This window comes from Flavobacterium segetis, from assembly GCF_900129575.1.
Classification (GTDB): Bacteria; Bacteroidota; Bacteroidia; order Flavobacteriales; family Flavobacteriaceae; genus Flavobacterium; species Flavobacterium segetis.
The window spans coordinates 115,344-156,867 of record NZ_FQWE01000008.1 but is presented as its reverse complement, the minus strand read 5'-3'; the positions used below and the strand labels follow the sequence as shown (position 1 = coordinate 156,867).

The 41,524-nt window shown below is 31.9% G+C and carries 40 protein-coding genes, 1 tRNA gene and 1 pseudogene (1 of these 42 running past the window's edge); 24 read left to right on the top strand and 18 right to left on the bottom strand.

Annotated elements, in window-relative coordinates; genetic code table 11:
• Positions 1-300 precede the first annotated feature (300 nt).
• A complete protein-coding gene (gene argH, locus BUA99_RS12300; protein WP_072992760.1) occupies positions 301-1,581 on the top strand; it encodes an argininosuccinate lyase in 1,281 nt (426 codons plus the stop codon).
• A 235-nt stretch (positions 1,582-1,816) separates the two neighbouring features.
• Here argH and BUA99_RS12295 read toward each other — a convergent pair whose 3' ends face one another.
• Genes BUA99_RS12295 through egtB form a run of 5 tightly spaced genes read right to left on the bottom strand, consistent with a single transcriptional unit; the run spans position 1,817 to position 7,181 of the window.
• Complete coding sequence (locus BUA99_RS12295; RefSeq protein ID WP_072992758.1) at positions 1,817-2,809, bottom strand: L-histidine N(alpha)-methyltransferase; 993 nt, start codon at positions 2,807-2,809, stop codon at positions 1,817-1,819.
• 47 nt (positions 2,810-2,856) lie between these two features.
• Complete coding sequence (locus BUA99_RS12290; protein ID WP_072992755.1) at positions 2,857-4,365, bottom strand: BCCT family transporter; 1,509 nt, start codon at positions 4,363-4,365, stop codon at positions 2,857-2,859.
• Entirely contained in the window at positions 4,355-5,722 is a 1,368-nt protein-coding gene (locus BUA99_RS12285) for a mercuric reductase (protein ID WP_072992752.1), read from the bottom strand. The genes BUA99_RS12290 and BUA99_RS12285 overlap by 11 nt, the downstream gene beginning before the upstream one ends.
• 22 nt (positions 5,723-5,744) lie before the next feature.
• A complete protein-coding gene (locus tag BUA99_RS12280) occupies positions 5,745-6,026 on the bottom strand; it encodes a DUF427 domain-containing protein (protein WP_072992749.1) in 282 nt (93 codons plus the stop codon).
• Positions 6,027-6,041: 15 nt separating this feature from the next.
• Positions 6,042-7,181 carry an ergothioneine biosynthesis protein EgtB gene (gene egtB / locus BUA99_RS12275; protein ID WP_072992746.1) on the bottom strand — a complete coding sequence of 380 codons (1,140 nt, stop codon included), beginning with the start codon at positions 7,179-7,181 and terminating at the stop codon, positions 6,042-6,044.
• A 407-nt stretch (positions 7,182-7,588) separates the two neighbouring features.
• On the opposite strand from egtB, the gene BUA99_RS12270 reads away from it, so the two are divergent.
• Entirely contained in the window at positions 7,589-8,578 is a 990-nt protein-coding gene (locus tag BUA99_RS12270) for a DUF2157 domain-containing protein (protein ID WP_072992744.1), read from the top strand.
• The gene (locus BUA99_RS12265; RefSeq protein ID WP_072992742.1) at positions 8,575-9,738 is read left to right on the top strand and encodes a hypothetical protein; all 1,164 of its coding nucleotides are present in this window, start codon (positions 8,575-8,577) and stop codon (positions 9,736-9,738) included. Before BUA99_RS12270 ends, BUA99_RS12265 begins: the two co-directional genes overlap by 4 nt.
• A gap of 65 nt (positions 9,739-9,803) precedes the next feature.
• Here BUA99_RS12265 and ytxJ read toward each other — a convergent pair whose 3' ends face one another.
• Positions 9,804-10,193: a bacillithiol system redox-active protein YtxJ gene (gene ytxJ / locus BUA99_RS12260; protein ID WP_072992739.1), complete on the bottom strand. Its 390-nt coding sequence runs from the start codon at positions 10,191-10,193 to the stop codon at positions 9,804-9,806.
• A 142-nt stretch (positions 10,194-10,335) separates the two neighbouring features.
• On the opposite strand from ytxJ, the gene clpB reads away from it, so the two are divergent.
• The 3 genes from clpB (at position 10,336) to BUA99_RS12245 (ending at position 15,479) form a co-directional block, all read left to right on the top strand.
• Positions 10,336-12,939 (top strand): ATP-dependent chaperone ClpB, encoded by a 2,604-nt coding sequence (gene clpB, locus BUA99_RS12255; RefSeq protein WP_072992737.1) that lies wholly within the window; start codon positions 10,336-10,338, stop codon positions 12,937-12,939.
• A gap of 1,848 nt (positions 12,940-14,787) precedes the next feature.
• On the top strand, positions 14,788-15,135 hold the full coding sequence (locus tag BUA99_RS12250) for a DoxX family protein (protein ID WP_072992787.1): 348 nt from the start codon (positions 14,788-14,790) through the stop codon (positions 15,133-15,135).
• Positions 15,135-15,479 carry a DoxX family protein gene (locus BUA99_RS12245; RefSeq protein WP_072992734.1) on the top strand — a complete coding sequence of 115 codons (345 nt, stop codon included), beginning with the start codon at positions 15,135-15,137 and terminating at the stop codon, positions 15,477-15,479. The genes BUA99_RS12250 and BUA99_RS12245 overlap by 1 nt, the downstream gene beginning before the upstream one ends.
• A 114-nt stretch (positions 15,480-15,593) precedes the next feature.
• Here the strand turns inward: BUA99_RS12245 and BUA99_RS12240 are convergent, their stop codons facing one another.
• Positions 15,594-16,313 (bottom strand): hypothetical protein, encoded by a 720-nt coding sequence (locus tag BUA99_RS12240; RefSeq protein ID WP_072992731.1) that lies wholly within the window; start codon positions 16,311-16,313, stop codon positions 15,594-15,596.
• A 185-nt stretch (positions 16,314-16,498) separates the two neighbouring features.
• On the opposite strand from BUA99_RS12240, the gene BUA99_RS12235 reads away from it, so the two are divergent.
• Complete coding sequence (locus tag BUA99_RS12235; RefSeq protein WP_072992729.1) at positions 16,499-17,431, top strand: NAD-dependent epimerase/dehydratase family protein; 933 nt, start codon at positions 16,499-16,501, stop codon at positions 17,429-17,431.
• Positions 17,432-17,677: 246 nt separating this feature from the next.
• Here BUA99_RS12235 and BUA99_RS12230 read toward each other — a convergent pair whose 3' ends face one another.
• The gene (locus tag BUA99_RS12230; RefSeq protein ID WP_072992726.1) at positions 17,678-18,310 is read right to left on the bottom strand and encodes an SDR family oxidoreductase; all 633 of its coding nucleotides are present in this window, start codon (positions 18,308-18,310) and stop codon (positions 17,678-17,680) included.
• Positions 18,311-18,516: 206 nt separating this feature from the next.
• Between BUA99_RS12230 and BUA99_RS12225 the strand changes: the two genes are divergently transcribed.
• A complete protein-coding gene (locus tag BUA99_RS12225) occupies positions 18,517-19,404 on the top strand; it encodes a carbon-nitrogen hydrolase (protein WP_072992723.1) in 888 nt (295 codons plus the stop codon).
• Positions 19,404-20,450, top strand: coding sequence for an agmatine deiminase family protein (locus tag BUA99_RS12220; protein WP_394333255.1), 1,047 nt, complete (start codon positions 19,404-19,406; stop codon positions 20,448-20,450). Before BUA99_RS12225 ends, BUA99_RS12220 begins: the two co-directional genes overlap by 1 nt.
• Before the next feature lie 77 nt (positions 20,451-20,527).
• Here BUA99_RS12220 and BUA99_RS12215 read toward each other — a convergent pair whose 3' ends face one another.
• The 6 genes from BUA99_RS12215 to BUA99_RS12190 form a co-directional block, all read right to left on the bottom strand.
• Complete coding sequence (locus BUA99_RS12215; RefSeq protein WP_072992720.1) at positions 20,528-22,795, bottom strand: M1 family metallopeptidase; 2,268 nt, start codon at positions 22,793-22,795, stop codon at positions 20,528-20,530.
• A gap of 180 nt (positions 22,796-22,975) precedes the next feature.
• Positions 22,976-23,821, bottom strand: a complete 846-nt coding sequence (locus BUA99_RS12210) for a DUF2911 domain-containing protein (protein WP_072992717.1) — start codon at positions 23,819-23,821, stop codon at positions 22,976-22,978.
• Positions 23,822-23,874: 53 nt separating this feature from the next.
• Entirely contained in the window at positions 23,875-24,549 is a 675-nt protein-coding gene (locus BUA99_RS12205) for an HAD family hydrolase (RefSeq protein WP_072992714.1), read from the bottom strand.
• Positions 24,550-24,782: 233 nt separating this feature from the next.
• The gene (locus tag BUA99_RS12200; protein ID WP_072992711.1) at positions 24,783-25,499 is read right to left on the bottom strand and encodes a tRNA threonylcarbamoyladenosine dehydratase; all 717 of its coding nucleotides are present in this window, start codon (positions 25,497-25,499) and stop codon (positions 24,783-24,785) included.
• A gap of 271 nt (positions 25,500-25,770) precedes the next feature.
• Positions 25,771-26,412, bottom strand: a complete 642-nt coding sequence (locus tag BUA99_RS12195; protein ID WP_072992709.1) for a TatD family hydrolase — start codon at positions 26,410-26,412, stop codon at positions 25,771-25,773.
• Positions 26,412-27,014, bottom strand: a complete 603-nt coding sequence (locus tag BUA99_RS12190) for a DUF1684 domain-containing protein (RefSeq protein WP_072992706.1) — start codon at positions 27,012-27,014, stop codon at positions 26,412-26,414. The genes BUA99_RS12195 and BUA99_RS12190 overlap by 1 nt, the downstream gene beginning before the upstream one ends.
• 426 nt (positions 27,015-27,440) lie before the next feature.
• Between BUA99_RS12190 and BUA99_RS12185 the strand changes: the two genes are divergently transcribed.
• From BUA99_RS12185 to BUA99_RS15425, 4 genes are all read left to right on the top strand, one after another.
• A complete protein-coding gene (locus BUA99_RS12185; protein WP_072992702.1) occupies positions 27,441-28,658 on the top strand; it encodes an MDR family MFS transporter in 1,218 nt (405 codons plus the stop codon).
• Positions 28,659-28,988: 330 nt separating this feature from the next.
• On the top strand, positions 28,989-29,351 hold the full coding sequence (locus BUA99_RS12180; RefSeq protein ID WP_072992780.1) for a BlaI/MecI/CopY family transcriptional regulator: 363 nt from the start codon (positions 28,989-28,991) through the stop codon (positions 29,349-29,351).
• 45 nt (positions 29,352-29,396) lie between these two features.
• Complete coding sequence (locus tag BUA99_RS12175; RefSeq protein WP_072992699.1) at positions 29,397-31,292, top strand: M56 family metallopeptidase; 1,896 nt, start codon at positions 29,397-29,399, stop codon at positions 31,290-31,292.
• Positions 31,293-31,352: 60 nt separating this feature from the next.
• On the top strand, positions 31,353-31,493 hold the full coding sequence (locus tag BUA99_RS15425; RefSeq protein WP_072992696.1) for an SsrA-binding protein: 141 nt from the start codon (positions 31,353-31,355) through the stop codon (positions 31,491-31,493).
• Here BUA99_RS15425 and BUA99_RS12165 read toward each other — a convergent pair.
• Entirely contained in the window at positions 31,490-32,002 is a 513-nt protein-coding gene (locus BUA99_RS12165; RefSeq protein ID WP_072992693.1) for an adenine phosphoribosyltransferase, read from the bottom strand. The genes BUA99_RS15425 and BUA99_RS12165 overlap by 4 nt on opposite strands.
• Before the next feature lie 92 nt (positions 32,003-32,094).
• Between BUA99_RS12165 and BUA99_RS12160 the strand changes: the two genes are divergently transcribed.
• The 6 genes from BUA99_RS12160 (at position 32,095) to BUA99_RS15150 (ending at position 35,440) form a co-directional block, all read left to right on the top strand.
• Positions 32,095-32,168 (top strand) — tRNA-Arg (locus BUA99_RS12160).
• A 227-nt stretch (positions 32,169-32,395) separates the two neighbouring features.
• Positions 32,396-32,749, top strand: coding sequence for an ISAon1 family transposase N-terminal region protein (locus tag BUA99_RS12155; RefSeq protein WP_072992690.1), 354 nt, complete (start codon positions 32,396-32,398; stop codon positions 32,747-32,749).
• 37 nt (positions 32,750-32,786) lie between these two features.
• Positions 32,787-33,722 carry an ISAon1 family transposase gene (locus tag BUA99_RS12150; RefSeq protein WP_072992687.1) on the top strand — a complete coding sequence of 312 codons (936 nt, stop codon included), beginning with the start codon at positions 32,787-32,789 and terminating at the stop codon, positions 33,720-33,722.
• Positions 33,723-33,928: 206 nt separating this feature from the next.
• Positions 33,929-34,174, top strand: a complete 246-nt coding sequence (locus BUA99_RS12145) for a tetratricopeptide repeat protein (protein WP_072992684.1) — start codon at positions 33,929-33,931, stop codon at positions 34,172-34,174.
• Positions 34,175-34,478: 304 nt separating this feature from the next.
• The gene (locus BUA99_RS12140; RefSeq protein WP_072992681.1) at positions 34,479-35,147 is read left to right on the top strand and encodes a hypothetical protein; all 669 of its coding nucleotides are present in this window, start codon (positions 34,479-34,481) and stop codon (positions 35,145-35,147) included.
• Between the two features lie 17 nt (positions 35,148-35,164).
• Entirely contained in the window at positions 35,165-35,440 is a 276-nt protein-coding gene (locus BUA99_RS15150) for an aminotransferase class I/II-fold pyridoxal phosphate-dependent enzyme (RefSeq protein ID WP_072992678.1), read from the top strand.
• Positions 35,441-35,674: 234 nt separating this feature from the next.
• On the opposite strand, the pseudogene BUA99_RS15620 reads toward BUA99_RS15150, so the two are convergent.
• Positions 35,675-35,824: pseudogene (locus BUA99_RS15620) on the bottom strand (IS91 family transposase); the annotation flags it as partial.
• Positions 35,825-36,189: 365 nt separating this feature from the next.
• Between BUA99_RS15620 and BUA99_RS12130 the strand changes: the two are divergent.
• From BUA99_RS12130 to BUA99_RS12110, 5 genes are all read left to right on the top strand, one after another.
• Positions 36,190-36,678 (top strand): hypothetical protein, encoded by a 489-nt coding sequence (locus tag BUA99_RS12130; protein ID WP_072992676.1) that lies wholly within the window; start codon positions 36,190-36,192, stop codon positions 36,676-36,678.
• Positions 36,679-36,887: 209 nt separating this feature from the next.
• Positions 36,888-37,706: a class I SAM-dependent methyltransferase gene (locus BUA99_RS12125; protein WP_234972969.1), complete on the top strand. Its 819-nt coding sequence runs from the start codon at positions 36,888-36,890 to the stop codon at positions 37,704-37,706.
• A gap of 121 nt (positions 37,707-37,827) precedes the next feature.
• Complete coding sequence (locus tag BUA99_RS12120; RefSeq protein ID WP_072992674.1) at positions 37,828-38,406, top strand: Crp/Fnr family transcriptional regulator; 579 nt, start codon at positions 37,828-37,830, stop codon at positions 38,404-38,406.
• An 84-nt stretch (positions 38,407-38,490) separates the two neighbouring features.
• Positions 38,491-39,297, top strand: a complete 807-nt coding sequence (locus tag BUA99_RS12115; protein WP_072992672.1) for an SDR family oxidoreductase — start codon at positions 38,491-38,493, stop codon at positions 39,295-39,297.
• Positions 39,231-40,697 (top strand): aldehyde dehydrogenase, encoded by a 1,467-nt coding sequence (locus tag BUA99_RS12110; protein ID WP_262487708.1) that lies wholly within the window; start codon positions 39,231-39,233, stop codon positions 40,695-40,697. The genes BUA99_RS12115 and BUA99_RS12110 overlap by 67 nt, the downstream gene beginning before the upstream one ends.
• Before the next feature lie 58 nt (positions 40,698-40,755).
• On the opposite strand, the gene BUA99_RS12105 is transcribed toward BUA99_RS12110, so the two are convergent.
• Together BUA99_RS12105 and BUA99_RS12100 are read right to left on the bottom strand one after the other, a co-directional pair.
• A complete protein-coding gene (locus BUA99_RS12105) occupies positions 40,756-41,055 on the bottom strand; it encodes a hypothetical protein (RefSeq protein WP_072992666.1) in 300 nt (99 codons plus the stop codon).
• Between the two features lie 152 nt (positions 41,056-41,207).
• Positions 41,208-41,524, bottom strand: the end of a protein-coding gene (locus tag BUA99_RS12100) for a glycoside hydrolase family 130 protein (RefSeq protein ID WP_072992663.1). 712 nt of this gene lie beyond the right edge of the window; the window shows 317 of its 1,029 coding nt (coding positions 713-1,029); the start codon falls outside the window, past its right edge; it ends in the stop codon at positions 41,208-41,210.

Below are 41,524 nucleotides of genomic sequence, written 5' to 3'. Positions count from 1 at the left end.
AAATCATTTTTGAAAATGAAACGCTTTCTATAGTTTAACAAATATATAAAAATTAAAAGAAAATTATTAGGATTTTAAGATAGTACCTATCCGCTTTATCTTTCCCTGGCAAGAGAAGCCAGTGAAAGGATACCGCTTTTATCAGGGCTAAAAAAAGACTAGATTAAGAAAAAACAATCCGTAATAAAATTTCGCATAATTTGAAGTCAGACAGATAAATTCTAAGCGATAAAATATAATATAAACTTTACAAATCTCAAAGAAGCCTAGTGAGCATCTTTACGAATAAAAAAAATAATTATGAAACTTTGGGAAAAAGGAATAGCAACAGATAAAAAAATTGAACAATTCACCGTTGGAAACGATAGAGAACTGGATTTAGTTCTGGCTAAATATGATGCATTAGGATCTATTGCTCATGCTAAAATGCTTGGCCAAATTGGGCTTTTAACAGACTCCGAAACCATTTCTTTGGTTTTGGCTTTGGAAGAAATTATAAAAGATGCTGAAAATGGAAATTTCGAGATTGAAGACAGTTTTGAAGACGTACATTCCAAAATCGAATATTTACTAACTGCGAAGCTAGGCAATGCAGGAAAAAAAATCCATACCGCGCGCTCTAGAAATGATCAAGTTTTAGTGGACGTAAATTTATATCTCAAAGATGTCGTAAAAGACTTTAAATCACAAGTTAAAAGTCTTTTTGATTTACTAATGGAATCAGCAGAGAAAAACCAAAACGTTTTATTGCCAGGTTATACGCATTTACAAATTGCAATGCCTTCCTCTTTCGGAATGTGGTTTTCCGCTTATGCCGAAACGTTAATTGATGATATCACGATGTTGAATGCTGCTTTGAAAATTGTAGATCAAAATCCGCTAGGTTCTGCTGCAGGTTATGGAAGCTCCTTCCCGATCGATAGAACATTCACTACAAAAGAGCTTGGATTCGAAACCCTAAAATTCAATTCCGTTGCCGCGCAAATGAGTCGCGGAAAATCAGAAAAGATAGTTGCTTTTGCCATGAGTAGTGTAGCTGCTACCCTATCAAAATTCTCCATGGACGTATGTTTATATATGAGTCAAAATTTTGATTTCATAACTTTACCATCACATCTTACAACGGGATCAAGCATCATGCCTCACAAGAAAAACCCGGATGTTTTTGAACTTATTAGAGGAAAATGCAACAAAATTCAAGCCTTACCATACGAAATCACTTTGATTACTAACAATCTTCCAAGTGGTTATCATAGAGATTTACAACTACTAAAGGAAGGTCTATTTCCAGCCATTCAAAACTTAAAAGCATGTTTAGATATTGCTATATTTTCAATAAAAGATATTAAAGTAAAAGAGCATATTTTAGAGGATAAAAAATATGATTATTTATTTACAGTAGATTCTTTAAACGAAATGGTAGTTGCTGGAATTCCTTTCAGAGATGCTTATAAAGCCGTTGCAGAACAATTGGAAAACGGTACCTTTAAATCTCCGAAAGAGACTAAACACACACACGAAGGTAGTATCAATAATCTTTGCTTAGCTGAGATTAAAGAAAAAATGAAAGCCACCTACTAAAAACAACAGCAAAAGCACGAAAATATCTAAAAAATAAAAATTTATTTTGATGTATTATTCTATTCTAAAATTATAATTTCCGCGACATTTACTGGAACATGATCACAATTTATTTCCATCACTTTCTAGTTTGTTAAAAACAATAAACATCAAATAAATCATTAATAGACGCAATTGAAACTAAAAAAAGTGTCTGCTTCATGAGTTGTTGGTTGTGTAAATATAATTATTAAACTTATGTACGTTCTAAAACATAATTAGCAAAGTAAGCTTTGCTATCGGTAACTCTGTTTTTAACAACAAAATTGGTTTTGCTTAAAATCATATTTAAAATTGTATCGTTATACTTTCTAGATATTTCCATTAAAATCTTTTCTCCTTCATAAAAATCAAAGCTTTTATTGATTAAAGTGATGTATACTTTTTGCGCTTTGGTGCTAACTAAAAAACTTTTTGCAATTCCGTCGCTCTCTTTATATTCAGGTCGGTGTTCAAAGTATTGTAAATCAAAATTAGCTCCTAATTCAATGTTTATTCTCTCCAGTAAATTTAGATTAAAGGCAGCAGTAATTCCTTGGCTATCATTGTAAGCTGGAAGTACAATGGAGGCCGGTTTAATTAAATCAACACCTAACAGTAATTTATCTTTCTTTTGTAAATTATCACTTATTTTCGACATAAAATTAGCAGCAACGTCATCAGACATGTTTCCAATGTTTGAACCTAAAAACAAAATTACCTTCGGTTTATGATTATTGTTTAGTGATTCCAAGATCTCAAAATACTCACCTTGTTTTGTTTTAATAGGTAAACTTGGCATTTCTTTATTCAAATCTTTTTCTAAATTGTCTAGTGCATTTTGAGAAATATCAATAGGTATATAATCAAAATTATACTTTAACCGATTTAATTCTCGTAGCAACTCTTTAGTTTTTAAACCGTCTCCCGCACCCAATTCTATGAGCTCAAAATAGATATCAGTATTCAACTGCAATGCATCGATGATAGTTTGACTTTTAGTTTTGAAGATTTCGTGTTCTGCTCGTGTGACATAATACTCAGGCAAGTGCATGATTTTTACAAAAAGGGCGTCACCTTTTTTATCATAAAAATATTTTGAAGGTAATGACTTTTCAATAGCACTTAAACCTTCATCAATTTCTATTTTAAAATAATCAATATTTGTATTATCATTTTCTATGTTTTCTATGTTTTTTGTTTCGATCATTTTGATTTAGAATAAAATGTTACTAAATATAGCTTTCTATTAATTGGTCAGTTTTCTTCAATAGTAATTATAGATCCTTTATTTGCAATTAGATTTTTTAAAAATGTAAAAATTATGCTGCCATATAAAAAACTAAAAGGTAAAGCCATTATAATTAATAAATTACTAATACCATTAAGAAGTTCGCTAGTTCCCAGTGCGGTAAGTCCAAGAGCTGTTGCCGTAATTATAAATCCCCAACCTACTTTGTGTTTTTTGCAAGGATTTTCATTTCCATTATCGCTAAACATTCCCAGAACAAAGATGGCCGAATCCACAGAATTTATAATAGAGATAAGTACCAGAAGTCCCGCAACAAAAAATGTTATTGTATGTAACGGAAAGTGCTCTAGAAATACAAACAATGAAGTGAAAACATTATCAAACTGAGTTTTATCACCTAAATTAATTAGCTCAAAAGCAGAATTTGCAAATATAGAAAACCAAATAATAGTTGCTATTGTTGGAATAAAAATTGTTGTAATTATAAATTCTTTTATCGTTCTACCTTTTGATATTCTGGCAATAAATATTCCCGTAAATGGAACCCAAGCTAACCAAAATACCCAGTAAAAAACAGTCCAATCTTGAGTGAAGCTTGGAGCAGTTTTATAACTTCCAAGTGATAAACTCATTTCTACAAAGTGAATTATATAATTATAAAAAGCTGTGGCAGTTTGATGAAAAAAATTACTAAAATTGAGAAAAAAACCAATAAACAACATTAGTATAAATGAAAAGGTAAAGTCAAAATTAGCTAAAAATTTGATTACCTTATTTACTCCTGTCAATGCTGAGTAGGTAGAAACAACGCCAATAATAACAACCATTATTAGTAAAAATTTTATTCCATAATCTATTTTAAAAGTATAGTATATACCATTTACAACCTGTGCGGTACCTAATCCTAATGATGCTATGACACCAGTTATTGTGATTAAAACAATAAATAGTGTGGCAACATATTTTACAATTTTGCTTTTAGCATAAGGAACGATTGCATCTAATAAATTAGGAATTTTTTTTACGTAAAGATTGTAAGCCACAATCAAACCAAACAAACTATACATTGCCCAAGGAGTAAACCCCCAATGAAAAAACGTGTACTGTAAAGCAGTGACTTTATTGTTTAATGTTGCAACAGGAGGATTATTTAAATAATAAATTGGTTCTTGAACTGCACGCAACAACAATCCTGAACCCATGCCCGTACTATATAAAAGGGCAACCCAACTAAAATAAGAAAATGCCGGTTTTTCATTACCTAGTCGTTGCTTGCGCATGGGCAAAAACAAAATAATAATCGCGGCTAAAACGCTTATTAATCCAACCCACAAATAATAAGTGCTAAAAATAGATAACAATATTTTATTCACTTTATTTAATGCATCTGTTAAAAAAGTTGGAGCAAACAATCCAGTTAGAAAAAAGAATAAACCAAACAGCGCTCCGTAAAACAGCAAACTACTTGGAATTAAATGACCATATAATTTTTTAATCAAAATTTTATTCTTCATCAATTGATTTTAAATTTTCTAACATAGTAGGAATAAGTTCACTAACTGTAGGATGTAAATGAATGGCGTCTCTAAGTACAGTGTAGGATTGTTTAGCATACATTAAATTTGTAATTCCGCTAATAATTTCATCACCACCAACACCTAAAATACAAGCTCCTAAAAACTGCTTTGTTTCGGCATCGATAATCGCTTCCATAAATCCTTTAATTTCTCCTTTTTCTTTAGCTCGGCCGACTTTATCCATCTCCTTATGCGCAACTAATATCGAAAAACCTTTCTCCTTAGCTTCGGCTTTTGTTAATCCAATTCTTCCTAATGGTGGATCAATAAACAATCCATAAGTAATAATTCTATCGCTAATTTTCCTTTTTTTATCTCCTAAAATATAGTCTTCTACAATTTGGAAATCGTTATATGAAGTATGAGTAAACGCCCCTTTTCCGTTGCAGTCTCCTATTGCAAAAATACCTTCAACATTAGTTTTACAATAATCATCAACTTTCATATATCCTTTTTCATCGCAAATGATTGAAGTGTTTCCTATTTGTAATGTATCTGTATTTGGCAACCGACCTACGGCCAAAAGTATATGACTTCCGCTAATTTCTTTATCCAATCCATTTATCTTTACGGAAATTATATTGCCTTCTTGAGAAACGTTTATTTCCGTAGCGTTAAACTCTATCGCTATATCTTCATCCTGTAAAATTTGAGCAATTGCATTACTTACATTTTTATCTTCTTTATTAATGAGTCGATTGGTGCTTTCAATTATAGTTACTTCGCTGCCGAAACGCTTAAACATTTGGCCAAATTCTAACCCAATATAGCTTCCGCCAATGATTATTAAGTGTTCCGGTAATTTATTTAGCTGTAAAATTTCGACATTTGTCAAATAATCTACCTTCGAAAATTCGGCTGGAATTAACGCTCTTGCTCCAACATTTATAAAAATTTGTTTAGCGGTAATTTTGACATCATTAACACTAATTTCATAATCTGATATAAAGTGAGCTTCACCCTTAAAAAGAGTAATGTTATCATTTTTAGATATACTTTTTTCAATACCGTCACGAGAATAATTTACTAAAATTTCTTTTCTTGCTTTTATTTTTTTAAGATTGGCTTTTGTTCCAGCCGGAATCTCAATTCCCATTTCTTCCCCGTGAAAGCTATCCCACATACGGCGCGCACTTGCAACATACGCTTTTGTAGGGACACAACCAGTATTGACACAAGTTCCACCAATAAAACTTTTTTCTATTAAGGCAACTGTTCCTTTTTTTGAAAGACTAAAAGCTAAAGGCACACCTGCTTGCCCACTACCAATAATTAGATAATCAAATTTTTTCATAAGTAAATTGTCATTGAAAAATTTATTCTTCGATTGTGACTTTTTTCCAAAAAGCTACATGATCTTTTATTTTCGTAGCTGCGTCTTTAGGTTCTTTATAGAACCATGCAGCGTTTTCACCAACTTCATCATTAACTTTTACGGTATAGTAAGATGCCTTTCCCTTCCATGGGCAAGTGGTATGATAACTTGTTTCGGTAAAATAATCCCAATTGATATTTGCAAAAGGAAAATAATGATTTCCTTCAACTACCACGGTATTTTGACTTTCGGCGATAACTACTTTATTAAATATTGCTTTCATATTATTGATTTATAATTACTTTGCCAATCTTAAGCCGCTAAATTGCCAACGCATATTTGGCGTGAAAAAATTGCGATATGTTTTCCTACTATGCCCTTCTGGAGTTGCCACTGAACCACCGCGAAGAATCATTTGATTTACCATAAACTTACCATTGTATTCGCCTAACGCGCCAGCAACCTTGCTGAATCCAGGATAAGCTAGATAAGCACTATTTGTCCATTCCCATAATTGTCCCCACTGAAATTTATCGCTAGCTATTTCCCATTCAAATTCCGTTGGTAAACGACAGCCTTTCCATTCGCTGTATGCAAAAGCTTCATAAAAACTGAGATGCATAACTGGTAAATCTAAATCCAATTTAACTAAACCACTCAAAGTGTAATTCCACCATTCATTGTCTATTTTGTGCCAATACAAAGGCGATTCAATCTTATTGTTATTAATCCAACTCCATCCGTCATCATGCCAAAAATTGAAATTTTTATAACCATCAGCAACGATAAAATCTATAAATTGACGATTAGAAACAAGATTTGCACTTATTTCAAAATCACCTACATATACTTTGTGAATACCTAATTCATTATCAAAACAAAAACTATTTCCTTGATGCCCTATTTTATATAAGCCTGATTTAATTGGTATAAAATTGGGCGCCTGAATTTCAAGTTTAGTTTTAAAACTATCTTGATAAACGGGAAAAGTGGGTTGGTTGCCTAAAATATATTTTATGTCATATACTAAAAGTTCTTGATGCTGTTCCTCGTGATTAATTCCTATTTCTATTATAGCTAAAATATCTTCCGTTAGATTTGTATTTAAAAAACGTACCATCGCTTCCGTAACGAATTTTCTATAGCTATAAACTTCAGCCACAGAAGGTCTTGACATTAAACCTCTGGATGGGCGTAAAACCCGTTTTCCAACATTATTATAATAACTATTAAATAAAAAATAGAAGTCCTCATTATAGAGAACATAATTTATATCGTATTTGGTGAGCAAAAACTCTTCCCAGAACCAAGTAGAATGAGCTAGATGCCATTTTGGAGGCGATACAAATTCGCTAGCTTGAAGCGAATAATCTTCAATGAATAAGGGTTTGCAAATTTGTTCTGAATTTTCTCTAACTCTTAAAAAGCGATTTATCATACCACGCTGACTTATAAATAAAATTAATATTCCACAAGTTACTCAATTGATTTTTAGTAAAAATTACATTATAAAAATATTTTTTTATATAATTAAGATTAAATTGTAAATATGGACAAGTAGTAAAGACTTATTTGAATGCACTTCATTAACTTTAATTTTTATAAACTCTATAACGAAATAGCATCATTTACGGGAAAACGTATCCAGAATAGAATATTAAATTTTAGAAAATTAGCGCTATATACAATTTAATGAAGCATTAATATACCTAATTTAAATAAAAACGAAGCATATAATGGAAATTTCCTATTAATCATTATAGGCAGGGATATAAAGTTATAGTACTTTAAAATCGATTTTTTAGGATGTAATTTACTTACATTTGGTTAACTATTATAAATTAAATGGAAAAAATACATCAAAAGTCCACTCAGACTCTTTTTGATAAGCAGTTTATAAGTAAAGAACAGCACGAGCAAATTATAACTTACCGAAGTTTAAATATCTTTTCTCTAAATGCCGAATTAAAAATATTTTTATACTTATCTGTTCTGTTGTTTACCTCGGGAATTGCAGTATTAATTTATCAAAATATAGATACTATTGGACATTCTATTGTTATTTCATTAATTTCAATTATAACGTTTGTATGTTATTATTTCAGTTTTAAAAAAGCGCCGTTATTTCAAAAAAGTCAAACACATTTTGAAAGCCCAATCATGGAATACATCGTTCTTGCTGCTAACTTGTTAACTTGTATATTAATTGGCTATCTACAACTTCAATACAACACTTTTGGAACTAATTACGGTCTTGCTACCATCATCCCTACTTCTATTGGATTATTCTGTGGATATTATTTTGATAATAAGAATGTACTGTCATTAGCGATTACCGGGTTAGCCGCGTATATAGGATTAACAGTGTCTCCACAATCACTTTTACAAAATGAATTTTATAATACAGATTTTTTAAGTTACGCTGCTATTGGGCTTGGTGCTATACTTATTTTATGGAATTATTATTGTTCAAAAATAAAACTTAAATCGCACTTTGCATTAGTATTTCTAACTTTTGCTCTTCATCTGATTAGTATCTCGTGTTTGAATAATATCATTGACAGCACATATTTTTTACTGTTTTCGGCTATCTTAGGAATAACAACCAATTACTTTTATCACTTTAGCTATAAATTAAAGTCTATATCACTGTTTATTTTCTCTGTTTTGTATGCTTTTGTTGGATTGAACATCAGTCTTTTCAAAATTGTAGATTATTTTGATATTGGTGATATGCTAGAATTTATATTAGTGCTAAGTCCATTCTATTCCATTGGCGCTATTATTCTTTTTATAAAAATGATCAAAAATTTTAATTCCGAAATTAAAAAATGATAGCATTAGATAAAATAAAGTTAGAAAATCAGCTCTTAGTTGAAGAGGCACAATTACTATACAAAGCTAGATTTATTTCTAAAGACCAATTAACCGAAATCATCACCTCACATCCAGCACTAAAAAAACAGCAAAACTTATTACTCCGCATAGGATTTGCCTTATTAGGAATTTTGCTATATTCCTCAATTTGTGGCTTCATTTCATTTGTAGGATTCTCTTTTATGGAGGATGATTTCGAAATTTTTCTTTTCCTTTTTGCAGCGGTGGGATTTATTGGAGCAGAATTTTTTGCGAATCAAAATTATTCCGAGCAAGGACTAGATGATAGCTTTATTATCGGCAGTCAATTGGTTTTGTTTGGAGCAATAGCAAGTATTACAAATGAGAATGAACTTATTGTTGCATCAGTTGCAACAATTGTTTCATTGCTGACTTATTTACGATATTTAAATCGTGCATCCATTATAATTTTTTGTGTTGCCAGCACTTCAGTAATTGTTTTTGGTTTGTTTGAATTGGGAATTATTGCCAAAAGTATTCTACCCTTTATTGTAATGATTTACGGAATTGGAATTTACTTCGCCTGTAAAAGAATGGCTATAAATTTGCAATTCCCATTTTATCAAAAAGGAATTTTATTAGTTAAATATTACGGTCTAATTTTGTTTTACTTCTCAGGAAATTATTTGGTAGTTCGCGAACTTTCAATAGAATTAATGGGTAGTGAGATTGCACAAAACTCGGATATTTCATTCGCATGGTTTTTCTACACTTTCACTTTTATAGTTCCTGGCATCTATATGTTTTTTGGAATTAAGCTATTTGATCGCGCATTACTTTATATTGGTTTCTTGTGCTTTGTTTTTACACTATACACAATAGATTTATACTTTTTAGAAGTTTCAGCTGAAATATATTTAATTGTAGCAGGTTTACTCCTTTTTACAGTAGCTTACTTTAGTATAAAAAAGTTAAAAGATAAAAGAGAAGGCTTGACATTTCAACCAGATCGCTTTACTAATTCTACTGATTTTATTAATGCTGAAGCTTTAATTCTTACTTCTCAATTTGGCTTAAAACCGGAGAATACAATAGATTCACCTATGAAATTTGGAGATGGTGGCTTTAGTGGAGGTGGATCAAACGGTGGCTATTAAAAACATAGAAAAGCCGCAAATTTTTAAATTTAGAAATTTGCGGCAATATATTTTAAATTTAAAAATTATATTTTGCTACTTAATGCATTTGCATCAATATCACTATGTGAAACATGGTAAACAGCTTTTCCATCTTTTATTAAAATCAATTGTGGACTTTGATGGTTAACGCCAAAACGTGATGCTATTTCATTAGATATAGCTCGGTTTTCAATCAAATCTAAAAAATAAAGTGTAACTTTATCTGCGTTATCAAACTCATTTTCAAACTGTTTTAGTGCCATTCTACTTACACTACACCTAGTGCTATGTTTAAAAATAGCAATAGGTTTATCGTTTGACAAACTGCTAATTTCATTTAACTGCCCTAAATCATTTAACTCAATCCAGTTGCATTTGTTCTCCTTTGATGAAGATTCACCTAAACTATTAAAAATATTTTTAAAAAAACTCATAATTGTCTTATTTTAAGACATTTCGCCGTAAGTACATGATAAAAATCATATTATTTCTGACAATTTGTCGGTACTATTGTATTGGAATATATATTGAATATTAATTTTCAAAGTTAGTTAAATAACAAAACAATTAAAAGTCATGAACATAAATAAATTTACGATAAAATCACAAGAAGCGATTCAGCTATCACAGCAGTTAGCACAAAGCCAAGGGCAACAACAAATTGAGAATGAACATATTTTTAAGGCTATTTTTGAAGTCGATGAAAATGTCGCTCCTTTTATTTTAAAAAAATTAAACGTAAATGTTCCCTTATTTATTCAAATATTAGACAGTACCATTCAAAGTTTTCCCAAAGTTTCTGGTGGAGAAATAATGCTTTCTAGAACAGCAAACACCACATTAAATGAATCGGAAATTATTGCAAAAAAAATGAACGACGAATTCGTTTCGATAGAGCATTTAATTTTAGCCATTTTTGATTCTAAAACTAAAGCAGCTCAAATTTTAAAAGATCAGGGTGTCACTGGAAAAGGTTTAAAAGCTGCAATTGACGAACTGCGCAAAGGAGAAAGAGTTACTTCGGCCTCGGCAGAGGAAAATTATAACTCTTTAAATAAATATGCTAAAAATCTAAATGAATTAGCAAGAAATGGAAAACTTGATCCTGTAATTGGTCGAGATGAAGAAATCCGTCGTGTTCTACAAATCCTAACTCGTAGAACTAAAAACAATCCTATGCTAGTTGGAGAACCCGGTGTAGGTAAAACGGCTATTGCTGAAGGTTTAGCGCATAGAATTGTAGATGGAGATGTTCCTGATAATTTAAAAGACAAAATTGTTTATTCTTTAGATATGGGAGCGCTTATTGCTGGTGCTAAATTTAAAGGAGAATTTGAAGAGCGACTAAAAGCTGTGGTGAAAGAAGTAACTTCATCAGAAGGTGATATTGTATTATTTATTGATGAAATTCACACTTTAGTTGGAGCTGGTGGTGGCGAAGGTGCAATGGATGCAGCTAACATTTTAAAGCCTGCATTAGCTCGTGGAGAACTTCGTGCAATTGGGGCCACTACATTAGACGAATATCAAAAATATTTTGAAAAAGACAAAGCACTGGAAAGACGATTCCAAAAAATAGTAGTTGAGGAGCCAGATACTGAAAGTGCGATTTCAATTCTGCGAGGGATCAAAGAAAAATACGAAACTCATCATAAAGTCCAAATAAAAGATGACGCTATTATCGCAGCCGTCGAATTATCACAGCGGTATATTACCAATCGTTTCCTGCCAGACAAAGCCATTGATTTAATGGATGAAGCAGCCTCAAAATTACGCATGGAAATCAATTCAAAACCGGAAGAACTCGATGTTTTAGATCGAAAAATAATGCAGCTAGAGATTGAAATTGAGGCAATTAAACGAGAAAAAGACGAAACTAAACTCAAAATTTTGGGAATGGATTTGGCTAACTTAAAAGAAGATCGCAACGAAATCTATGCCAAATGGAAATCAGAAAAAGATTTAGTTGATAATATTCAAGCGGTTAAAACAGAAATTGAAGATTTTAAATATGAAGCTGAACGTGCGGAGCGTGAAGGTGATTATGGCAAAGTAGCTGAAATTCGTTATGGTAAGATCAAAGAAGCACAGGAACGTTTAGATATTTTAATCAAGGAATTGCAAGAAAATCAATCTGGAACGTCATTGATAAAAGAGGAAGTAACTCGCGAAGACATTGCTGAAGTTGTTGCTAAATGGACAGGAATTCCTGTAATGAAAATGCTTCAAGGAGATCGAGAAAAACTTCTAAAACTGGAAGATGAATTGCATCTCAGAGTCGTAGGTCAAGAAGAAGCAATTGAAGCCGTGAGTGATGCCGTAAGAAGAAGCCGCGCCGGATTACAGGATATGAAAAAACCGGTTGGAACATTCCTTTTCTTAGGTACAACTGGAGTTGGAAAAACGGAATTGGCAAAAGCCTTAGCAGAGTATTTATTTGATGATGAAAATGCGATGACTCGTATTGATATGAGCGAATATCAGGAACGTCATAGCGTAAGTCGTTTAGTAGGTGCTCCTCCAGGATATGTGGGATATGATGAAGGCGGACAATTGACAGAAGCGGTTCGTAGAAAACCATATTCTGTTATATTGTTAGATGAAATTGAAAAAGCTCATCCTGATACGTTCAACATATTATTACAAGTTTTAGATGAAGGAAGATTGACAGATAATAAGGGACGACTAGCCGATTTTAAAAACACTATAATTATTATGACATCTAATATGGGAAGTCAGATTATTCAGGATAAATTTGATAATCCAAAGGGAGGTGTTACGGCAGCCACAGAAGCTGCAAAAATTGAAGTATTGGCATTATTAAAACAAACCGTACGACCTGAATTTATCAATCGTATCGATGAAATTGTAATGTTCACACCGCTCACCACGGAAAATATTACTAAAATTGTTGGACTCCAACTGAAAAGTGTCACCAAAATGCTAGCACTTCAAGGAATTATTATGGACGCCACTCCTGAAGCTATTGCTTATTTGTCAGAGAAAGGATATGATCCTCAGTTTGGCGCTAGACCCGTGAAAAGAGTCATTCAAAGAGAGGTGCTTAATGAATTATCAAAGGAAATTCTTTCCGGAAAAATTACAACGGATAGCATCGTACTAATCGATGCATTTGATGGAAAATTAGTTTTTAGAAATCAAACACAAATTTTAAGCTAGCGGTAATTTCCTGAGAATAAAAACACAACAACTAGCCTTTTTAGCTAGTTGTTGTGTTTAAAAACTCCTATTTCTACAGTTAAATTTTATTTTCCCAATACACTAAAACAATCTATTAAACCTGTGAATCGGAATCATAAATCCTAATTTTAAAATTACATTTTATCTGTAACAGCCTAAACAGTAGTATCAACAGCTTTTTTTTGATTCAGTCTCCATAAAGAAAATTTTAATTTTAAATACTTTAAATTTCAAAAAGATAAAGCACCACTCCAATAATATCATTAAACTATCTACTGAAAATTAGTTTTTTTAACTATTAATAGTCCGTTGAACAGACCAATTACTACAAAACGTTTTGGAGTAGGACGCTATTTTTTAAGAATAATATAGCTCCTATTATTCACTCTATCTTTATGCCCTTAAATAGAGGACATAAAGGATAAAGTTACGATCAGGTCTATCAAGAACATCAAATTATCATTAGAAAAATCATTCACCTTCCTAATCATTACATACACATCTAATAAGGCATAATAGAATCTGTTTTTATGAAACCGATACAGCTTGACTATATTTTAGCAGATTCCATTACTATTTTAATTTAAGCGAGGACATCACCTCCCTGCAAAATATGTTGTTTAAACAAACAGATTTAAAACAACCGATTTGCACTTCTGAAGAAACCAAATAGCTTGATTAAATTAGGATTCATTACATGATTTGTAAGAATTATTTATTACATTTGAAATGCTATAAAAATAAAAAAATTTCACCGCGCTCCGAATAGTAAAATGTAGGATTGATGCGTCTTTGAATAAGCTGGACAAAGTATTAAAATAAATTATAAAAATTAAATATTTATTCCTGCTTTTTACAGCTTTGATATTTTTTCAAACTAGCTTACAGAAAATAAATTTAAGGATTTCAATTTAAAAGAGCTATAATTGACCCTAGTAACGTTAGAAACAAAAATTATATAATAGAAATTAGCGAAATAGATACGGTTCAAAGACTTTAACTATCAAAACGAAATATTAAATCAATTGACGATTTAATTCACTTCAAAAGTAAGAAGTCACTTACTTTTATGACAAATAAGATAAAAAAAATTGCAGTATTTTATGGATATTCAACAATTGAAGAAATTTATGTAGGAGAAAATAAACTAGGGCTTAAACCGACAATTAAAAACATAGCCAGTCTGTCGTATTTTTATACCTTTTAGAATGAAATTGTAGAATTTGAATTTATTTAAAAATATTCAAAATTAAAACCTTTATATATTCAAGGAAATCAAGTTATCAATCTTGATTTTTAAAACCTTCCAAAAAATTGGATAATTTACAGCTAAGTGAATTTGATAATTTAAAAAGTGTTGATCATTATAAATGTATCAACCATAGACAATTTTTTTACTAGATATGAAAAATGATAATCTAGGAAAAATCTAGTAAGAGATGACTTCTGATCCCAAAAATACGCCCTGCATTGAAAGTATAAAAACTACACGAATCCTAAAAAATAAACAAGGAGTGATTGTCAAGCTTATTAAATACAAAGTTCCTCCGACACCAATTTTTAAACTATGTTTGATTTAGTCGAATTTGTGTTTCTTTACTTTTGCATAACACGTTTCCCTTAAATAAGTAAGTAATACAAATAAAACAACTACTTTTATACTGATCTTTTGGGCGATAAATTAGTAAAAAGCTTTCGTGAAATTATAAATTGATTTTGAATCAAAAATAGAAAAGCATTATAAAAGTGAAGACCAGACCTCACTATAAAATAACGGGGCAACACCTGAAAAGCCAAAAGAGTAAGAAAATTAAAAAAAAAACTAAAATGATAAATTTATCCGTGATTGCACAACTCATTGTCGCTATTTCTGTTATTATTGTATGGGTATTCCGCTTTGATAATATTGTAAAAGAATTTAAGCAATATGAGCTGAGTGATTTGACACGAGCACTTGTTGGAGCAACGAAAATAGCATTGGCTACTTTACTTATAACAGGCATCTGGTATCCTTCGCTCGTGCTAATTCCAGCACTATTGATGGCTTTCTTGATGTTAAGCGCACAATATTTTCACTTTAAAGTAAATAATCCTTGGCAAAAGCGCATACCATCTTTATTTCTGATGCTATTAAGTCTGTATATTGCTGCTGTAACCCTTAATTTAATTGCCTAATGCGTTTACTTGAAGTTTTAATCCTTTTTTCAAGCCTCTCTTTCTTAGCCTATGGAATCGCTTATTTTACAAATCCAAAAATGAAAAGTGAATTTGTCCGATTTGGTTTGAGCAAATTTGGAACGCTTACCGCAATATTAGAGATTGTGGGAGCTTTAGGTTTACTAATTGGCTTACTATACGATTCTATTTTACTGCTCTCCTCCGGAGGTCTAGCTTTATTGATGTTTTTAGGAGTAATTGTAAGAATAAAAATTAAAGACGGCGTAAAGGCTTCATCGCCTGCTTTATTTTATTTTGGGCTTAACCTATATATCTTCATTGAAACACTAAAAATATTCTAGAATTAATGTCCGTAGTAGTTGGATAGAAATAGCAATAATCAATAATACTAAGAAACCAGCCTGATGTAGACTGGTTTTTTTGTATTTGCAAAAATTAATTACAAAAGGTCTTTTTTATAGTTTCGTAAAAATAGAGGCATCAAAATTTGATTTAACAATCACATTTTTTGGTCCTACATCTTCATTAAGTCTGTCAAAAGAAAGTAAAATACTACCCACTTTTTGATAATTATTCCAAGGTTTTAAAAACTTTGGCTCCGCATCATTAAAGTTTTGATAATAGGCCCATTGTATAATTAAATGCTCTTTTTTATCTACATACACCAAGTATTTATTTTCAGGTGTTACGCCAACACCATTAAAAGTTAGTTGCAAAATATCCACCATTTTACCATTTGGTAATTGGTCTGTTTTGACGAAAGTAAGATGTACTCCTGAATCTTGTAATTTCCACGGCATCAACAACCAATACGAATCATTGATCCACCAGTTTTTAGCTTTTACTAATAGCTCTATGGTCTTGTTATCGTCATTCAATAGTAGTCCATTCTCATAAACCTTTCCTTGTAAAGTGTTTATGTTTACTAAAATCACTTGCTTTGCGATTGGGTTCTCGATACGAACATCTCCCGTCCATTTGTCCCAAAATATTTTTCTGTTCACAAAATCCCATTGAATGAAATGGGTCGCATTGTAATTTTTAATACCGCCCATGGCCGTTAGCATTTCTTGCACAATCGAATTTGCTTTTTTATCCTTTGTCTGAGCAAATACGGCAGTGCTGCTAAAAAGGACTGTAATAATAAGTACAGCTGCTTTATAAATAGTTTTCATAATCCTGTATTTAAATGATTCTAAGAAACAAAAATAGTCACTTTTATTCCACTTTGGAATTGAATTCCCATTATTTAAACTTATCACTTCATTATATGTAGTTATTGCTACTGCTTTTCTTGAAATATTCCCTAACTATTATTCTTATCTTAGCATGCAAACAAGACACAAGAAATAAATATATAATGCAAACCATATTAGGAGCAAACGGGATAATAGGAGAAGGATTGGCCCGTGAGCTGCGGAAAAATTATACGCCTCACATTAAATTAGTGGGCCGCAATCCCCAAAAAGTAGATCCAAACGATGAACTTTTTAAGGCAGACTTAATGGATTCAGAAAGTGTTTTAAAAGCGCTAGAAAATACTGAAATAGCTTACCTGACCGTGGGGCTAACGTACGATTCCCAAATTTGGCTTCGAGATTGGGTTATTGTAATGCAAAATGTAATTAACGCCTGTAGAAAGAATCATTGTAAACTTGTCTATTTTGACAACACCTATGCATATCCGCAAGACAGTAAAATCCAAACAGAAAACACTCCTTTAACCTCAAATGGAACAAAAGGAAAGGGAAAGAAACTAGCAGCTGAACTGCTTTTAAAAGCTATTGCAAACAAGGAAATTGAAGCCGTAATTTGTAGAGCTCCGGAGTTTTATGGTCCCGGTATAACCAAAGGACTGACCAACAGTTTAATTTTCGAAAATCTCAAAAAAGGCAAAGAGCCCAAAGTATTCTTAAAAGATAATGTCTTACGAACTCTTATCTTTACTCCAGATGCAAGCAAAGCCATGGCCCTAATTGGTAATACGGCTGCTGCTTTTGGGGAAACCTGGCACTTACCTTGCGATGACAATAGGCTAACCTATAAGCAATTTATTGCCGAAATAGAACATCAACTAGGAAGACAAGTAAAATACAAGGTGTTGCGTTGGCTCATCTTAAAAATTGGTTCCTTCTTTGACAAAAACCTTAAAGAAACACAGGAATTACTGCCTCGCTACGCGATTGATAACATCTTTGAGTCTTCAAAATTTAAAACTACATTTCCAGATTTTAAAGTAACAACATACGCAGAAGGAATTAAAATAATCATCAACGACTATAAGATAAAGTAGCGCATTTTCTGATTTGATTCCTTAAATTTAATCGTGTTCTCTTTTAAGTAAATTTGTCATAACCATTTGATACACTACTCATTCTTGATTCAGCATTACTCTAAATCTGAGACTTCTATAAAATAGAAGAAAAAGAAAGGAATAAAAAAACGCTGAAATGGCAACCGTTATAAACTAAATACTTGTTCTACTTGAATAATCATTTGTCACTATAATGGTTTAAGTATTTAATCAAGATTCGACAATCTAACTCACTTTCTCAAGTGCTTTGCCTATCAAAGTTTCTCCTTTAATAATTTCAAAAGTAGCCTTGCTAGCTACGGTATCATCTAATGTTTGCACCAAAGTTTGCGCCACATCATCCCGACTGATTTCGCCATGTTTATTTAACTTTCCTTCCAGCTCAATGGTAGTTAGCGCAACTTCATTAGTTAGAGAACCAGGTCTAACAATGCTAAAATCCAAACCACTTATTATTAAATATTCATCGGCGTTGTGTTTTGCTTTTAAATATTCTTGCAATTGAGTCGCTTCCTCTGGTTTGTCAGCTCCCATAGAACTCAACATCACGAACTTCTTAATGTTTGCTTTTTTAGAGGCATCAATTAGTTTTTTTGCTCCTTCTTGATCTACTCCAAGAACATTTTTCCCAGCAGAGCCAGCAGCGAACACTACTTTATCAATCGGTCGATTAAAAACAGAAGAAAGATCACCCTCTAAGTCACCCAAAACAGTTTCAATGTTTTGAGCTTGAAAATAAGCTTGTTGCTCCTCTTTTCTGACCATGGCTATAGGGTGAAAATTGTTGGATTCATTTAAAATAGCCACTATCTTTTTTCCTGTGGTGCCATTTGCACCTGCTACTAATATATTTTCCATACCTAAAAGTAGGCATAACATGTAGTTTACCCTAACCTAATTTACTGTTTAACTATAGATTAGTACTTATTAACATTCTTTTGAGAAAGATCAAACTTGAAATTAGCATCGTAAAATAACAACTCCTTATTTTTCAATTCATTTTCAATTTTACCATTTTCAACTCTTTATAAAATTCACTATTTTTGCATTCTAAAAATTAGAGCATGCCAAATAAAAAATATAAGATTGCAGTTATTCAATTGAACCTTAACGATGTTGCCAAAAACAACTTGAAAAAATGTATTAATTGGGTTCGTGATGCTGCGAGTCAAGGTGCTGAAGTAATCTCTTTACCGGAATTGTACAGCAGTCATTATTTTTGTCAAAGTGAAGATGTAGATAATTTTGCTTTGGCAGAACCACTCTACAGCACTTCTTTTATCGCTTTTAGCGCTTTGGCAAAAGAATTAGGTGTTGTCATCATTGTTCCTTTCTTTGAAAAACGAATGGCCGGAATTTACCACAACAGTGCCTATATTATAGACACAGATGGTTCTGAGGCAGGCTTGTACCGTAAGATGCACATTCCAGATGACCCTCATTTTTATGAAAAATTCTATTTCACGCCTGGTGATTTAGGATTTAAAACGATTTTAACTAACAAAGGAAAAGTAGGAACCTTAATTTGTTGGGATCAATGGTATCCAGAAGCTGCTCGTTTAACAGCATTACAAGGTGCAGAAGTGCTGTTTTATCCAACAGCTATTGGCTGGCATCCAGGAGAAAAAGAAGAATATGGTGAAAACCAACATAACGCATGGATGAGTGTGATGAAAGGACATGCTGTGGCAAACGGAGTTTATGTTGCAGCGGCAAACCGAATTGGGTTAGAACAATATTTGCCTGATACGGCAGGAATACAGTTTTGGGGATCTTCATTTATTGCGGGACCACAAGGCGAAATTTTGGCACAAGCCTCGCATGACAAAGAAGAAATTTTAATTGCTGAAGTTGATTTAGATTTGCAAGAAAACGTGCGTCAGAACTGGCCGTTTTTTAGAGATCGACGAATAGATGCTTTTGGCGATATTACTAAAAGAGCAATCGACTAATGATGAGCAAAATCAAAAATAGAAGATTTCCCGCTGAGTGGGAAAAACAACAAGGGATTTTACTTTGTTTTCCACACAATGGAAATGATTGGCCAGGAAAATACGAAGCAGTTAAATGGGCTTTTGTCGAATTTATCAAGAAAGTGGCAACATTTGAAGAAGTATTTTTAATGGTCGCTGATGAGATACAAAAAGAAAAAGTTAATGTAATGCTTGAAACTGCTCATATTGATCTGAGCAAAGTTTCTTATATTATTCAAAAAACGAATAGAAGTTGGATGCGTGATTCTGGTCCTATTATCGTTAAAAATGGAACTGAAAGAGAAGCTTTAAATTTCAATTTTAATGGTTGGGCAAAATATAAAAATATTCAACTAGATAAACATGTTCCTGCTAAAGTTGCTGATTTTTTGAACATTCCAATAACGCAAGTTATGTACAATGGGAAACCAGTAATTGTGGAAGGTGGCGCAATTGACACGAATGGAAGAGGTACACTATTGACATCAGAGGAATGCTTGATGCATCCTGAAATTCAAGTGCGGAATCCCAATTTTACCAAGGAAGATTATGAAGCGGTTTTCAAAGAATATCTTGGAATTACAAATGTGATTTGGTTAGGCGAAGGAATTGAAGGCGATGATACACATGGTCATATTGATGATTTATGTCGTTTTGTAAATGAGGATACTATTGTTACAATTGTTGAGACAGATAAAAACGATCATAATTATCAACCTTTGCAAGACAATTTAAAAAGATTGCAAAATGCTAAACTGGAAAATGGAAAATCTCCAATCATTGTGGCTTTACCGATGCCTAAACGACTAGATTTTGAAAAATTAAGATTACCTGCAAGTTACGCTAACTTCTTAATATTAAATAAGTCTGTATTGGTCCCTACATTTAACGATTCTAATGATCGAGTAGCCTTAAATATATTGTCAGAATGTTTTCCTGATAGAGAAATTATCGGAATAAGCTGTACGGATTTTATTTGGGGTTTTGGTACTTTACATTGTTTAAGTCAGCAAATACCTGAATAATTAAAATATAGATAAAAAAAAGACTTGCAGTTTTAAATACAGCAAGTCTTTTTTTTATGTTACAAAGTATCAAAAACCTACTTATCCTTTGTAAATGGTACTTTAGTGCCGTCTGGCACAAGCATTTCAAATTCATTCATACTTTCATTAAACTCAAAAGTAAGTCCGGCTTGTTTAGACTCAAACTTGTTTTTTCCTATATTTTCAACGGAGAAACTTGGATAGTTTGTAATAGAAACATTTAGCAAACCGTTTTTTTCTGAAAAAGTAATTTTTATTGGAGCCATTTTCGTTGAAAAAGTTCCTAAATAACCATCTAAAATAATATCTTTTTCGATATATCCTTTTTCAGAAGTCCAAATATTATTAGCAGTATTACTATCCGGTAAAGCATTTTCAGGATCAACAATGATACTTTCTATTTCCTCAGTAGAATCATATTTAAACGACCACGCTTTATTTCTTTGCCAAACTTCCACCGGTAAAGTCACACGCGATATTTTTCCACTTTTAGTTTTAACATCTAAATTTACAGGCATAGCCATTTTTTCAAGATTTTCAATTGAAATTACTACACCTTGTTTTGGATCATTTTTCACATACTTTATTCCTGTAATTCCTTGATCTAAGCGCCAGTTATATTGAAACCAACCTCTCCAAAACCAACTTAAGTCCTCTCCAGCAACATTTTCTATGGTTCTAAAAAAATCATCAGGTTGCGGATGTTTGTATGCCCAGCGTTCAATGTAGGTTTTTAATGCGTGATCAAAACGCTCTACTCCCAGTACTTGCTCTCTTAAGATCACTAATCCAGAACTTGGTTTAGAGTAATTTAAAAGACCAATATTTGCTTCCTTCATATTATCAGGTGAAGACATTATTGTTTCAAGAGAAGGACTAGTATAATACTCTGCTCGTTGATGCATATCCGCTTTTGGCTCTTTATATTCGCCATTGTTGAAATCAGCAGAACTCAATGAGTTTATAAAAGTGTTGAAACCTTCATCCATCCAACCAAACAATCTTTCGTTAGACCCCACAATCATAGGAAACCAAATATGACCAAACTCATGATCTGTAACTCCCCATAAATCAGCTCCTTTAGATTCCCAACTACAAAAAACAATTCCTGGATACTCCATTCCTCCCTCATTTCCTGCAACGTTTGTCGCTGCTGGATACGGATATTCCATCCATCTTTTTGAATAATTTTCTATTGACGCTTTTGTATATTCTGTAGAACGTCCCCACGCATCATTTCCAGCACTTTCAACAGGATATACTGATAATGCAAGTGATTTTTTACCACTTGGTAAGTTTATTTTAGCTCCATCTAAAATAAAAGCTGCAGAAGATGCCCACGATAAATCACGCGCATTTTTAATTTTATAATTCCATGTTTTCACGGATGTAGCAGCACTTTTCGTAACGTTTGCAACTTCTTCGGCTGAACGAATAACTATAGTTTTATCGCTCTGTTTTGCTTGAGCTAAACGTTGTTGTTCTACTGAAGAATAAACAGTCGTAGGATTTTGTAATTCACCTGAACTAACCACAATATGATTAGAAGGAACTGTAATTTTTACATCGAAATCGCCATATTCTAAGTAAAATTCAGATGCTCCTAAATATGGATTAGTGTTCCAACCGCGAACATCGTCATAAACACACATTCTAGGATACCATTGTGCAATTGTAAAAATTTTACCATTCTTTGTTTCAAGTACTCCAGTTCTATCAGAACCTTCCAATGGTGAAATATATGAAAAATCAATTTTTATTTTTACTGATCCACCTTTTGGATTAACAGCCTGCGGAAGAAAAACTTGCATTCTCGTGTCTGAAATTGCATATTTAACATCAGTTTCAGTCGATTTTCCTTTTACGGTACTAATTATTTTTACCGATTTAATTTTGTGACCTCCTTCAAAGATCTGACCTCGCGCCCCATTTCTACTTCCGGTTAAAGGAATAACTGCATTACCTCGTGAATCCTCTTTAAATAAATTCTGGTCTAGATGCATCCACACGAAAGATAATTTATCTGGACTATTGTTAGTGTAGGTAATAATTCCCGAGCCAATAATTTCATTGTTAGCTTCATTTAATTTTGCTGTGAGCTCATAGTCAGCTCTATTCTGCCAATATTCAGGACCAGGTTGACCACTAGCCGATCGTGTTGATGTTCCATTTTTAGAATAAAAAAATGGCGAAAAGGCATCATTATAATTATAATTTGATACGCTTGCCGGAGCGTTATCATTTGATTTTTTTTGTGCCCAAACAGAAGTAAATCCGAAAATAAAAGCTAGCTGTAATAGGGCTGCGAAACGAAGGTTTTTCATCTTGTTAAATTTATCTAGCAAATAAATGAAAAATAATTGATATCAGATATTTTTATTCTACACAATACTTAGAAATTAGTAAAGTCTTAAGCAATTCATTTAAGGTTGTTGTTGGTGAATGACAAAAAGCCCGTTTCGAAATTCGAAACGGGCTTTAAAAAAAGAGGTAATTAGCAGTATTTAGTTTTTACTCCACTCTGCGATACTATCTTTATTCATTTTTACATAATCTTGATTCTTTGCACTTTCTGCTGCCGCAAGTGATACTTTTGCAGTTTCAATTGCACCTTTTTTATCTCCAGCTTTTGCTTGAATTAGAGATTTCAATCGGTTGTACCAAAATGGTTTGTCTTTAACCATGTCCAATGATTTATTTACGTATTCTAATGCTTTTGCATTATCTCCGTTAGACTGAAACAAAAATTGAGCTGCAGCAAAATAATCACCTGACGCAGGACCAGCTAAGGCTTTTGCAATATTAGCAGTCGCTTTTTGTTGTGTAGGAACTTCAAATTTTAGTGCTGCATACGAATTCTCCCATGACATTTCTAAATAAGCAAAATTATCATTCAACGCACTAATTCCTATCGTAAAAGTTTCTAAGCTTTTGTTGAGAACTTCGGCTTTAACCATAGTTCTGAGTGCAACATTCTCCTCTTTCCATTCTTCTGGATTACCCCAGTTATCAGTAGTTTTATAGAAAATTACTTCCCAGCTCTCCACCTTTGGAACAGTATACAAAGAATACTTTCCTTTTTTCAACGTTTTTCCATCGATCATTACATCATCGCTAAAAGAAATAGTAGTATTCTCATTTGCGCCAGTTCTCCATACTTTACCGAAGGGGATTAAATTACCAAATACAGATCTTCCTCTTGCACTTGGTCTAGAATAATTGATCTCAACATCAGTCAATCCTACAGATTGCATAATGGTTGCCTTTGGACTAGACTGAGGCGTTTTAATTTGTGCTTCAATTGTAAAATTTGCTAGCATAATTGCTAAAACAATAATTATTTTCTTCATGTTTTTGATTTTTTTATGACTGCCAAAAATACAAATTCAGTTGTGTAAATATGTTAACAAGTTCTTAATTTCGATTCGATATTCTTTATATTTTCAAAATTTAAATGATTAAAATGATCTATAACAAAATCTGCTTGCGATAAATCTTGAGATTTTGAATGGATACTGTTATAACCGATACAATATATCCCAGCGGCCTTAGCAGCTATGACGCCGTTTGTACTGTCTTCAATAATCAAACAATTTTCCATAGGTGCAATAGATAAGCTAGCGGCATATTCAAATATTGCTGGATGTGGTTTTGATTTGGGAAAGTCCTCGCCACTTACAATATGGGTAAAGTAATCATGCAGTTTAAATCTGTCAAAAACCCGACTTATGGTTATTTTTGACGCGGAGGAAGCCAGTATCAATTGAATGCCGTTTTCGTGTAAATTTTTAATTAGCGTTTCTACTCCTTCAAGCAATGTAAGATCCGCTTTGCTGTCAAAAGCATCATTAAAGATAGTTCTTTTACGCTGAATTAAATCTTCTACTTCATTTTCGATGGTAAAGATTTCCTTTAATTTTTGGAATGTATTTCGCGTTGATGAACCCGTTAAGGAAGTGTACATTTCTTCAGTAACATTAATATTTAGTTCTGCAAATTGTTTAAAATAGGCATAACGGTGAACGGGCTCTGTATCGACAATTACTCCGTCCATGTCAAAAATCACTGTATGTATCATTGTTATTTTTTTGCCAAAAAGGCATAAAGGCACAAGTCTTTTTTATGTTAGTATTTGTTTTTTATTTTGCCGCAAAGGCGCAAAGTTTTTTTACGCTATCACTTGGTGGTCATTTTCTACAAAAGCAAAAATATTTTATTACCAAAAATTCTTTTTAAAAAGTAGATATAACCACCATTAAAAAATTAAATTAGCACCCAGTTGATCACCATTCACGGTTCACGCATCACGATTTACTCCTTTTTGAGCAAATAGCGTATCACAGTTTCCGCTGCGTAGAGTCCGAATAATCCTGGCATATAACTATTTGTTCCGTAGAATGATTTTTTATAGTTAGCTCCATCTGTCATTTTTAAACTAGTTTCATCCTGAATTTCTGATGAAAAAACGACCTTTAATTTATCAATTTTAACCTCTTTTAAACGTTTGCGAATTGTTTTCGCTAAAAAACAGTTCTCTGTATTTCCAATATCTGCGACCTTAACTTTTGAAGCATCCACTTTGCCACCAGCTCCCATACAACTTATGATTTTAACTCTTTTTCGCTTGGCTCCAATGATTAAATTTAATTTCGGTGTAACGCTATCAATGCAATCTAAAACGTAATCAAAATCCTCTGAAACAATTTCAAAAGCACGCTCTGGCGAAAGAAATTCAGTTATTCGAGTTAGATTTAATTCTGGATTGATATCCATTAATCGATCGCTTACTAAAGTAACTTTCGATTGACTAATAGTAGAATGTAAGGCTATTAATTGCCTGTTTATGTTGGTAATATCAACAACATCTCCATCTACAATTGTCATATTTCCTACTCCTGCTCTCGCTAAAAATTCTGCTGCAAAAGAACCTACTCCTCCAAGCCCTACAACTAAAACATTAGCTTTTTTTAAATTATCAATACCTTCTTTTTTGAAAAGAAGTTCGCTTCTTTCTAACCACTTTGCCATTATCTACTTTTTGTCATTAAGTTGCTAAAACTTAAAAATTTATTTTTATTAATTTATTTATTAATTTGACCAATATTTAAATTAGCCTACAATTTATTTACCACGAAGATTCGGAGACATTGGGATTATATTTTTACTATCTAAATTTAATAATGCAAAGCCTTTACTGTTATCACGTACCTTTTCTATTTGAAATATTGTTTAATTTATAGTACTAATTGTTTACAAATAAGTTTATTAAGTTCAAATTTTCAAAAGTGTGTTATGATATTTAAAATACACTCTTGAAATTCTTATTAATTAAATGCTGCAGTTCAGCAATGGATATTCCTTTATATTTTGCAGCTAAATGATACACGGCTTCAATCCCCTCCTCTATATTATCTGTTTCTAAAAACAATTTATCGTCAGGTATGCTCTTAAAAACTTCCTCTAAATCTTTATTTAGTAGTAAATATTTTCCAAAAGAGATATAAAAACCATTTGAAATCAATTGATGCGCTACTTGGTTGTTTTTAGAGAATCCATGAATAATCATTGGAACTGAGATGTTTAATCTTTTCTTAGTTTCGATAACTTCTTGAAATGCCGCTACGCAATGAATCACCACTGCTTTATTGCCCTTTTGTGCCAACAGCAATTGCCTTTCAAAAACCACTTGCTGTAATTCCATAGGAACTTCAATTCGTTTATCGAGACCACATTCTCCAATAGCTATACAATTAGTGTCCTTTAGTTTACTTTCAATTATTGCAAGATCAGTTTCTACCCTTTCTTCCAAGATGTACCAAGGATGAATTCCAATAGAATAAAATGGAATTGTACCATCAAAATCCTGTGGATACTGATTGACTAATTCTAAAATATTAGCTTGTTTTATAAATTTGTGCGTATGTAAATTAAAGAATTCCATTAAATATGAAATTTTTTAACGCCCGCTTTTATTTCAATATTCAAATCGTTTTCTAACGGCACAATAGGACATGAATATTTATAGTTATAAGCGCAATATGGATTGTAAGAAGTATTAAAATCAATGGCGACAGTATTTCCTTTAGGAATTTCTAGATCAATATACTTCCCTCCTATGTAACTTTCTTTACCTGATGTCAGATCAGAGAAAGGTAAAAATAAATGATTCTTGTATTTCTTTTGTTTTGATAGGGCAATATTGCGGTACACGTTTAATTTGAAATCTAGTCCTTGGATCGTGAAAAATACTTCACCGTATTTAACATATATAGGTTTCCTATGAGTAGTGGTTTTCATTTCAAAGGGTTTCTCTTTTTTTGTACGCACAAATTTAGCAACCACAAAAAAATCTTCATTTGCGGGATAAAAATCTAAACTTTTAAAATTTCCTACATCCTCAGTTAGTAGCGGACTTGTTTTGGCATCAGCATATTCGGCGTTTAAGTCGTTTTGGAATTGAGTAACTGAAGCCAAATCATATTTTTGCTGACTGAAACAAAATGTTAAAGGAAAAAAAAAAAGAAAAAGCAGTAGTATTCTCATTTTGAAGTTTTGATACAAAAATAGTTTAAAGTTTACAATGACACAAAGTTATGATTGCATAATTAAACCAATAATGATTAGGATTTGCCGTTATAAGTAATGAAATTTTACAGATTATTTAGGTTATCATTAATGTAAGAAAGCATGAAACTTTTTTTAGAAATCGTCCCTAATTATGAATCCTATAATTTGACAAAAACAGGACAGTAGTTGTAAACACTGATTAATAATTGCTTGAAAATTAGCTTGACATTATCTTATTTTATGAATTACAAACTTTAAAAAATCATGTTAAAAGCAGGAAACCGTAGCCCAGATAGCAGAGGAAATCCTTTTATTTTTTTTTAAAAAAATAAAAGATTGTAGCGAATAGCTGGAAATAGCTCCTAAAAAACTTTGTAAATTTGCAAAACAGAAATACAACTTATGTTCAAAACCGCTTTTCAACGCTACATAAATAACTACCGAGGATTCACTAGAGAGATATGGATCTTGACTTTGATTACCTTTATTAATAGAGCGGGCACCATGGTTTTGCCGTTTTTATCTAAATATTTAAAGGAAGATCTCAATTTTTCTTATGAACAAGTGGGTTGGATCATGGTCTGTTTTGGTTTTGGTTCCATGTTGGGTTCGTGGCTGGGAGGTAAACTTTCTGACAAGATAGGATTTTATAAAATAATGGTATTCAGCTTATTTACTAGTGGATTGCTATTGTTTGCCGTGCAATATGTTCGTACTTTCTGGGGATTGTGTTTTGCTATGTTTTTTATAATGACCGTTGCTGACATGTTTCGTCCGGCTATGTTTGTGTCACTAGGGACTTATGCCAAACCCGAAAATCGAACCAGAGCACTAACTCTCGTTCGCCTTGCAGTCAATTTAGGCTTTACTGCTGGACCAGCTTTAGGAGGATTGATCATTATGAATTTAGGATATAGCGGACTTTTTTGGGTTGATGGTACCTCCTGCATTGTGTCTATTTTAATTTTTACAGTACTTGTAAAAGAGCGAAAAAAACCAGCTGACTTAAATGTTTCAGAAAGTGTCACCGAAATTCCAGTATCTGTTTTTAAAGACAAAGTGTTCTGGATTTTCCTATTTGTGTGCTTTATCACAGCCATGCTTTTCTTTCAACTATTTACGACATTGCCGCTGTACCACAACGAAAAATTTGGACTTACTGAATTCCAAAGTGGTCTATTATTGTCACTTAATGGTCTACTAATTTTCTTTTTAGAAATGCCAATCGTAAGCATCAGCCAGCGAAAAAATATTGATAAGCTCAAAATTATACTTTGGGGCTGTTTACTTATGTCGATCAGTTTTTATGTACTATTAATTAATATTTGGGCAGGAATGCTTGTCGTAAGTATCCTTTTTATCACTTTTGGCGAAATGTTCATATTTCCTTTCTCTAATTCATTTGCATTGAGTAGAGCTCCAAAAGGTCATGAAGGTCGTTACATGGCTCTTTTTACCATGAGTTTTAGTTTAGCACATATTGCTAGTTCAAAAACAGGACTTGAAATAATAGCTAACTTTGGGTATCAATCCAACTGGTTTGTGATGGGAACATTAGGAATACTGTCGGTTGCTGGTTGTATTTGGCTACAGAAACTCGTTAAATCAGAACAAAAATAATAATCCTTTGGGCGTGACCCCATTAAAAAAAGGGGCTTAGCAACTTACAGCTTACTTAGCCCCTTTTTTGAATGCTGTCGGGCTATTCGTTAGAATCTTTTTATTGCTCACGCACTAAAAAGGATTTTCACTACTATCCCTCACGCGACCTAATTTTCATACTATCAAAAAGTAAAACAAGATGATTTTTAAGTTTAAAAACTCATAAAACTATTAAATTAGTTTAATAACTATAAATATAGTTTGTAAACTATAAATATAGTTTGTAAACTATAAATATAGTTGTATGTTTGTCATTCGTCTACGTTTAGGATGACAAAATATATAGCAATGCAAAAATTAACAAACAAAGAAGAAGAAATCATGCACATTATATGGAAGCTCAAAAAAGCTTTTGTAAAAGAGGTCATGGCTGAAATTATAGAGGATCAACCACATTACAACACTTTATCTACGATTGTTCGAAATCTTGAAGAAAAAGGGTTTGTTGATCATAATGCTTTTGGAAATACGCATCAATACTTTCCTGTTGTGAGCATCGAATCCTATAGAAAGCGTTTTATGAATACTGCAATAGATCATTATTTTAACAGTTCGTATAAAAATATGGTTTCGCATTTTGCGAAAGAAGAAAAAATTTCAGCTGCTGAACTCCGAGAAATATTAGCTATGATCGAGGATAAAAAAGAATAAAATTATGCTCACTTAAAACAATTTTTACTAAAATCAAGTTTAATTATGGAAGCATTATTTATATACCTTATCAAATCCAGCGGACTAATTGTATTATTTTTTTTAGCATATCATTTTCTATTGCGTAAAGAAACATTTTTTACCGGTAATCGCTGGTTTTTACAATTGGGCTTATTTACTGCTATATTGTTGCCTTTACTAGTTTTTACAAAAACGGTACTTGTGGAGGCAAGTGCAAATACGATCGATTGGTCAGAAATTCCTATAGCTACTTCGGCTAATAATAAAGACTTAGAAATGAATTGGTATCTACTTCTATTGCTAGTTTATGGTCTTGGTGCTTTTTTATTATTGGCAAAGTTTCTATGCGATTTCTATAGTTTAAACGCTATTTTGAAGAACAAAACATTGCAGAATCAGACTGATTACAAACTTATCGACACTACTGAAAACCTTGCTCCATTTTCTTATTTTAAAATCATTGTTTACAATTCTAGTTTATACAATCAGCAAGAGCTAAATAATATTTTAGAACACGAAAAAATCCATTGTGATCAAAATCATACTCTTGATGTGCTTATATCGCGAGTATTTTGCATTCTTTTTTGGTTCAACCCAGTCGTTTGGTTTTATAAAAAAGCCATTGTACAAAATCTAGAGTTTATTGCAGATCAGGAAGCTACAACAAAAATAGAAGACAAAAAATCATACCAAATCACTCTTTTAAAAATAACAACACAGGAACACTGCGTTGCCATCACCAATCATTTTTATCAATCATTAATCAAAAAACGAATCGTTATGTTAAACAAAACTCAATCAAAAAAAAGAAATTCTTGGAAGTACGCCTTTGTAATACCTGCACTAGTTGCCTTTGTAATGCTATTTCAAATAGAAGTAATTGCACAAGAAAAAATCACTAACGAAAATGCTATAGCTTCTATAGATAAAGTAGTTCTCGATGTTAACGCAAGTTCAACTGAAAAAGCACTAAATGATGAAAGAGAATTTTTCAAACAAGAATTCGATATTGACATGTACTTTTCTCAAATAAAAGTAAACAGTCACAACGAAATCATTGCCATTAAAGTTACTTTAAAAAACAATGAAGGTGTTAAAAAAGTATATTCAGTGAAAGAAGAAGGCCCCATTAAACCATTTGCTGTTTTTGTAGTAAAAGAAAAATCAGGAAACTTTAACTTTGGTTTTCAATCAAATACTAAGGAGAATATACACTTAAGTCAACATATTAACCATATTAATATGATTCAAAATGGATCTGAGAAAGAGCAGCCACTTGACGAGATCATTGCTGACACCCAACCTAACAATTCATGGAGTCTAAATGGGATGTCTAAAGACGGAAAAGAATATCTAATTGTCTTAAATGGAACAAAACAAGTAAAAGGCACACCAATCAAGATATCCTTTAATGAAGTTTTTGACACTCGAAATATCTTGGATCCAAAAGAGGCAATGCTTAAATATGGTGAAGAAGGGAAAAATGGTGCTCATGAAATTACTACTAAAAAATCAACAACCAGTAATAAGGCAGAAAAAAATATTGAAATTAATCAGACAAACGCCTTATTAATTATAGACGGCAAAAAAGCAGATCCAAAACTTAAAGTAGACGATATTGATCCTGATACAATTGCATCAGTAAATGTCATAAAAGGAAAGAGTGCCACTGATAAATATGGCAATGATGCTGTAAATGGTGTCTTAGAGATTACTTTAAAAAAGGTCTTGAAGACTTTAAAAAAGGATAATAGCAAATTGAATACCATACCAGAAGATGCTGAAATTTACATTGATGGCAAGAAATCGACCAAAACAGAATTGGATAAACTTAGTCCTAATTTAATTGATAGTATCGATATCATTAGATCAGCAACAAATGAAAAAGTGATGAAGGTCACCACAAAGAAAAAACAATAATATGCTACTAAAGACGGTCTCGACGTAAGACCGTCTTTTTTTATATCTTTGAAAAAAAATATGTACAAAATTTTAGCTCAAATCAACAGACTTATACTTCCTAGTTTTACCAAACAGCGATTGGATTTAGCAAAAGCGAAAAAATGGCAAATGGCTATTATCGGTTTTCGATACTATGTCACTACAAGAGCTATTGATTAATAGGTTATTGCAGCAAATATGGATTTATCTATGATTTTATCTCTTCCTTTTAGGAAAGATAATTCCATAATAAAATTGCATTGCACCACTTCACCACCCAATCGCTCTACTAATTCGCAAACTGCTTTTATAGTTCCGCTAGTTGCTAAAACATCATCATGTATTAAAACTCGATCTCCTTTTTGAATCGCATCGATATGAATTTCTAATGTATCAGTACCGTATTCTAAATCGTAAGTAGCAAAAATGGTTTCGTATGGTAATTTATTGGGTTTTCGCACTGGAATAAACCCAACTTGTAATTCTTGCGCAATCAATGTTCCAAAGAAAAATCCCCGACTCTCCACTCCTATTACCTTATCAATTTTGAGGTTTTTTACAGTCGAAACTAATATTTTCACACAATCTTGTGTGGCTTTTGGATCAATAAGAAGCGGCGTAATGTCTTTAAACAAAATTCCTTCTTTTGGAAAACCTTGAATATCACGTATATAATTTTTTAAAGACATAATTTTCTATTTTTTATAAATTTACACTTGCAATTTACACAAATAACCCTATATTTGCACCCGCAATCAGGTTATTACAACCACTTGCAAATGGCCTTGTGGCGCAACTGAATAGCGCACTTGATTACGGCTCAAGAGGTTACTGGTTTGAATCCAGTCAAGGTCACAAATTAAATCCCTAACACTACTGATTATCAGTGTTTTAGGGATTTTTTATTTTATAAATTGTACTATTTATGTACAATTAATTACTTAGAATTGTAATTGATAATTAAATCCTCAAAATTACTTGCTAAACCTATTACCTATTTATCATTAAGGTAAGAACGGATCAATCCTAAAAGTTGGGGGGAAATCAAAGATTTCCTAAATTAGCTGATTAAAAAAAAAGCTTTGGAGAATTACATAGAACTTTTAAAACTGATCCTTCCTGAATTAATTGTAGAACACTTTGATTTAGTCAATACCAAAATCGAACAAGAGAAAATGCATCTATTCTTTGAAGAAAAAAGTACTCCTCCAAAAGAATATAACAACAGACAACTTGTGTCCAAAGGTTTCTTAAATGAGATTACTATTCAAGATTTTCCACTGCGAGGAAAACTTGTTTACTTACACATTAAAAGACGACGCTGGACAGATAAACAATCTCAAGAAATAATCCAGCGTGATTGGAATATAGTAGCACAAGGTACCCGCATGACTCATGAGTTTGCGGATTTTTTAAAAGAAATTAATAGATACTAAAGCAAACGACTGTCATACTATAGGTTTTTTCTTTGGTGTGAATGGTAAAAAACTACAACGACAATACAAAAAACATCTTAGTAACTTTTCTACGTGGGAGCAACTCGAACATGCGAGTGAATGGCTTATTTTTCCCGAAAATATAGGAAGTCATTTATCCATAGAAGAAGTAAACCTATCAATGGGAGAACTTTATACAGTAGTCACCAACAAGGCAGGCAAAGGAAAAAAAGGATCTATTGTAGTTATTATTGCGGGAACTAAATCAGAGGTTGTTATAAACCATTTACAGAAAATAGATTTTAAAAAACGTAATCAAGTTACAGAAATCACCCTGGATATGGCCAATAGTATGAAATTAATTGCGAAAAAATCCTTTCCAAAAGCAAAACAAGTAACCGATAGATTTCATGTTCAAAAACTAGCATTAGAAGCTGTACAAGAAGTCCGAATTAGATTAAAATGGGATGCTTTAGATCAAGAAAAATCAGCTATAACTGAAGGTAAACTAAATAAAGCGTCATTTATTTCTAGAGAATTTTCAAATGGAGATACAGCCAAACAATTACTAACAAGAAGTAGATTTCTATTGTATAAAAGTCCTAATAAATGGAGTGAAAGTCAAAAAGAAAGAGCTATAATATTATTTGAAGAAAATCCGGAAATTAAAACTGTTTATTATTTAAGTCAAAATTTACGCAACATTTACAACAACAATACAGATAAAACTGTTGCTATTACAAAATTAGCGCATTGGTATAATGATGTAGAAAACTTAGGGATTAAGAGCTTTAACACCATTATGAATACTGTAAAAATAAACTATCATTCTATATTAAACTATTTTGATAAACGAAGTACAAATGCTTCTGCGGAATCCTTTAATGCTAAAATAAAAGCATTCAGAAATCAATTTAGAGGAGTCAGAAAAGTTGATTTCTTCCTATTTAGATTAACTAAGTTATTTGCTTAATCCCCAAGTTTTGTTCTTGATCCAAACAAGGTCAAGGCGGATTATCGGGTAAAGACAAATCAACTTCTACAACTTATGAAGTTTCCATAATAGCCAATAATGGTGTCATTACCACTACAGTAAATTTTACAAAAATATCATCAACAAAAATATATTGGAATGCATCGGGCGTAGATTTAGAAATCGAAAAATTAAAATAATAAAATATGAAAACAAAATTGATTTTAACCTTACTACTTTTATGTACGGTATTTATAAGTTCATCTTATAGCCAAGGATCTTCAAAAAAAACTGATTATGAGACAAACTACAATTCTGCATTAAAATTATTAATCAATGGAGATTATGACAATGCCTTAGTACAGATAAATAAATCTATAAAATTAAACCCAAATAACTCAGATTCTTACTATATCAAAGGCAACATCTATCAAAAAAAAATAGATTATTAAAATGCATTATTAAATTTTAAAAAAGCAATACAATTAAATTCTAATCATATCGATGCAACTATGAAAGCAGCTATAATTTATGGAAAAATGAATGATAAGCCTAACGCTTGTTTATACTTTAAAAAAGCATGTAATTTAGGAAACAATGATGCTTGTACTGGATATAAAAGATTTTGTAATTAACTATCTAGTATTTATGAGAGGGAACTATAAAACAATATAAAAGTTTACATTGAAATAAATTAGTAAGACACAAAAATTACCTACACTACAGACACATGAAATCTTTGAACGAATTGCAACTATGAAAAACATTATTTATAAAAAAGATCATCAACTACCAGTACTCGTTATAGTTCAAATCCTCATTTTTTTCCTTATCAAGCTGGCTTTACAAGTGCAATTTAATAAAGTTGACAATACCAATCCTTATGATTACTACGATGCAAAACAACTAGAGGAATATTTAGGTTTACTTTACTTTTGCTCTTCACTGGTAATCATTTATAATTTATACAATGATATTAAGAGTGACAATAATTCAATTTCTAAAATTTTAATCTTTTTTTTAGTTAGTTACGTGTTTTATTTGTTAGAAGATGTAAATGGATTAGCGATCCCTTTCTACACTAAAAGAAGGGATTCTCTGACCTATTATTCCTATTATTATTCATTTTTACCATATTGCTATTTAATTTTTAAATACTCCATTATAGGTATAAAAGAAGATATAACAGTGGAAATAAAAGAACGACTTGAAAATAGGCACAACGAAAAATTAGATGATTTAGATACTCTATTAAGTTTAAATTTATTAAGTACAAAACAACATAAAAAAAAGGCAGATCTAAAAGAAACAGAGGAATATAACTTACTAACAAAATCAAAAACTATTGGTTTATTAACCGAGCAAGAATTTAATGATAAAGTTAGTTTTTTAGTGAATAAAAAATATAAAGATTCAAAGAATTAAGTTCTCTTATAGCTTCTTTGAAAGATGATACATTTGTTTCAAATTGCTATTTACTAAATAAAAATATAAGAAAATATACTATTAGCGAACTCAAAAAATTAAATTGTGAGTGCATTTCTTCAAATACAAATTTTATATATTTTTCACTTTCCAACTACAAAAAGCATTATTTCAAACAATTAGAAAATAATAATATTGAAGGAGTAAGAATATATGAAGAACAAGGTAAATGGACAAGAATTACAGTTGGCAAAATGGACGAAATGAAAAAATTTATTAAAGCAATTGAATAAAAAACTGCCACCAACAACTAAGGGTTAGTTGGGCTTGAAAAGCCAACAATGAACCCGCGGTTGAACGGAATCGATTACATACTGTCAACACTATGGAGTTATCGTAAAATTATTGGAGATATTACAAGAGGCTAAAACGCCTCTTTTTTTTTGCAGTATAAACATAATGGTTTTTATAATGATTTCCTTCACTCCAAGCTTCGGGATTGGGCATAAATTGCCTTACCCATTAAGTTAATTTGTACAGGGAATTGAGCTTTGGCTATCGCCAAGATACCAAGGAGGCAGACCACGCTGATCAAAAACCAATATTCGGTGTAAATTGCCTGTTCTGCAACAAGGAAATTTTGGCAAAAAAAGTTTCTTCTCAACCTTTTCTAGAATTGCGAAGTCCATTTAAATACCCATACAGATACAATTTAAGGGGAATTTTAGTATCAAAACTGGGATCACCTTCGCTTTTGATAGTTTGAACCGAAAAACCCAACGCTTCTAAAGATAAAGCTGCTACAAAAGCTTCTATAAACTGAATAGGATTTTCTGAGGAAATAGTATCTTCTAAACTACAAACGCATTTGGTTGCGCGGTATTCCTATGATATGTTTTATTATTAAATATATAACTTTTCTTGCTTTAAATAAAATAAATCGACTATTTTTGAAAGAGCATAACGCAAGTTTTATCACAGACTGACGTTGTAAACCATTAAAAAATCTGAACTTTCCTGAAAGAAATCGACTATAAATTAAATGGAGAAATTTGAATTAAATTGTACAGAAGATGACATTAATAAAATTAAGTCCAAAAGAAATCAATCCAATATAGCTTTTTTTATTGCCTTTATTATTCTTGGCGTTATTATTTACTTTATGGAATCTTCGACTCCAATATTTCTAAAGATTATTGCATATTTTTTCTTTGCTATAACTGGTTATACCGTCTTTGATATGATATTTGGAAACAATTCGAGGAAAGATTTAAACAACAGAATTAAAATTGTTACAAAAGTAATAGTCTTAAATAAAAATATTAAGACAAGAGGTAGAGAAGCAACGAATTATTATGAATTAGAATTTGAGGGAAATAATGATATAAAACATTATCAAGTAAAACAAAGTGTTTTTGACAAAATTAAGATTGGAGATATTATTGACATAGAATATAGTAAGGAATCTTTTTGGGTGCTTAAAATAAAACTGAATTCATTAGATATTGAAAACAAAGATTACGTGAAATAAAACGGTTTATAACATTGTGTAAAAATAATTTCTAGTTCTCGCCTACTTGAAAATTCCTGCAGAATTTTCACAGGTTCGGTCAATTTTTGTTATTTTAGGTGTTTAACCCACGCAACTATTCTTACACCAAACGTTGTATGTAATTTCCAGAACCGACTGAAATCTTTAGAATAAATAGAAATATGAATCCAGAACAAAATTATATCTAAATTAACAAACACTCATGGAATAATAGAACTGATACTCATTTGACTTCGGAATTTTATAATCTTCAAGATTTTTTAAAAGGAGAAACTTCATTAAACCCAATCGAATTAGAATTACTTGGAGATATAAAAGGAGAAACCGTTCTACATTTGCAATGTCATTTCGGACAAGATACCATTTCTTTAAGCCGACTTGGAGCGGAAGTTACGGGAGTTGATTTGTCAGACAAAGCAATCGAAAGTGCAGTAAAAATTGCCAGAGAAACAAATGCAAACACGCAATTTATATGTTGTGATTTGTATGAATTGGAAAATCATCTTGACAAACAATTCGACATTGTATTCACGAGTTATGGAACTATAACGTGGTTGCCTGATTTAGACAAATGGGGAAAATTAATTTCGAAATTCTTAAAAAAAAATGGAAAATTCATATTTGTAGAGTTCCATCCTGTAGTTTGGATGTTCGATGATAATTTCGAAAAAATTGGTTACAATTATTTAAACGTAGCACCAATAGTTGAAACAGAAAACGGAACTTACTCAGATAAAGATGCCGAAATTTCACAGTCTTATGTAACTTGGAATCATAGTTTGAGTGAAGTTATTGGAAGTTTGCTCGCCAGTTCAATGAACATTAATGATTTTCAAGAATACGATTATTCGCCGTTCAATGTTTTCCGTAATATGCTTGAATTTGAACCTAAAAAATTTAGAATTAAACATTTAGATAATAAAATTCCAATGGTATATTCAATCGTTGCGCAGAAAAAAACTACAACTAACACGGTACATAAAATAAAGGGTTCAATGCTAAATTAAAGATTTTAGTTATCTTTTAAGTTCAGTTATTAACCGAAATTTTGGGCATTTTAAATCGCAACTTTTCAAATACCCAACCCTTGGTAGCTATAAAAAGAAGAGAACCTCATAAATTTTAAAAATGTATAATGAACTTGAAAAAATAAAGAAAGTAATTTCACATTATATTGAAATTAGTAACGAAGAATGGATGTCCTATTCTTCTAAATTTCAGGTAAAAGAAATCATGAAAAAGGAAATAATCCTTAGCCAAGGGGATATTTGCCGCGATGTTTTTTTTGTGGTAGATGGATTGTTAAGGGTTTTTTTTGTGGATAACAATGGAGAAGAGAAGACATTTCATTTTTCATTTGAAAATACTTTTTCGGCCGATTATGAAAGTTTTTTAAAGAAAATCCCTTCTAACTATTCCATTCAAGCATTGGAAGATACAACTATTGTTTTAATGTCGTTTGAAATGCTGCACGATGGTTATAAAATTCTTGCGAACGGAGAGAAACTTGGCAGGTTACTTGCCGAAGAGTATTTCTTTATTTTCAATGATAATATTCAAGCTATTTACACCCAAAGTCCAATTGTGAGGTATAACAATCTCATTAGAAAGTTTCCGAATATTCTACAACGGATTCCCCAGCACTACATTGCATCTTATCTTAATATTAGTTCTGTGCATCTCAGCAGATTAAAAAATTCTCAATAGTAAAATAAAACTGATAACAAATGTTATCGTCATTGGAAGATTAGCCCTTTAACTTTGTCTTTATAATAACCAAATTATGTAGAGATGAGAAATTTAGAAAACAAAATAGTTTTAATTACCGGAGGAGCATCCGGAATTGGCAGAATAATGGTTCGTTTACTATTAGAACGAAAAGCCAAAGTTATCATTTGGGATATTAATCAAGAAAGTATTGATGAGACCCTATTGCAATTCTCTGACAAAGGAAAAGTTTATGGCTACAATGTAGATATCTCTAAGGTTGAACAAATACAAGAAACTGCCAAAAAAGTAAAGCAAGAAATTGGTGTAGTTGATGTAGTGATCAATAACGCAGGAATAATTGTGGGTAAATATTTCAACGAGCACTCCTTATCCGATATTTCGAAGACAATGGACATTAATGCAAATGCACCCATGTTTATAACGAAGGCTTTTCTTGATGATATGTTGGATCAAAATTCAGGAAATATTTGCAATATTGCTTCATCTGGTGGAATAGTTTCAAATCCTAAAATGTCTGTTTACGCAGCAAGCAAATGGTCACTCATCGGCTGGTCTGATAGTTTACGTTTGGAGATGAAGCAAATGGATAAAAAAGTGAATGTTACTACAATAATGCCCTACTATATCAATACAGGAATGTTTGATGGTGTAAAATCTAAAATCCCAATTTTGGAGCCTGAAGTAGCAGCATTAACCATTATTAAAGCGATTGAAAAAAATAAAAAAATGATTAGTATTCCTGGTTATATTTATAGAGTTACACGTTTTGGTCAAGCTGTAATGTCTATTAATGTTTTTGATTGGTTCGCAGGAGAGGTTCTCGGAATTTACAAAACAATGGAGCATTTCACAGGTCGCAAAAAATAGTAACATTAAAAAAATGTACAACAATGGAAGAAACATCAAGAGATACTATCGTTCAGCATATTGAAAGTCAAAGGGATTTTTTTTCAACCAACAAGACAAAGGATATTGATTTTAGATTAGAGCAACTTCGAAAACTAAAAAAAGCCATTCGAAAGAATCAGAAGAAACTTGAAGGTGCTTTATGGGAAGATTTGCATAAATCGCCTGAAGAATCTTACTTAACCGAAATCAGTATTGTCACGGGGGAAATTGATAATCATATTAAACATTTAAAGAGGTGGGCAAAACCTAAAAGAGTTTCAACACCATTACATTTATGGCCGTCCACAAGTAAAGTAATTTATGAACCTCTTGGATTGTGCCTTATTGTAGCGCCATGGAATTATCCTTTTCAGTTGTTAATAAATTCCCTGGTTGGTTCTATTTCAGCTGGTGGTTGTACTATTCTAAAACCATCACCTGATGTACCGAAAACTGCTATAGCAATGCAGGAAATGATTGAAGAAACTTTTGAGTCTAATTATATTGCAGTAGTTCAAGGCGGTAGAGAAACCAATAGCATTCTATTTAATGAACGCTTTGATATTATTTTCTTTACGGGTAGTTCAAAAGTCGGGAAAGTCGTAATGAAAGCAGCAGCAGAACACTTAACACCAGTCGTATTGGAATTAGGTGGAAAAAGCCCCTGTATTGTTGATGCAGATGCAAACATTGATGTTGCAGCAAAACGTATTGCTTGGGGCAAAATAATAAATGCAGGTCAAACCTGTATTGCACCTGATTACCTTTTTGCACATCATTCTATCAAAGATGCATTATTGGATAAAATTGCCAAGAATATTAAAGAAATGTATGGAAATGATATTAAAGAAAGCCGATTCTATCCACGTATCGTAAATCAACGAGCAATTGACAGGTTAGAAAAGTTGATGAACCGAGGAAAAATTCATTCTGGTGGAGAAATTGACGAAAAGGAAAGATTTATAGCACCTACAATTATTGATGATGTAAATCCTGATTTTTTGATTATGCAAGAAGAAATATTTGGACCTATTTTACCTGTAATGACTTTCGAGCATATCGATGAACCTATCCAATATATAAGTAAAAATGAAAAGCCTTTAGCCTTCTACTATTTTGGTAAAAACAGAAATGCAAAAGAGGTTTTGGCGAAAACAACTTCTGGTGGAGCCTGTATTAACGATACCCTGATGCACATCACTAACCACAATTTACCTTTTGGTGGAGTTGGGAACAGCGGACTGGGAAAATACCACGGACGAGAAAGTTTTTTAGCTTTTAGCAATAGAAGAGCAATTGTGACCACACCCACTTGGATTGATTTACCTTTTAAGTATGCACCATTTAAATATTTCAAATTAATTAAAAGAATAGTCTAAATATGAAGGAACTTCGGCTGCCACCAGCGTGTATAATTAATAGCTGGTTCTAGCGTACTTACAAAAATTCTCGCAGATTTTCCACCAAGTATTTATTTGCTAAACTAGGTGTTGGAATAAACAATAAAATTAAAAAGGAAGCAATTGAAAATTTTTCTGAAAATGGCGGTGATGAATTATTCGCTATTCCAGAAGTAGAAAATACAAAATCATCAGACGATCCAAAATCAGAGGAGCTTAGTGATGAAAGCGATGAAGAGACCAAAAAGAATATTAATGGTAATGACGATGATTTTTTAAAGGAGAATCCGTTAAAAAGTGAAATTATTTTAAATGAAGGGTCAAGTCCGAACTCCATAAATATTAATTTCTTCGACCAAAAGAGTATCAATTCTGTATATAATGAAATGCATGAAGAAAATTATCAACCAGAAAACGATGATGACTTTTTGACGACAGACTAAAAATTATATTTTAATGCATTTTGAGCTGCTTTTTAAGTACTTAGTTTTAATTTTTAACTAAGTGTAAACTGAGTTCCTCTAACAAACTGCTTAAACTAACTGACGCACAAGCGATGCATTTATCAGCAGCGCCGTAATAAATATAAAGTTCATCGTCAAATAAGGCCGTACCTGTGGGAAATATTACATTATCTACAATGCCATTTTTCTCATACTCTAGTTCCGGAGAAATTAGTGGATATGGTAATCTAGCAATTACTTTTGTTGGATTTTCAAGATCAAGTAACGCAGCAGCAGCCGAATATATATAACCTTCTGAAGTGTCATACACTCCGTGATAGATTAGCAACCACCCTTTTTCAG

What these genes read in the sequence shown, in the direction of transcription:
- BUA99_RS12180 (WP_072992780.1), top strand. Translation starts at nt 28,989, where the DNA reads ATGCAAAAATTAACAAACAAAGAAGAAGAAATCATGCACATTATATGG.
- BUA99_RS12265 (WP_072992742.1), top strand. Translation starts at nt 8,575, where the DNA reads ATGATAGCATTAGATAAAATAAAGTTAGAAAATCAGCTCTTAGTTGAA.
- BUA99_RS12210 (WP_072992717.1), bottom strand. Translation starts at nt 23,821, where the DNA reads ATGAAGAAAATAATTATTGTTTTAGCAATTATGCTAGCAAATTTTACA.
- BUA99_RS12215 (WP_072992720.1), bottom strand. Translation starts at nt 22,795, where the DNA reads ATGAAAAACCTTCGTTTCGCAGCCCTATTACAGCTAGCTTTTATTTTC.
- BUA99_RS12185 (WP_072992702.1), top strand. Translation starts at nt 27,441, where the DNA reads ATGTTCAAAACCGCTTTTCAACGCTACATAAATAACTACCGAGGATTC.
- BUA99_RS12205 (WP_072992714.1), bottom strand. Translation starts at nt 24,549, where the DNA reads ATGATACATACAGTGATTTTTGACATGGACGGAGTAATTGTCGATACA.
- BUA99_RS12240 (WP_072992731.1), bottom strand. Translation starts at nt 16,313, where the DNA reads ATGAAAACTATTTATAAAGCAGCTGTACTTATTATTACAGTCCTTTTT.
- egtB (WP_072992746.1), bottom strand. Translation starts at nt 7,181, where the DNA reads ATGATAAATCGCTTTTTAAGAGTTAGAGAAAATTCAGAACAAATTTGC.
- BUA99_RS12200 (WP_072992711.1), bottom strand. Translation starts at nt 25,499, where the DNA reads ATGGCAAAGTGGTTAGAAAGAAGCGAACTTCTTTTCAAAAAAGAAGGT.
- BUA99_RS12295 (WP_072992758.1), bottom strand. Translation starts at nt 2,809, where the DNA reads ATGATCGAAACAAAAAACATAGAAAACATAGAAAATGATAATACAAAT.
- clpB (WP_072992737.1), top strand. Translation starts at nt 10,336, where the DNA reads ATGAACATAAATAAATTTACGATAAAATCACAAGAAGCGATTCAGCTA.
- BUA99_RS12280 (WP_072992749.1), bottom strand. Translation starts at nt 6,026, where the DNA reads ATGAAAGCAATATTTAATAAAGTAGTTATCGCCGAAAGTCAAAATACC.
- BUA99_RS12250 (WP_072992787.1), top strand. Translation starts at nt 14,788, where the DNA reads ATGATAAATTTATCCGTGATTGCACAACTCATTGTCGCTATTTCTGTT.
- BUA99_RS12120 (WP_072992674.1), top strand. Translation starts at nt 37,828, where the DNA reads ATGTATAATGAACTTGAAAAAATAAAGAAAGTAATTTCACATTATATT.
- ytxJ (WP_072992739.1), bottom strand. Translation starts at nt 10,193, where the DNA reads ATGAGTTTTTTTAAAAATATTTTTAATAGTTTAGGTGAATCTTCATCA.
- BUA99_RS12190 (WP_072992706.1), bottom strand. Translation starts at nt 27,014, where the DNA reads ATGAGAATACTACTGCTTTTTCTTTTTTTTTTTCCTTTAACATTTTGT.
- BUA99_RS12290 (WP_072992755.1), bottom strand. Translation starts at nt 4,365, where the DNA reads ATGAAGAATAAAATTTTGATTAAAAAATTATATGGTCATTTAATTCCA.
- BUA99_RS12245 (WP_072992734.1), top strand. Translation starts at nt 15,135, where the DNA reads ATGCGTTTACTTGAAGTTTTAATCCTTTTTTCAAGCCTCTCTTTCTTA.
- BUA99_RS12175 (WP_072992699.1), top strand. Translation starts at nt 29,397, where the DNA reads ATGGAAGCATTATTTATATACCTTATCAAATCCAGCGGACTAATTGTA.
- BUA99_RS12220 (WP_394333255.1), top strand. Translation starts at nt 19,404, where the DNA reads ATGATGAGCAAAATCAAAAATAGAAGATTTCCCGCTGAGTGGGAAAAA.
- BUA99_RS12285 (WP_072992752.1), bottom strand. Translation starts at nt 5,722, where the DNA reads ATGAAAAAATTTGATTATCTAATTATTGGTAGTGGGCAAGCAGGTGTG.
- BUA99_RS12230 (WP_072992726.1), bottom strand. Translation starts at nt 18,310, where the DNA reads ATGGAAAATATATTAGTAGCAGGTGCAAATGGCACCACAGGAAAAAAG.
- BUA99_RS12195 (WP_072992709.1), bottom strand. Translation starts at nt 26,412, where the DNA reads ATGGAATTCTTTAATTTACATACGCACAAATTTATAAAACAAGCTAAT.
- BUA99_RS12270 (WP_072992744.1), top strand. Translation starts at nt 7,589, where the DNA reads ATGGAAAAAATACATCAAAAGTCCACTCAGACTCTTTTTGATAAGCAG.
- argH (WP_072992760.1), top strand. Translation starts at nt 301, where the DNA reads ATGAAACTTTGGGAAAAAGGAATAGCAACAGATAAAAAAATTGAACAA.
- BUA99_RS12130 (WP_072992676.1), top strand. Translation starts at nt 36,190, where the DNA reads ATGGAGAAATTTGAATTAAATTGTACAGAAGATGACATTAATAAAATT.
- BUA99_RS15425 (WP_072992696.1), top strand. Translation starts at nt 31,353, where the DNA reads ATGTACAAAATTTTAGCTCAAATCAACAGACTTATACTTCCTAGTTTT.
- BUA99_RS12145 (WP_072992684.1), top strand. Translation starts at nt 33,929, where the DNA reads ATGAAAACAAAATTGATTTTAACCTTACTACTTTTATGTACGGTATTT.
- BUA99_RS12225 (WP_072992723.1), top strand. Translation starts at nt 18,517, where the DNA reads ATGCCAAATAAAAAATATAAGATTGCAGTTATTCAATTGAACCTTAAC.
- BUA99_RS12165 (WP_072992693.1), bottom strand. Translation starts at nt 32,002, where the DNA reads ATGTCTTTAAAAAATTATATACGTGATATTCAAGGTTTTCCAAAAGAA.
- BUA99_RS12140 (WP_072992681.1), top strand. Translation starts at nt 34,479, where the DNA reads ATGAAAAACATTATTTATAAAAAAGATCATCAACTACCAGTACTCGTT.
- BUA99_RS12105 (WP_072992666.1), bottom strand. Translation starts at nt 41,055, where the DNA reads ATGGAGTTCGGACTTGACCCTTCATTTAAAATAATTTCACTTTTTAAC.
- BUA99_RS12235 (WP_072992729.1), top strand. Translation starts at nt 16,499, where the DNA reads ATGCAAACCATATTAGGAGCAAACGGGATAATAGGAGAAGGATTGGCC.
- BUA99_RS12115 (WP_072992672.1), top strand. Translation starts at nt 38,491, where the DNA reads ATGAGAAATTTAGAAAACAAAATAGTTTTAATTACCGGAGGAGCATCC.